Below are 57,671 nucleotides of genomic sequence, written 5' to 3'. Positions count from 1 at the left end.
CGCCACGGCCCCCTTGGACGTGCCCCGCGCCCCCACCGGCAACGCCGGCGTCGACGCCGTCCTGGAGCGGCTGGCCGACGCCGACCACCTCACCACGGACGGGCACGTCGAGGTGTACGAGGATGTACACGGGGGGCTGCGCGACGCGCTGACCGCGCTCGACACCCGCCCGGGACCGCCGGCGCCCGAACCGCGGCGCACGGCCCCGGCCGCCACCCCGCAATGAGACCCTTCGGGTCGCACCCTTCGGATTCGTCGTACGGGAACAGGAGCTGAACCGAACGTGGCAGGAGTCGCACGCCGCCGTCTTGACGCGGAGCTGGTCCGCCGGAAGCTCGCGCGCTCGCGTGAGCACGCCAGTCAGCTGATCGCCGCCGGGCGGGTCACCGTCGGCAAGACCGTCGCGACCAAACCGGCCACGCAGGTGGAGACCGCCGCCGCGATCGTCGTCACCGCCGACGGCAGCGATCCCGACTACGTCTCCCGCGGCGGGCACAAGCTCGCCGGGGCGCTGGAGGCCTTCGTACCGCAGGGCCTTGCCGTGCGGGGGCGGCGGGCGCTCGACGCCGGCGCGTCCACGGGCGGCTTCACCGACGTCCTGCTGCGCGCGGGGGCCGCGCACGTCGTCGCCGTCGACGTCGGGTACGGGCAACTCGCCTGGACTCTGCAGAGCGATGAACGCGTCACCGTCAAGGACCGTACGAACGTACGCGAGTTGACGCTCGACGTGATCGACGGAGTGCCGGTGGAGCTAGTCGTGGGAGATCTGTCCTTCATCCCGCTCGGGCTGGTGCTGCCCGCCCTGGTGCGGTGCGTGACGCCGGACGCCGATCTGGTGATGATGGTCAAACCGCAGTTCGAGGTGGGTAAGGAGCGACTGGGCAGCGGGGGTGTCGTGCGGAGTTCGCAGCTGCGGGCGGAAGCCGTGCGGGGCGTGGCCGAGAAGGCGTGGGAACTGGGGCTCGGGGTGAAGGGTGTCACCGCCAGTCCGTTGCCCGGGCCGTCCGGGAACGTCGAGTACTTTCTGTGGCTGTGTGCCGGGGCGCCCGCCCTGGACCCGGCCGACGTTGACCGTGCAGTGGCGGAGGGGCCGCGTTGACACCGAACCGAGCTCGTACTGTTTTCCTGCTCGCCCACACGGGAAGGCCTGCGGCCATCCGCAGTGCGGAGCTCGTGGTCAAGGGACTCCTGCGGTCCGGCATCGGGGTGCGCGTCCTGGAGTACGAGGCGCTGGACCTGCCTCTGCCCGACGAGGTGGAGACGGTCAAGGAGGCGACCCCGCAGTGCCTCGACGGGTGTGAACTGCTCATCGTCCTCGGCGGTGACGGGACGCTGCTGCGCGGCGCCGAGTTCGCGCGGGCGTCCGGGGTGCCGATGCTCGGCGTCAACCTCGGCCGGGTCGGCTTCCTCGCCGAGGCCGAGCGGGACGACCTGGACAAGGTCGTCGACCGGGTGGTGGCGCGCTCGTACGAGGTCGAGGAGCGCATGACCGTCGACGTCGTCGTCCACCGCAACGGCGACATCGTGCACACCGACTGGGCGCTCAACGAGGCCGCCGTGCAGAAGGCCGGCGCGGAGAAACTGCTCGAGGTGGTGCTGGAGGTCGACGGGCGTCCGGTGACGGGGTTCGGGTGCGACGGGATCGTGCTGTCGACACCCACCGGCTCCACCGCGTACGCGTTCTCCGCCGGCGGGCCCGTGGTGTGGCCGGAGGTGGAGGCGCTGCTGATGGTGCCGATCAGCGCGCACGCGCTGTTCGCGAAGCCGCTGGTGACCTCGCCGGACTCCGTGCTCGCGGTCGAGGTGCTGCCGCACATTCCGCCCGGCGTGCTGTGGTGCGACGGGCGGCGGACGGTGGAGCTGCCGCCGGGGGCGCGTGTGGAGGTCCGGCGGGGTGCCGTGCCCGTGCGGCTCGCCCGGCTGCACCACGCGTCCTTCACGGACCGGTTGGTGGCGAAGTTCGCGCTGCCGGTCTCCGGGTGGCGGGGGGCACCGCACTGAAGCGCTCCCCCGGGACATGCCGCGGTATGACGTCCGTCGGCCGCGCGGTTCCCCGTGCCTCTCGGCGCGCTGCCGAACCTCAGGGGACTGCGCCGGACCAGCTCGTGCGTGCCGTCCCGGCACGACGAGGCGGACGCTGCCCACGTGACCGGTCGGCACCGGCCGTCCGCCGCGACGACGCGCGCGGCGCCCGTCCGTCGCACGCACCCGTCCCTGCGGCGGGCCGCGCCCGCCCGGCATCCCGCCCCCGGCCCTCCGGTGGCGGACGCGCCCGGCCGTCCGGGGGTCGCGGGTCAGGCGGAGCCCGCTCGTGCGGCCCCGGCACGCCCCCGCAGGAGTGACACAGCCGGGGCGGTCGCACTCCCCGGCCCGGACCTCGTATGGTCTTCACCGTGCTGGAAGAGATGCGGATACGGTCACTCGGAGTCATCGACGACGCCGTCGTCGAGCTGTCCCCCGGGTTCACCGCCGTCACCGGTGAGACGGGTGCGGGCAAGACCATGGTGGTCACCAGCCTCGGGCTGCTGCTGGGCGGGCGGGCGGATCCGGCCCTCGTGCGGATCGGCGCAGGCAAGGCGGTCGTGGAGGGGCGCATCGCCGTGGCGCCCGGTGCCACCGCCGTCGTGCGGGCCGAGGAGGCAGGGGCGGAGCTGGACGACGGGGCGCTGCTGGTCAGCCGTACCGTTTCGGCCGAGGGGCGCTCGCGGGCGCATCTCGGCGGCCGGTCGGTGCCGGTGGGGCTCCTCGCCGAACTCGCCGACGACCTGGTGGCCGTGCATGGACAGACGGACCAGCAGGGGCTGCTGAAGCTGTCCCGACAGCGTCAGGCGCTGGACCGGTACGCCGGGGACGCCGTGGGCGTGCCGCTCGCCGAGTACACCGAGACCCACCGTCGGCTGCGCGCGCTCTCCGCGGAGCTGGAGGAGATCACCACGCGTGCGCGGGAGCGGGCTCAGGAAGCCGACATGCTCCGGTACGGGCTGGACGAGGTCGCCGCGGTCGAGCCGCGTCCCGGGGAGGACGTGGAGCTCGCCGAGGAGGCCGAGCGGCTGGGCCACGCCGAGGCGCTGTCGTCGGCCGCGACCGCCGCGCACGCCGCTCTCGCGGGCAACCCGGAGGACCCCGAGGGCATCGACGCGGCCACCCTCGTCGCTGGCGCCCAGCGGGCCCTGGAGGCCGTACGGTCGCACGATCCGGCGCTGGCCGCGCTCGCCGACCGGATCGGGGAGATCGGGATCCTGCTCGGCGACGTGGCCGGCGAACTGGCCGGATACGCCGACGACCTGGACGCCGATCCGCTGCGACTGTCGGCCGTCGAGGAGCGGCGGGCCGCGCTGACCGGGCTGACGCGGAAGTACGGCGAGGACGTCGCCGCCGTGCTGGCCTGGACCGAGCAGAGCGCCGCCCGCCTGAACGAGCTGGACGGCGACGACGAGCGGATCGGGGAGCTGACCGCCGAGCGGGACGCGCTGCGGAGCGAACTGGGCGGACTGGCACAGGTGCTGACGGACGCCCGGACGGAGGCCGCCGAGCGGTTCGCCGCCGCCGTCACCGCCGAGCTGGCCTCGCTGGCGATGCCGCACGCGCGCGTGTCCTTCGCCATCCGGCAGACCGAGGACCCGGAGGGCGTCGAGGTCGGCGGGCGCACGGTCGCCTACGGGCCGTCGGGAGTCGACGAGGTGGAGCTGCTGCTCGCCCCGCATCCCGGGGCGCCGCCGCGGCCGATCGCCAAGGGCGCGTCGGGCGGTGAGCTGTCGCGTGTGATGCTCGCCGTCGAGGTCGTCTTCGCGGGCACGGACCCCGTGCCGACGTACCTCTTCGACGAGGTCGACGCCGGGGTCGGCGGCAGGGCCGCCGTCGAGATCGGGCGGCGGCTGGCGAAGCTGGCGAGGAGTGCGCAGGTCGTCGTCGTCACCCATCTGCCGCAGGTGGCCGCCTTCGCGGACCGGCAGCTGCTCGTGGAGAAGACCAACGACGGCTCCGTGACCCGCTCCGGCGTGAAGGTGCTGGAGGGCGAGGACCGCGTGCGCGAGCTGTCCCGGATGCTCGCCGGCCAGGAGGACTCCGAGACCGCTCGCGCGCACGCGGAGGAACTGCTGGCGACGGCCCGCGCCGACCGCTGACGCCCTGGCCCGCGGCGAACGGGACACCGACCGCCCGCCCGGCACCCTGCGGGGGCGAGCAGCCGACCGGCGCCACGGCCGGCTCCCTCCGCGGTGCGGGTGGGTGACCGGCGTGCGCCGCGCCGCGCGCCCGCGCCCGGCGCGCGGGGGCAGCCGTCGGCATCGGCGCGACGGATCGCTGCTGCAACGCGGGCGTGCCGGGTCCCGCACGGGGCGCGGGCCGGATGGCGTGCGGCCGGCGGGGGAAGCGATGCGGGGGGACGCGCGGACGACGGGTCCGTAGGGTGGCGGGATGACCGGACGCGCCCCGCGGAGTCTCTCGTTCGCCCTCGCCTGCGGCCTCGCCCGGGCCGCCACCGCCGCGCTGTACCCGGGCCCAGCGGTCGCCTTCGCCGCGGCTGTGGCGGGCGCGCGGGTGCGGCCCGCGGCCGGGCTCGCCGTGGCCGCCGCCGGGGCCTGCGGGGCCTACGACGACGTGGCCGGGGCCGGTGATCCGCGCCGCGGCTTCCGGGACCACCTCGGTGCGCTGCGGCACGGTGACGTCACCAGCGGAGCCGTGAAGCTGTTCGGGGTCTCGGCGGCCGGGCTCGCCGCGGGGACCCTGCTCAAGGAGCGGCCGGCCGACCGCGTGCTCGCCGGGGTGGTGATCGCCGGGGCCGCCCACTTCGTCAACCTCGTCGACGTACGGCCCGGCCGGGCCGCCGGTGCGGTGCTCGCCCTCGCGGCACCGGGGCTGCTGCGGGCCGGGCCTGCGGGCGAGTTGTCCGCCGTCGCCGCCGGGGCCGCGGCGGCCGCGCTCCCCGACGATCTGGGGGAGCGCGCGATGCTGGGGGACACCGGCGCGCACGCGCTGGGTGCGGCTCTCGGCGCGGCCGTCGTCGCGGGCAACGGGCGGGCCGGGCTGCTGGTGCACGCCGCCGCGCTCGTGGCCGCCGCGGTGTGCGGGGACCGGGTGAGCGAGGCGGCTCGTTCACTCGTGTGAGTGATGTGGGAGTGAGCGCTGACCGGGCGCGCGCCCCCGTCGTCCCGGAACGCACGTGTGTCCTGGCATCCTTGGCGGGGCGCCGGGAGGCCTCTGCGCGGCACACACCCGGCGCGTGATCCTTCTGTACGTTTCTTCGTGACCACCCGACGCCGAACCAGGAGCCCCGGCCACGTGAGCCCGATCAGCCCCACACCGCACGGCCAGTCGCCGCTGCGCACCGTGCAGGTGCTGGGCGGAGGCAACGCCGGCAGCAGCGCCCACGTGCGCTCCCTGGCCGCCGGGCTCGTCGCGCGGGGTGTACGCGTCACGGTGTGCGCCCCCGCCGAGGCGGATCACGCCTACGGCTTCACCGCGACCGGCGCCGACCACGCGCACGTCCCGCGGAGCAGCGACCCCGCCTCCGTCGCCGCCCTGCGGGCGGCCTGCACCGACGCCGACCTGGTGCACGCGCACGGTCTGCACGCCTCCTTCCGGGCCGTCCTGGCGCTCAGCGGCCGCACCACCCCGCTCGTCGTCACCTGGCACAACCACGCCTACGCCGAAGGGGCACGCGCCCACCTGGTGCGCCTGCTCGAGCGGCGGGTGGTGAAGGCCGCCGCCGTGGTGCTGGGCACCAGTTCGGACCTGGTGGACCGGGCCCGCCGCACCGGTGCGCGCGACGCGCGGCTCGCGGCGGTCGGCCTGCCGGGCCGGCGTCCCGTCCCGGGAGCGGAGGAACCCGAGCGGCCCCGGCCCAAGCTGCGCGCCGAACTGGGGTCCACGGGACGCCCGTTGCTCGTCGCCGTGGGCTCGCTCGACCGGCATCGCGGCTACGACGTCCTGCTGGACGCGGCGCGTGCCTGGCGCCGGCTCGTCCCACCGCCCCTGCTCGTCGTCGCCGGGGAGGGGCCGCTGCGGGCCCCTCTCCAGGGCCGTGTCGAGCGCGAGGAACTGCCGGTGCGGCTCGTCGGGCGCCGCGACGACGTGGGCGAACTGCTCGCGGCCGCCGATCTCGCACTGCTGCCCGGTGGCCGGGAGGCGCGCTCGGTGCTCGCGCAGGAGGCCCTGCACGCGCGGGTCCCGCTGGTCGCCGTCGACACCCCGGGCATCCGCGAACTGGTGGGCGACGCCGCCGAACTCGTCCGCGAGGCGGACGCCGCGGCCCTCGCCGCGGCGGTCGTCCGGCTGCTCGGCGACCCCGCGCGGCGCGGGGAACTGCGGGACAACGCGGCACGGCAGGCGGCCACCTGGCCGACCGAGGACGAGACGGTCGCCCAGGTCCTCAGCGTCTACGACGAGTTGACCCAGCCCCGGCCGCTCGTCTAGCGCGTGTGGGAAAGCCACGTCGTGCTCGCTGCGTCTGGCGCGGTACCTCGCCGCGTTGCCGGGATCGCCCGCGTACGCCCCCTGCGCGGGCGACCCTCCACCGTGCTGTACATCGCACCGGACGTCCTGCACTCTCCGGCGAGGCTTCCCGGTCCCGGCACCGGGTGAGCTGTTCGGCAGGTCGGTGACGCCTCCGGTGGACGTCCGCGGCGTCGCCGCGATCCCGCCGGCGGACCCTTCCGGTCACGGAACCCGCGCCGGTCGGGAGACCCGCGCGGGACCGGGCTCCGCACGGCGCGGGCGGGGGGACCCGGCAGGTCCTCAGCCGACGTGCCGCCGCGCCCGCAGCGCCAGGCTCAACGCCAGCACCGTCTGCGGGTCGTCCAGGTCGGTGCCGAGCAGTTCGCCGATCCGGGCCAGCCGGTTGTACAGGGTCTGCCGGTTCAGATGCAGTTCGCGGGCCGTCTCCGCCTTGCGGCCGGCGTGGGCGAGGTAGGTCTCCAGAGTGGGCAGCAGAGGCGGTCTGGAGCGGCGGTCGTGGTCACGGAGCGGACCGATGGCGCGGTCCACGAACGCCGCCAGGTCCGGATGGTCGCGCAGCCGCCACAGCAGAAGGTCGATGTCGAGGCGGCGGGCGTCGTACCAGGGGCGGTCGGTGAGGCCCTGCGCCGCGGTCGCCGTCTCCGCCGCGTGCCTGAGACCCGCGGACACCGCCGCCCAGCCGCCCGCGACGCCGACCACCACGACCGGCGGCTGCCCGCCCGGCCGCCGCATCCCCGCCCGCTCGACCCCGGCCCGCAGCGCTGCCGCGACCCGGTCCGCGACGGCCGCGCGCTCCGGCTCCGAGCGCAGGCCGAGCAGCACCAGGACGCGGCCCTCCACCGGCCGCACACCGAGCAGCACCGGCACGCCCACCGAGGCCAGTTCCTCCGCGACCGCCCGCGCCAGCACCGCCCAGCCGCCGCCGGGGGAGAGAGCGTCGTCCAGTCGCATCACGACCGGCAGCAGCGGCCCGGCGCCCGGCCTGAAGCCCAGTACGCGGGCCTGCGCCGGGGCGTCCTCCTCGGTGATCCGGCCCTCGGCGAGGTCGGTCAGGAAGTCGCCGCGTCCGCGTGCGGCCAGCTCCTCCTCCTGCCGGGCCTGCATCAGCACCACCGCCAGGATCCCCGCCGCTCGCTCGGCGGCGATGCGGTGCACGGGTGAGAGGGGGGACCGTACCGGCAGCAGCACCAGACGGGCCCGCACCGCGCCCGCTCCGGCCCCGCCGCCCGGCACGTCCACCAGGACCGAACCCGACGGCGGCGGCGCGTCCTTGTGCTGGCCGCGCAGGCCCTCCCAGACCTGCAGCGGGTCCGCGCCCTCGGGTCCGGCGCCGGCGGCGTACAGCAGCCGGCCGTCCGCCGTCTCCAGGAACACCGGGTTGCCGCTGAAGTCCGCCAGGATGCCGAGGACCTGCGGTACCCCGCCGCCGCCGAGCAGGGCCTCGGTGCAGCGCCGGTGCACCTCCTCCGCCCGCTGCAGCAGCGCGTAGTGGCCGTTGACGATCTCGGTGTGGATCTCCTCGGTCACCGTCACGAACGGCACCTCGCGGTGCAACTGGACGAGCGGCAGCCCGGCCGAGCGTGCCGTGTCGACCAGGGGCGCCGGCAGCCGGGTGAACCGTGGGCCGAGCTCGATCACCAGGGCCGCGATGCCCCGCTCCGCCAGTGTCCGCACGAACGCCCGCTGCTCCGCCGGACGGGTACCGAGCCCGTAGCCGGTGGTCAGCAGCAGCTCACCGCCCTTGAGCAGGGAGGCGATGTTGGGCACCTCGCCCGCGTGCACCCACCGCACGGTGCGGTTCAGCCGGTCGGCGCCCGCGAGCACCTCGGGCAGCCCGCTGCGCAGTCCCGGCAGCTCCAGTGCCCGCTGCACGGTGATCCCGGCGCCCTGGGTGTCGAATCGGTGGTCGGTGCGGGTGTCCATGCTGCGGACGCTACCTGCGTGCACGTTCCGGCAACATCTCCGGACGGTCACCGGGACGATCACCGGCCCGCGAACCAGGGGTACATGGAGGGCGGCGTCACCGAGGGGGAGCGGGCCGCGCGAGAGGTGATCGACGCGCCGGGCCGAGTGCGGCACGCGGGCGGGCCCTGCCGGAGCGCGGACGGGCCCGCCCGCGCCGTCCTCAGGCCGGGCCGATGTTGTGGTTGAACCGGAAGACGTTGTCGGGGTCGTACGCGCGCTTCACCTCGGCCAGTCGGCGGAGGTTCTCCGAGCCCAGTCCGGCCACGACCCGTTCGGCGCCCTCGTCGCCGATGAAGTTGAGGTAGGTCGCTCCCGAGCTCCAGGGCTGGACGGCGGTGCGGACGTCGCGGACCCACTGGACGCACCGCGCGTCGTCGGCCGGGTCCTCCCAGATGCCGAACGGGTGCACGACCCACGGCGCGTCCCGGTAGGGCACCGGGTAGTCGTGCGGTCCGGAGGCGATCGCGCCGCCCTGCGGCAACAGCGTGTGCTGGGTGCCTGTGGGCACCGGCACGGAGTCGGCGAGACCGCAGAAGACGTCCACGAAGTCGTCCGGGGCACCGTTCAGGTACTCGGCCGACCAGTAGTTCCGCATCCCGGGCGGGTCGTCGATCATGCACTGCACGTCGGCGTACGGCATCGCCCCGACGATCTCCCCCTCGTGCGGCAGCGCCAGCAGCGGCTGGGCCAGCTTGCGCAGGTCCTCCTCCGGGCCGGCGTACGTCAGCAGCACGCCGAGGGTCAGCCTGCCCACGAGGTGCTCCGGCACGAACTCCTCCGGCGGGCCGGTGAAGTACAGCACGCCGCCGCTCGCCTCCTGGGGCCCGGACTCGATGACCTCGCGGTACGTACGGGTGACCTCCGGGCCGTGCTCCGGGAGGTAGAGCAGCAGTGCGATGGAGAAGGCGGGCAGTTCGTGCAGCTTCAGCGTGAGCGCGGTGGCGATGCCGAAGTTGCCGCCGCCCCCGTGCAGGGCCCAGAACAGATCGGGGTTCTCGTCGGCGCTCGCGTGGGTCCGTCCCCCGTCGGCGGTGACCAGCTCGACGCTCAGCAGATTGTCGATGGCGAGTCCGCACCAGCGGTCCAGCCAGCCGCTTCCACCGCCGAGGACATAGCCGCCGACGCCGGTGGTCGAGGCCCGGCCGCCGGTCGTGGCGAGTCGGTACGGTTCGGTGGCCCGGTCCAGATGGCTCATCGTCGCGCCGCCCTGCACCCGGACCGCCTCCGCCGCCGGATCGACGGTCACCTCGTGCATCCGGCGCAGATCGACCACGAAGGCGCCGTCACCCAGTGCCATCCCCGCCACGCTGTGCCCGCCCCCGCGCACCGCGACCGGCAGGTCCAGCTCCCGCGCGCAGCGCACGGACCGTACGACGTCGGATTCGTTCGCGCACTGCGCGATCGCCGCCGGGCGCAGGTCGATCATGGCGTTGAAGACGATGCGCGCCTCGTCGTAGCCCGGGTCGGACGGGGTGAACACCTCGCCGGCCAGATCCTCGCGGAGTGCGGTGAGAGCCGCGCCCGCCTTCGATGGGGTAGCCATGGCCGCCCCCTTTCGCACGGGGCAAATGTCCGATTCCAGGCTAGTGCTGTGGCGGGGAATGTTCACCGCCACACGGCCCGGCTCGCCGCCGCCCGACGCCCGGCGGGGAGCACCTCATGCCGCGCGACCTGGGGTCCGCCGAACAGCGCCGCACGTCCGCGGGTACGGCCCGGCCACCGCTGTGCATGCCCGGTGCGCCCCGGCCGTGTGCGACGGCCGCGGCCGGGGCGGCGCGGTGGAGCAAGCCGTGGGCGCGGGGGAGCCCGTGTGCCGTCCGCGCCGGCGTCGCCCCCGGCACAGGGACGCACGAGGGGGGCGAGGGGGCGGGACCTCCGCCCGCCTCAGCCTCCGTAGGCCCCCGAAGCCGTCAGGCGCAGGGCCGTGTCGATCAGGGGGACGTGGCTGAAGGCCTGCGGGAAGTTGCCGACCTGGCGCTGCCGCCGCGGGTCCCACTCCTCCGCGAGCAGACCGAGGTCGTTGCGCAGGGAGAGCAGCTTCTCGAACAGCTTGCGGGCCTCGTCGACGCGGCCGATCATCGCCAGGTCGTCCGCCATCCAGAACGAGCACGCCAGGAACGCGCCCTCGTCGCCGGGCAGGCCGTCGACGCCCGCGCTCTCCCCTTCGGTCGGGTAGCGCAGGATGAAACCGTCCGGCGTGGACAGCTCCCGCTGGATGGCCTCGATGGTGCCGATGACCCGCTTGTCGTCCGGCGGCAGGAAACCCATCTGCGGGATGAGCAGCAAGGACGCGTCCAGCTCCTTCGAGCCGTAGGACTGCGTGAAGGTGTTGCGCTCCTTGTCGTAGCCCCTCTCGCACACGTCCCGGTGGATGTCGTCGCGCAGTTCGCGCCACCGCTCCAGCGGCCCGTCGGCGTCGCCCGACTCGATCAGCTTGATCGTCCGGTCCACGGCGACCCAGGCCATCACCTTGGAGTGCACGAAGTGCCGGCGCGGGCCGCGCACCTCCCAGATGCCCTCGTCCGGCTCCTGCCAGTGGTCCTCCAGGTAGCGGATCAGCTTCAGCTGGAGCAGCGAGGCGTAGTCGTTGCGGGCCAGGCCCGTCATGTGCGCCAGGTGGAGTGCCTCGGTGACCTCGCCGTACACGTCCAGCTGGAGCTGGTGCGCGGCGCCGTTGCCGACCCGGACCGGCGCCGACTTCTCGTAGCCCGGCAGCCAGTCCAGCTCCGCCTCGCCCAGTTCGCGCTCGCCGGCGATGCCGTACATGATCTGGAGGTTCTCCGGGTCGCCGGCGACCGCGCGCAGCAGCCATTCGCGCCAGGCCCGGGCCTCTTCGCGGTAGCCGGTGCGCAGCAGCGACGACAGGGTGATCGCCGCGTCCCGCAGCCAGGTGTAGCGGTAGTCCCAGTTGCGGACGCCGCCGATGTCCTCCGGCAGGGAGGTGGTGGGAGCGGCGACGATGCCGCCGGTGGGGGCGTAGGTCAGCGCCTTGAGAGTGATCAGCGAGCGGATCACGGCCTCCCGGTAGGGGCCGTGGTACGTGCACTGCTCCACCCAGTCGCGCCAGAACTCCTCCGTCGCCTCCAGCGACTGCTCCGGCTCCGGCAGGGGCGGCGGCTCCTTGTGCGACGGGCGCCAGGAGATGGTGAACGCGACCCGGTCGCCCGGTGCCACGGTGAAGTCCGAGTACGTCGTCAGGGACTTCCCGTAGGTCTCGCCGTCGGTGTCGAACCACACCGAGTCCGGGCCCGCCACCGCCACCGTGCGCCCGTCGTGCTTGTGCACCCACGGCACCACCCTGCCGTAGGAGAACCGCATGCGCAGGGTGGACCGCATCGGCACCCGGCCGGAGACGCCCTCCACGATCCGGATCAGCTGCGGGGCGCCGTCACGCGGGGGCATGAAGTCCGTCACCCGGACCGTGCCGCGCGGTGTGTCCCACTCCGACTCCAGCACCAGCGAGTCGCCCCGGTAGCCGCGCCGGGCGGCGGCGGGCGGCTCCACGTCGGAGGCGTGGGCCGGACCGAGGCGCCAGAAGCCGTGTTCCTCGGTGCCCAGCAGACCGGCGAAGATGGCATGCGAGTCGAAGCGGGGAAGGCACAGCCAGTCCACCGTGCCGTCCCGGCAGACCAGCGCCGCGGTCTGCATGTCTCCGATGAGTGCGTAGTCTTCGATGCGCCCGGCCACGTGCAACTCCAGTCGAACGGCCACGTCACCCCGCGAACGGGGCGGTCGCTAGTGCGGTCAAGGGGTTGTTGTAAAGCGTCGTTGAGCGGTGAAGCAAAGCAGCCGCTCAGCCTCGATGGCAAAGCCACAACTCATGCTCAACGAACTGACGAGCTCTCGTTGTTCCGGTGATCTGCGGGCGGGGGGTGGTGCCGTCGACCCGGCCGGGCTCGGCAGCGAGTGTCCGAGCAGGATACGACGCACGTAGATGATCTGCGCCCCGCTCCGGGCAACCCGCGTCGGCCGAACGGGTGAGCACCGGGTGAGAGGCGGGGAAGCCCGGCGCGGCCGCGCCGGGCTTCCCCGCGGCGCCCGGGGCGGCCGCATGTCCCGTGTCCGTGTCGGCGCGTGCGCGCAGTGTGGCCGGAAGCCGTCGGTCCCTGTCGCTGATACCCTGGTAGCCCGTGGACCGGTGGGTGACAAGCCCCCGAACCGCACCCTCCAGACCGCGACCACGGGAGCCCCCTCTTGGCCATGCCGCCCAAAACAACGACGACCAAGCACATCTTCGTCACCGGGGGTGTCGCCTCCTCTCTCGGCAAGGGCCTGACGGCCTCCAGCCTCGGCATGCTGCTCAAGGCACGGGGCCTGCGCGTCGTGATGCAGAAGCTCGACCCGTACATCAACGTCGACCCGGGCACGATGAACCCCTTCCAGCACGGTGAGGTGTTCGTCACCAACGACGGTGCCGAGACCGATCTGGACATCGGCCACTACGAGCGGTTCCTCGACCGCGACCTCGACGGCTCGGCCAACGTCACCACCGGCCAGGTCTACTCCACGGTGATCGCGAAGGAGCGCCGCGGCGAGTACCTGGGCGACACCGTCCAGGTCATCCCGCACATCACCAACGAGATCAAGCACCGCATCCGCCGCATGGCCACCGACGAGGTGGACGTCGTCATCACCGAGGTCGGCGGCACGGTCGGCGACATCGAGTCGCTGCCGTTCCTGGAGACCGTCCGGCAGGTCCGCCACGAGGTCGGCCGTGACAACGTGTTCGTCGTCCACATCTCCCTCCTGCCCTACATCGGACCGTCGGGAGAACTGAAGACGAAGCCGACGCAGCACTCGGTTGCGGCGCTGCGCAACATCGGTATCCAGCCGGACGCGATCGTGCTGCGCTGCGACCGCGAGGTGCCGACCGCCATCAAGCGGAAGATCTCGCTGATGTGCGACGTCGACGAGGCCGCCGTCGTCGCCTGCCCCGACGCCCGCTCGATCTACGACATCCCGAAGGTCGTGCACACCGAGGGCCTGGACGCCTACGTCGTCCGCAAGCTGGACCTGCCCTTCCGCGACGTCGACTGGACGACCTGGGACGACCTGCTGGACCGCGTCCACAACCCGGACCACGAGATCACCCTCGCGCTGGTCGGCAAGTACATCGACCTGCCCGACGCCTACCTCTCGGTCACCGAGGCGCTGCGCGCGGGCGGCTTCGCCAACAAGACCCGCGTGAAGATCAAGTGGGTCACCTCCGACGACTGCAAGACCCCGGCGGGCGCCAAGGCGCAGCTGGCCGGCGTGGACGGCATCTGCATCCCCGGCGGCTTCGGCGACCGCGGCGTGCTCGGCAAGGTCGGCGCGATCCGCTACGCCCGTGAGAACCGGATCCCCCTGCTCGGCCTGTGCCTGGGCCTGCAGTGCATCGTCATCGAGGCCGCGCGGCACCTGGCCGACATCCCGGACGCCAACTCCACCGAGTTCGATCCGGCCACCGCCCACCCGGTCATCTCCACCATGGCCGAGCAGCTCGACATCGTCGCCGGAGAGGGGGACCTGGGCGGAACGATGCGCCTGGGCATGTACCCGGCCAAGCTGGCCGAGGGCTCCATCGTGCGCGAGGTGTACGACGGCAAGGAGTACATCGAGGAGCGGCACCGTCACCGCTACGAGGTGAACAACGCCTACCGCGCCGAGCTGGAGAAGAAGGCGGGCATCCTGTTCTCCGGCACCTCGCCGGACGGGAAGCTCGTCGAGTACGTCGAGTACCCGCGCGACGTCCACCCGTACCTGGTCGCCACACAGGCGCACCCGGAGCTGCGCTCGCGGCCGACCCGTCCGCACCCGCTGTTCGCGGGGCTGGTGAAGGCGGCCGTCGAGCGCCGGCTGGCCGAGGGCGAGCACGACCCGTCGAAGTAGCACACCAGTTGTACGGTGGCCGGGGCGCACCCATTCACTTGGTGTGCGCCCCGGCCACATCTGCGCACGTGGAAGGACAGGGGAAGACAGGCATGACGATCAGGGACACCGCCGAGGAGTGGGAGATCCGGGCCACAAAGACCCCCTTCACGGGCAACAAGACCTCCGTCCGCACCGACGACGTGGTCATGCCCGACGGCACGGTCGTCCACCGGGACTACCAGGTCCACCCGGGCTCGGTCGCCGTCCTGGCCCTGGACGACGCGGACCGCGTCATCGTCATCCGCCAGTACCGCCACCCGGTGCGCCGGAAGCTGTGGGAGATCCCCGCCGGGCTGCTCGACGTCCCCGGCGAGAACCCGCTGCACGCCGCGCAGCGCGAGCTGTACGAGGAGGCGCACGTCAAGGCCGAGGACTGGCGGGTGCTGACCGACGTCTACACCACGCCCGGCGGCTGCGACGAAGCCGTGCGGATCTTCCTGGCCCGGGGCCTGTCCGAGGCGGAGGGCGAGCGCTTCGAGGTGGAGCACGAGGAGGCGGACATGGAGATCACCCGTGTCCCGGTCACGGAGCTGGTGCGCGGCGTGCTCGCGGGCGAACTGCACAACAACTGCCTCGTCGTCGGTGTCCTGTCGCTGGCGGCGGCGCGGGACGGCGCCGGTCTCGACGCGCTGCGGCCGGCCCTGGCGCCGTGGCCGGCGCGGCCCTTCGACGCGTGAGGCCCTGCCCGAGGGCGGGCGCCCCGCGAGGCGCGGACGCCCGGCCCGGGCTGGTGTGACCATCGCCTGATCCGATCGGGCGACGCCCCCGCCGCGCTCCACCCGGGACGTTGCAGAGCGTGAACTAGGCTCTGCCTGTACCACGGCAGACAACGTTCGCCCGTCGAGGACCGGCGTCCGGTGCGTGCTTTGGGCGTCCCCCTTCGAAGAGCCTGGAGGAGTGCCGGCCGGAAGCCCTCCTACCGGACGTCCTCGGGGTTTCGGGCGGTGCGGCGACCGGGGCACCCCCCACGCCCTCGGGGCGGTGGGGGAGCGTACCGGGCGTTGCGACGGGGCGAATGCTGCTTGCCGGGGCACCAGTGCTGTGACCGGGACGGCCTGCCGGGCGTCGCCGGCCGGTGGATCCCCGTCCCGATCGCAGCAACGGACGCCCGGCCGGAGCCCCGGCGGGCTACGCGCGCGCGGTGGGACGGGAGTGTGGCCCGTGACGGATCAGGCGGTGGACGCAGGCGGCGTGCAGGTGTCGGGGCACCCGGACGCGGAGGACCGGTTCCTGGGCCGCACACGGGAGTTGAAGGAGCTGCGCGCCGACATCGAGCGCGCCGGCCTCGACACCATCTCCGGGAGGAAGGCACCCCGCGCGCGCGTGCTGCTCGTCGCCGGGCGCCCCGGATCCGGGCGCACGGCCCTCGCCGAGGAACTGGTCCGGCAGGTGGCCGACCGCTACCCCGACGGTGTGCTGCGGGCCCGCCTGAGCGACCCCGACGGCACCCCGGTCCCCGTCGAGCGCATCGCCCGGGACCTGCTCGCCGCCCTGGACCGGCCGATCCCGCCCGGCGCCGCCGAGGACGACCTGACCGCCGCCCTGCGGGACGCCCTCGCCGACCGCAGCATGCTGCTCCTGCTCGACGACGCGGACGGCGCCGAGCAGGTCGACGCCCTGCTCCCGGACAACCCCGACTGCCTCCTCGTCGCCGTCTCCGCGGGCCCTCTGACCGGCATCAGCGACGTCCGCCCCTGCACCCTGGGCGGTCTGGACACCAAGTCGGCCCTGGAACTGCTGTCCCGGCACACCGGCTCGGTCCGGGTCACCGTCGACCCGCGGGCGGCCGAGGGCCTGGCCGAGGCGTGCCAGGCGCAGCCGGCCGCGCTGATGCTGGCCGGTGGCTGGCTCGCCGCGCGCCCCCAGTCCGCCGTCGCCGACCTCGCCAAGCAGCTGCGTGCCGAGGGCGACGAGGGCACCCCGCTGGCCAGGGTCTTCCGGCTCGCCTACACCGCGCTGCCCGCCCCGGCCGCGCGGATACTGCGACTGCTCGCGCTGGCCCCGGCCGGATACGTGGACCCGCACACCGCCTCCGCCCTGGCCGGCTGCTCGGTCAGCGGTGCCCGCACCACCCTGGACGACTTCGTCGCCCTCGGCCTGCTGCGCACCGTGGACTCGCCGCTGCCCCAGTACGAGGTCCCGGGCTGCCTGCACCCCCTGCTCAAGGCGCTCACCGAGGCCCAGGACCGGCCGGCCGAGGTGCAGCTGGCCCGCGCCCGCATGCTGGAGCGGACCGTACGCCTGCTGCAGTCCTGCCGGGCGATCACCGAGACGGACAATCCCGAGGCCCGGGAGAGACTCCAGGGACTGCCCCGCTCGCTGCGTTTTCCCAGCCCCCGCGCGGCCGAGGAGTGGCTGCTCGTCCGGCGGCCCGCCCTGCTGGCGGCCGCCCGGCTCGCCGTCGCCGACGGGGAGCTCGACACCCTGGCCCGACGGCTGATGTCCCAGCTGGTCAGAGCGATGGTCGCGCACTTCGGCACCCAGGCGGCCGCGCCCGACCTGTACGGCATCCACCGCCTCGTCCTCGACGTGGCCGAGCGGCGCGGCCTGCACCGCGAGAAGGCCGCCGCCCTGCTCAACCTCGGCGACCTGGACGCCCGCACCGGCCGCACCGCCGAGGCGCTGGCGCGCTACCGGGCGGCGCTGGACGCCGGACGCGAGGCGGACGACCCGTATGCGACCGGCCGCGCGATGGAATCCGTAGGCGGTGCCCATCTGGAGCTCGGGGACTTCGACCGGGCCGCCGACTGGTTCGGCCGCGCGCTGGCCCGGCGGCTGGCCCGCGACGAGCGGGCGGACGCCGCCCGGCTGTACGGCCGCATTGCGGCGGCCCACACCTACGCCGGCCGCTACGGCGAGGCCCTGCGGCAGTGGCGGGCGGCCGTCGCCGGGTACCGCAGGTGCGGTGATGTGGGGGCCCAGGCGCGGGCGTTGAGCGAGCTGGCGCGGGTGCAGGAGTACGCGGGGCGGCCCGCGGAGTCGCTGCGTACCTGCCAGGAGGCGGTGGAGTGGGCGCGGCGCGCCGACGACGTCCGGCTCCAGGCGGCACTGCATCTGAGGCTGGCCGACACCCTGGACCACCTCGGCGACCCGACGGCGGCCGCGATCCACCGCGGCATGGCCGGGCGCATGCTGGGAGAAGGAGCCCCGGACCCCAGGTCGGCGCCGGAACAGGACCCTAACGCCTGCGAAATCCGCAGTACATCTCCTGAAGATTGATGCAATGAAAGGCTAGACAGGCGGAACACCTTCATTAAACTGGCTCTACCGCACGTTCTCCTGCGGTGTCTCCCGGTGTGCCCGGTCCGTCCGCGCATGCCCGGGTATCTCCAGTAATGCACCACATCCCCTGAGCCAAGGACCGTGATCGACGTGAAGGTCGGTATCCCCCGCGAGGTCAAGAACAACGAGTTCCGGGTGGCCATCACCCCCGCCGGTGTGCACGAGCTGGTGCGCCACGGCCACCAGGTCGTCATCGAGCGCGGCGCCGGTCTCGGCTCCTCGATCACGGACGACGAGTACGTGGCCGCCGGTGCGGGCATCCTGGACACCGCCGACGAGGTCTGGGCCACCGCCGACCTGCTGCTGAAGGTCAAGGAGCCCATCGCCGAGGAGTACCACCGCCTCCGCAAGGACCAGACCCTCTTCACGTACCTGCACCTGGCCGCCTCCAAGGAGTGCACCGACGCCCTCCTGGAGTCCGGCACCACGGCCATCGCCTACGAGACCGTCGAGCTGCCCAGCCGCGCCCTGCCGCTGCTCGCTCCGATGTCCGAGGTGGCCGGTCGTCTCGCCCCGCAGGTCGGCGCCTACCACCTGATGCGCGCGGCCGGCGGCCGGGGCGTGCTGCCCGGTGGCGTCCCCGGCGTCCAGGCCGGCCGCGCCGTCGTCATCGGCGGCGGCGTGTCGGGCTGGAACGCCGCGCAGATCGCCATCGGCATGGGCTTCCACGTGACCCTGCTCGACAAGGACATCGACAAGCTCAAGGAAGCGGACAAGATCTTCGGCACGAAGATCCAGACCGTCGTCTCCAACGCCTTCGAGCTGGAGAAGGCCTGCCTGGAGGCCGACCTCGTCATCGGCGCCGTCCTCATCCCGGGTGCCAAGGCCCCGAAGCTGGTGACCAACGAGCTGGTCTCCCGGATGAAGCCCGGAAGTGTCCTTGTCGACATCGCGATCGACCAGGGCGGCTGCTTCGAGGACTCCCGTCCCACCACGCACGCCGAGCCGACCTTCGAGGTCCACCAGTCGGTCTTCTACTGCGTCGCCAACATGCCCGGCGCGGTGCCCAACACCTCCACCTACGCGCTCACCAACGCGACGCTGCCGTACATCGTCTCGCTCGCGAACAACGGCTGGGTCGAGGCGCTCCGCCGCGACGCCGCGCTGGCCAAGGGCCTCAACACCCATGACGGCAAGGTCGTTTACCGCGAGGTCGCCGAGGCCCACGGCCTGGAGTCCGTGGAGCTGGAGACCCTCCTCGGCTGACCCCGGCGGATCCGGTCGGCACACCGGCGGGATCAAGTCATCCGACGGCAAAAGGCGATACGTCAACAAGGCTCGTCAACACCGCACATCCGGCCGGACCTTGCCCGACAAGGTCCGGCCGGATGTGTGTATGGTCACTTTGCGGCTCTCGGTCAACTCGCCTCGAACATATCCCTTCAACCGATTCGCACACCGGCGAAACCTGCCGTGCGACGGCCGTACGCCCTTGACAGCGGGATGTTTCATTGCCGACACATCGGGCCGGGTCCGGCGGATTGTGTTGCTGCGGACGCCCGACACGCCATAGAGTCGCCAACCGTCGGCATGGTGCCACGCTGACCTTGTCTAGAAGTTTCCTGGTCACCAAGGAGGTAAGACGACTTGTGAATGAGTCGACATTTTCTCCCGGGGGTGGTCAACCAGGAACGCCTACGCGGGGCCAGGGCCCCACGGGGCTCGAGGCTGTCGGCTCCGTCGCTGTCCGAACCTTCGCAGCCCGCCAGAGCCAAGGCAGCCCCCACACGGCTCTGTCAGCACCCCAGAGCATGGATGGCCATCACGTGAACGCCATGGCCGGCGACGGAAGTGGCGCGCCCCACAACCACTTCGCCGACTACGACGAACTGCCCGACGGGCACTTCTACGATCCCGACGCCGAGTACGAGCCCGACCCCGAGTACGCGGCCACCCTCGCGCCCGACGCGGCGCGTCAGCGCCGCGAGCGCATCGGCCCGACCGGTCGCCCGCTGCCCTACTTCCCGATCCCGGGTCCGTTGACCGACCACGGTCCCGCGAAGATCATCGCGATGTGCAACCAGAAGGGCGGCGTCGGCAAGACGACGTCGACCATCAACCTGGGTGCCGCGCTCGCGGAGTACGGCCGGCGTGTGCTGCTCGTGGACTTCGACCCGCAGGGCGCGCTGTCGGTGGGTCTCGGTGTCAACCCGATGGAGCTCGACCTCACCGTCTACAACCTGCTCATGGAGCGGGGCATGTCCGCGGACGAGGTCCTGCTCAAGACCGCGGTCCCCAACATGGACCTGCTGCCGAGCAACATCGACCTCTCGGCCGCCGAGGTCCAGCTGGTGAGCGAGGTCGCCCGCGAGTCGACGCTCCAGCGCGCCCTCAAGCCGCTGCTGCCCGACTACGACTTCATCGTCATCGACTGCCAGCCCTCGCTCGGCCTGCTCACCGTCAACGCGCTGACGGCCGCGCACAAGGTGATCGTTCCGCTGGAGTGCGAGTTCTTCGCGCTGCGCGGCGTCGCGCTGCTGACGGAGACCATCGAGAAGGTCCAGGAGCGGCTCAACCCCGACCTGGAGCTCGACGGGATCCTGGCGACGATGTACGACTCCCGCACGGTGCACAGCCGCGAGGTGCTGGCGCGTGTCGTCGAGGCGTTCGACGATCACGTCTACCACACGGTCATCGGCCGCACGGTCCGCTTCCCGGAGACCACCGTCGCCGGCGAGCCGATCACCACGTACGCCTCCAACTCCGTCGGCGCCGCCGCCTATCGCCAGCTCGCCAGGGAGGTGCTCGCCCGGTGTCACGCCGAGTGAGTCTGCCGGGGGCCGACGAACTCTTCCGTACGACAGGGGGAATGGCACTCCAGCCGTCCACTCCCCGGCGCCAGGCGGGCGGCGAGGCCCGGGTGCCCGCTCCGGCGGGGGAGACCGACGCCGCCGCGGGAACCGCGTCCGACGACGCGCCGCAGTCGGTGCCCGCGCAGGCCGGTGACGGCGACGGCGTCGAGCACGTCGCGGCCGACGCCGGGGCGCCGACGGCGGGCGAGTCGCGCAGCCGGGGCACGGCGGCCGAGCGCTCGGCGCGACGCCAGTCAGCACAGCAGTCGCAGCAGTCCCAGCAGGAAGGTTCTGGCACCGCCGCGCAGCCGCGGCAGCGCGGACGGGCCGGTGCGCGGCGCCCCAGCGGGCGCGAGCGGCACGACGAGAAGATCACGGTCTATGTCTCCGCCGAGGAGCTCATGGACCTGGAGCACGCCCGCCTGGTGCTGCGCGGCGAGCACGGGCTGGCCGTGGACCGCGGGCGCATCGTCCGCGAGGCAGTCGCCGTCGTCCTCGCCGACCTGGAGAGCCGCGGCGACGCCAGCATTCTCGTACGCCGTCTCCGCGGGCGGTAGCGATACCCTTCGGGGGTCATGACCTCGAACGACGCCTCAGCTCCCGGTGGCCAGCGCGGCCGTCGCCGCACCCTGGGCCGGGGGCCGGGCGCCGACCCCGCGTCGTCCGAGCCGCCCGGGCAGGACAGGCTTTCCACGGGCGACGTCCCGGGCGGGGCGGAGCCCGCCGCGGCCGGCCCCGAGCCGGGAGAGGCAGGTGCGCAGGAGGCTCCCCGAGGTGCGGGGCCCGGACCCGCCGCGGCGCCGCCGACGGCGTTCACGGACGCCGTGCCGCCCACGGATTCGCCTCCCGCCGTCCCCCCGCCGGCGGACTCACCGCCCTCCGGGCCGTGCGAGGCCTCCCCGCCGGTGGCCTCCCCGCCGGTGGCCTCCCCGCCCGGTGAGGCGCCTCCCGGCGGCGCCCCGCTCGAAGACCCGCCTCCCGCCACGCCGCCCGCGGACCTCCCGTCCTCCGCCCCCTCGTCCGCGGACCTCCCGTCCGCGGACGGTCCGGAGGCCTCCGGCGACGGTGTCTTCACCGTGCGGCTGGCCAACTTCGAGGGCCCCTTCGACCTGCTGCTCCAGTTGATCTCCAAGCACCGGCTCGATGTCACGGAGGTCGCCCTGTCGAAGGTGACCGACGAGTTCATGGCGCACATCCGGGCCATGGGTCCGGACTGGGACCTGGACGAGACGACCGAGTTCCTGGTCGTCGCCGCCACCCTGCTGGACCTCAAGGCCGCCCGGCTGCTGCCCGCCGCCGAGGTGGAGGACGAGGCCGACCTCGCCCTGCTGGAGGCACGGGACCTGCTGTTCGCGCGGTTGCTGCAGTACCGGGCGTACAAGCGGATCGCCGACATCTTCGGCGCCCGGCTGGAGGACGAGGCCCTGCGCCACCCCCGTACCGTGGGTCTCGAACCCGAGCTGGCCGAGCTGCTGCCCGAGGTCGTCATCAGCATCGGCGCCGAGGGGTTCGCCGCGCTCGCGGTCAAGGCGATGCAACCGAAGCCGAAACCCCAGGTGTACGTCGACCACATCCACGCGCCGCTGGTCAGCGTGCAGGAGCAGGCCGGGATCGTCGTCGCCCGCCTCAGGGAACTGGGGGAGGCGACCTTCCGCGCTCTGGTGGAGGACACCGGCGACACCCTCACCGTCGTGGCGCGCTTCCTCGCCCTGCTGGAGCTGTACCGGGAGAAGGCGGTCGCCCTGGAACAGGAGGACGCGCTCGGCGAGCTGACCGTGCGCTGGACCGGCGGGGACACGGACGCGGCGCCGATGGTGACCGACGAGTTCGACCGGCCGCCCGAGCCCGACGAAGGGTCCGGCGGGGGCCGCAAGGCCGCCAGGACAGGCGGGGCCGGTGCGACAGACGAGGCGGCTGCGGCCGGCGAGCCCGGCGGGGCGGAGACGGCGAGCGGTCCGAGGAGGAGAGGAAGCCGTGAGTGAGGGGACCGCGGGTGCTCCCGCCGGGGCGCACACCGCCGCCGATCTGGAGCTGAAGCCCGCCCTGGAGGCCGTGCTGATGGTCGTCGACGAGCCCGCGACCGTGGAGCGCCTCGCCAGGATCCTGGAGCGGCCCGCGCGGCAGGTCGCCGACGTGCTGCGGGAACTGGCCGACGAGTACACCCTGCAGGGCCGCGGGTTCGAGCTGCGCCACGTCGCCGGCGGCTGGCGCTTCTACACCCGTCCCGCCTACGCCGCGGCGGTCGAACGGCTCGTCCGGGACGGGCAGACCGCCCGCCTCACGCAGGCCGCCCTGGAGACCCTCGCCGTCGTCGCCTACCGCCAGCCGGTGAGCCGCAGCCGTGTCTCGGCGGTGCGGGGGGTCAACTGCGACGGCGTGATGCGGACCCTCCTGCAGCGGGGACTGGTCGAGGAGGCGGGCGCGGAACCCGAAACAGGTGCGATCCTGTACAGGACGACGAACTACTTCCTGGAGCGGATGGGCCTGCGCGGCCTGGACGAGCTCCCGGAGCTCGCGCCCTTCCTACCGGAGGCGGAGGCGATCGAGGCCGAGACCCAGGAGGGGGTGCCGTCGTTCGACCCGGACGCTCCCGATGACGCCCCGGGCGCCGCCCGGGGCAGCATCCCGGGCACCGACGACGATGACGACCAGACGGAACTTTGATGCGAAGCAGCGGCAACAGCGGCGGGCGCGGTAACTACCGCGGAGCCGGCAACAACAGGGACCAGAAGCAGGGGCAGGGCCGCCCCCGCAAGCCCCGCCCCGAGGAGCGCCGCTACGACGTGGGCCCGGGCGCCTCGCCGGACGGCCCCAAGTCCGGGCGCGGCGGCTCCGCGCGCGGTGGCGCCAAGGGCGGGCCGAAGCAGTCGCAGCAGCGGGGCCGCAGCGCCCCGGCGCGGTCCCGCGAGTACGAGGCCCGCGCCGAGGAGCGCAACCGGGAGCGGTACGCGGGCAAGAAGGACGTCAAGCTCCCCAAGACCTTCCCCGGTGCCGAGCAGGAGGGCGAGCGGCTGCAGAAGGTCCTCGCGCGCGCGGGCTACGGTTCCCGGCGCGCCTGCGAGGAGCTGATCGACCAGGCCCGGGTCGAGGTCAACGGGCAGATCGTGATCGAGCAGGGTCTGCGCGTCGACCCCGAGAAGGACGAGATCAAGGTCGACGGCCTGACCGTCGCCACGCAGTCCTACCAGTTCTTCTCGCTGAACAAGCCCGCCGGTGTCGTCTCCACCATGGAGGATCCCGAGGGCCGCCAGTGCCTCGGCGACTACGTCACCAACCGTGAGACGCGGCTCTTCCACGTCGGCCGGCTCGACACCGAGACCGAGGGCGTCATCCTGCTCACCAACCACGGCGAGCTCGCCCACCGGCTGACCCACCCCAAGTACGGCGTGAAGAAGACCTATCTCGCGCACATCGTCGGCCCCATCCCGCGGGACCTGGGCAAGCGCCTGAAGGACGGGATCCAGCTGGAGGACGGCTACGCGCGCGCGGACCACTTCCGGGTCGTGGAGCAGACCGGCAAGAACTACCTGGTCGAGGTGACCCTGCACGAGGGCCGCAAGCACATCGTGCGCCGCATGCTTGCCGAGGCCGGTTTCCCGGTCGACAAACTGGTGCGCACCGCCTTCGGCCCGATCACCCTCGGCGACCAGAAGTCGGGCTGGCTGCGCCGGCTGTCGAACACCGAGGTCGGGATGCTGATGAAGGAAGTCGACCTCTAGAAGCCGCTTGTGTCCGACCCCCACCCCTCTTTATAGTCGTAGTGACTATTAAGAGGGGTGGGGTCATGCCGGCGCAGGACCGGACGGGCGGCTACGACCGGCACGCGTACGAGCCGTTCGCCGTCACCGTCGACCTCGCGGTCCTCACCGTCCGCGACGGCGTCCTGCACGTCCTGCTCGTCGAACGCGGGCAGGAACCCCACATCGGCCGCTGGGCCCTGCCCGGCGGCTTCCTGCTGCCGCACGAGTCCGCGGAGACGGCCGCCCGGCGCGAACTCGCCGAGGAGACGGGACTGGCGGACGTCGCCGGGCCGCACCTGGAGCAGCTGCGCACCTACAGCGACCCCGGCCGTGACCCCCGGATGCGGGTCGTCTCGGTCGCGTTCACCGCGCTGCTGCCCGACGCCCCCGAGCCACGCGGAGGCGGCGACGCGGCGCAGGCGCGCTGGCTGCCGTACGGCGCGCCGGGACCGCTCGCCTTCGACCACGACCGGATCCTGGCCGACGCCCACGACCGGGTCGGCGCCCAGCTGGAGTACCGCTCCGTCGCGACCGCCTTCTGCCCGCCGGAGTTCACCCTCGGTGAGCTCCAGCAGGTCTACGAGACGGTCTGGGACACCGCCCTGGACCGGCCCAACTTCCGCCGCAAGGTGCTGGCCACCCACGGATTCGTCGAGCCCGTGCCGGGTGCAGCCCGACTGACCGGCGGCCGCGGCAAGCCCGCCGCCCTCTACCGCGCGGGCACCGCCACCACCCTGCACCCGCCTCTGCTCCGCCCGTCCCGGGAAGGACGCCCCGCATGACCGTGAGGAAGACACCCGCCACCGGAGCGCTGCTGGGCCTCGCCCTGGGAGACGCGCTCGGCTTCCCGACCGAGTTCCACGACGTGCCGTCGATCCTCGCCAAGAGCGGCCCGTGGCGGGAGATGGAGCTCCCCACGCCCGCGTACGTCACCGACGACACCCAGATGACCCTGGCGCTCGGGCGCGGCCTGCGCGCCGCCATGGACCGGGGCACCCTGGCGCCCCGACGGCTGGAGCGGCCCGTCCGCGAGCAGTTCGTGGACTGGTACCGGTCCCCGGACAACAACCGTGCCCCCGGCCGCACCTGCCTCGTCGCCTGCGACCTGCTCCGGAAGGAGGACCGGGCGTGGCAGGACGCGAGCCGGATCCACTCCAAGGGCTGCGGCGCCAACATGCGGGTCGCGCCCGTCGGGCTCGCCCCCGGCCTGAGCGACGAACAGCGCTCGGGTGCCGCCCAGCTCCAGGCCGCCCTCACCCACGGGCATCCCACCGCTCTCGCCGCGTCCGACCTCACCGCGCACGCCGTACGGCTGCTCGCGCAGGGCGCCGAGCCGACCGGACTGGTCGGTCTGCTGCGGTCGTACGCCTACGACAACCGCACCCGCTACCACCACACCTGGCTCGGCGACCTGTGGACCCGCAGCCAGGACCCCACGCCGGAGCACTTCATCGCGCGCGGCTGGGACGACTGCCTGGCGATCCTGCGGCGACTGCAGGACGCCGTGCGGACCCCCTCCCCGGAGACCGACCCCTGCCTGGCCACCGGCGAGGGCTGGATCGCCGAAGAGGCCCTGGCGACCGCTCTGCTGTGCTTCCTGCTCTTCCCGGACGAGCCGCTGACCGCACTGCGCCGCGCCGCCTGCACCGCGGGCGACTCCGACTCCCTCGCCTGCCTGGCGGGTGCCTTCGCCGGCGCCCACCTGGGCGCGGACGCCTGGCCGGCGCGTTGGGCGGACCGGATCGAGTACCGCGGGGAGCTCCTGGCGCTCGGAGCGCTCTGGGACGCCTGACCTCCACCGCCCGGCCCGCTCGCCCGGACGGTCCGGGCGGTGGGACGGCCTCAGGCCAGGCTGATGCGGTCGCCCTCGACGGTGATCTCCTTCTCCGGCAGCGGCCGCGTAGCCGGCGGACGCGCCACCGAGCCGTCCGTGATGCGGAACCTGCTGCCGTGGCACGGGCAGCCGATGGTGCCCTCCGAGACCGTGTCCACCGTGCAGCCCTGATGGGTGCAGATCGCCGAGAAGGCCTTGAACTCGCCCTGCTCCGGCTGGGTGACGACGACCTTCTCGGCCGCGAAGATCCTTCCGCCGCCGACCGGGATCTCGTCCGTCCGCGCCAGCTCCTGCCCGGCCGCCGCGGACGAGCCGGAGTCGCTGCCGCCGCCGCTTCCGTACTCCCCGCAGCCGGCGGCCAGTGCCGCCGCACCGGTCGTGAGCAGCACGGTGCGCCGTGTCGGGACGTGGGTCATGTCGTTGCTCCGAACGTGCGGAAGAACCAGAGGGCGGAGGTCAGCCAGAGCACCGTCAGCGCGGCGAACACGAGCCCACCGAGGATCGGGAGCAGCCGGCCGGGAAGGCGCTCCGAGCGCAGCAGCAGCATCTTGGCACTGAAGGCACCGAAGAAGAAGCACCCCAGAAGCGAGTGCCACACCACCCGCGTCTCGTACGACTGGAAGCCCAGGGCGTACAGGCAGTGCACCGCCACCGGGACCGCGATCAGGAACGCCGCCCGCCCCGACCAGCGGTGCAGCACCGGAGCCCAGCGCGGGCCGGGCAGCCTGCCGTACATCATCAGGGCCGACGCGACCTGGACGAGCGCGAAGAACACCGCCGCCGTCGCCAGCCACGACTTCACCGCACCCGTGCTGCTGAACCCGGCGATATCGAACGCCGTGCCCGCCGGGTCGTGGACGCGGCCGTACACGCCGAGGGCGACCGCCACCGCGGCGGCGACCAGGGCCGGGAGCAGGTACCGGGCCGGGCCGGCGCGACCGGGGCCGGGGGAGGGGACGTCCTGGGTGGGCGCGTTCGGGTCCACGGTCATGATCGCCTCCCTGCGGCGAGCGGACGGGCCAAGGGGGTCAGGGGGTCACCGGGCGGGCCGTGAGCTGTCGCCCGTCGACCGTCACCGCGCCGGTCTCCGGGGCGATCCGGGGTGCCGCGGACGGCGTACCGTCGCGCGTGACCACTCCGACCTGGGTGCCGTCCTTCAGGACGATCCAGCCGCCGTCGATCCGCGCACCGCGCACCGTGGCGGTCGCCCGCCACAGGCGGGACCTCGGCGCGGCCCGGTCCGCGGTGAACGCATGGCGCACTCCGCCGGAATCGACCGTTCCGCTGATTTGGTCGCCGCCCTCCAGCGTGCCGTCGAGCTCGCTGCCGTCCTGGCCCGTGAGCCGCATGCTGCCGTCGTCGGCGATGTCGCCCTTCAGCCACGACTCCCGGGTACGGCCGTCGCAGAAGTAGGCGACGGCCTTGCGGTCACGGACCGTCACCGCGACGGCGGCGGTGTCGTCGGCGGTGCGGCCCGCGTAGTCCGCGTCGGGCACGGGCGTCCTGGACAGGGTGGGCGACGGCGGCGCGCTCGTCACCGGTGCCGACGCGGGTGTCGTGGCCGGCGACTGCCGCCGCGGCTCGGACGCGGTCCGCTCCCCGCCCGAGGCGGCGTCGAGCGAGAGCAGCGCAATGCCCAGCAGCAGCCCTGCGAGCAGGGTGAGCAGGGGACCGGGACGTTTCATGGGCGGTCTCCCCCCGAGGCGTCTCCTGCCATGAGAGCGGACCGTGCGCGCCGCGTCCAGAGGGCGTGCCCAGGCGTCCGCCGTCCGGCACCGGCTCGCGTGGCCGGCACCGCGAACGCCCGGGCCGCGGGGCGTCCGCGAGTGCGCCGGTCCCTCCTCGCCGCCGCCCGCGCAGCACTTTCGGCCGGCACCGGAGCCGGAGCCGCGGGGGAGAGGCCCCGAGGGCGGGCGGCCGGGAGACCCGGACGGCCCCGGCGGGGCGGCGTCGGCGGTCCGGACGGCCCGCACGGCGGGGCGGCGCACCCGCCCCCGTGGGAGGAGCCGCGTCCGCGGCCCGGTCCGCGGGCCCCGTCTCAGGGGACGGGCATCGGGCACCGGCACCTGCCCGGGCTGACTAGGCTGGACGGACGAGGAACCGATTCGCAGCACAGCAAGGAGCATCGCCGTGGCGGTACGAGCGGTCCGGGGCGCCGTCCAACTCGACCAGGACGAGGCCGGCCACATGGACGAGCGGGTCGGAACCCTGCTCACCGCCGTCCTGGAACGGAACGGCCTGACCGCCGACGACCTGATCAGCGTCTGGTTCACGGCCACGCCCGACCTGCACAGCGACTTCCCCGCCGCCGCGGCCCGCAAGCTCGGCATCACCGACGTGCCCCTCATCTGCGCCCAGGAACTCGACGTCGAGGGGGCCATGCCCCGCGTCGTGCGCGTCCTCGCCCACGTCGAGTCCGACCGGGCCCGCGCCGACATCACCCACGTCTACCTCGGTGCCGCCGCCGCCCTGCGCAAGGACATCGCCCAGTGAGGACCGCACTCGTCATCGGCACCGGGCTCATCGGCACCTCGGCCGCCCTCGCCCTCACCCGGCGCGGCGTCGTCGTCCACCTCGCCGACCACGACCCGGAGCAGGCCCGCACGGCCGCCGCGCTCGGCGCCGGCACCGACGAACCGCCCCAGGGGCCCGTCGACCTCGCGGTCGTCGCCGCCCCGCCCGCCCACGTCGCCGCCGTGCTGGCCGACACCATGCGCCGCGGTGCGGCCCGCGGTTACCTCGACGTGGCCAGCGTCAAGGGCGGCCCGCGCCGCGAGCTGGAGGCCCTCGGCCTGGACCTCGCCCCGTACATCGGCACCCACCCCATGTCGGGCCGCGAGAAGTCCGGCCCGCTCGCCGCGACCGCCGACCTGTTCGAGGGCCGGCCCTGGGTCCTCACCCCGACCCGGGACACCGACACCGAGGTGCTGAACCTCGCCCTGGAGCTGGTCTCGCACTGCCGGGCCGTGCCGGTCGTCATGGACGCCGACGCCCACGACCGCGCCGTCGCCCTCGTCTCCCACATGCCCCACCTGGTGTCCAGCATGGTCGCCGCCCGCCTGGAGCACGCCGAGGAGGCCGCCGTACGGCTGTGCGGGCAGGGCATCCGGGACGTGACCCGGATCGCCGCCTCCGACCCGCGGATGTGGATCGACATCCTCTCCGCCAACCCCGGACCGGTCGCCGACCTGCTCACCGACGTCGCCTCCGACCTGGAGGAGACCGTGCGGGCGCTGCGGGCGCTGCAGTCCGCCGACGACTCCGGGCGCCGCGACGGCGCCACCGGCATCGAGGACGTGCTGCGCCGCGGCAACGCCGGCCAGGTCCGGGTGCCCGGCAAGCACGGCACCGCCCCGCGGACGTACGAGGTCGTGGCCGTCCTCATCGACGACCAGCCCGGCCAGCTGGCCCGCATCTTCGCCGACGCGGGACAGGCCGGCGTCAACATCGAGGACGTGCGGATCGAGCACGCCACCGGGCAGCAGGCCGGCCTGGTGCAGCTGATGGTGGAACCGAAGGCGGCCCCGGTGCTGACCGCCGCCCTGCGCGAGCGGGGCTGGGCCCTCCGCCAGTGAGGACGGCTCCGGCGAGCCAGTAACCTTGTGCGGGGCGGTTCGCGCCCCGCACACCACCACCGCAGCGCACCAGGAAGGTGTCCCCCCGTGGAAAACGGCGCCGCCCAGCCCGTGATTGTCGCCATCGACGGCCCCTCCGGCACGGGCAAGTCGAGCACGTCCAAGGCCGTGGCCGCCCAGCTCGGGCTCAGCTACCTGGACACCGGCGCCCAGTACCGGGCCATCACCTGGTGGATGGTGACCAACGGGATCGACATCGACGACCCTTCGGCGATCGCCGCGGTGGCCGGCAAGCCCGAGATCGTCTCCGGCACCGATCCGTCCGCCCCGGCGATCACCGTCGACGGCGTGGACGTCTCCGGCCCGATCCGCACCCACGACGTCACCTCCAAGGTCAGCGCGGTCAGTGCCGTCGCCGAGGTGCGGGCCCGGATCACCGAGCTCCAGCGGTCCATCGCGGTCGGCGCCGCGCGCGGCATAGTCGTCGAGGGCCGTGACATCGGCACCACGGTGCTGCCCGACGCCGATCTGAAGATCTTCCTCACCGCCACCCCGGAGGCGCGTGCCGCGCGGCGCAGCGGCGAGCTGCGGGGCGTCGACGTCCACTCCACCCGCGAGGCGCTGCTCAAGCGGGACGCGGCGGACTCCAGCCGCAAGACCTCCCCGCTGGCCAAGGCCGGCGACGCCGTCGAGGTCGACACCACCGACCTCACGCTGTCGCAGGTCGTCGAGTGTGTCGTCACTCTCGTCGAGGAGAAGCGGGCCGCGAAGTGACCGCACCGTCCGCACAGCGCGCCGAGATCGGGCGGCGCATCGGCGTCCCGCTGATGTACGGGCTGTGGAAGCCGCGTGTGCTCGGCGCCTGGCGGGTGCCCGCGAGCGGCCCTGCCATCCTCGCCGTCAACCACTCCCACAACGTAGACGGCCCGATGGTGATGGGCGTGGCGCCCCGGCCCGTGCACTTCCTGATCAAGAAGGAGGCGTTCGTCGGCCCGCTCGGCCCCTTCCTGACCGGCATCGGCCAGCTGAAGGTGGACCGGGACGTCGCCGACCGCACCGCGATCACGCAGGCTCTCGACGTCCTCGCGGCAGGCGGTGTCCTCGGGATCTTCCCGGAGGGCACCCGCGGCGAGGGCGACTTTGCCGCGCTGCGCTCCGGGCTCGCCTACTTCGCGGTGCGTTCCGGGGCGCCCGTCGTCCCGGTGGCGGTCCTGGGAAGTTCCGAGCGGCGCGGGTGGTTGGCCAAGGGACTGCCCCCGCTGCGCTCGCGCGTCGACGTCGTCTTCGGCGACCCGTTCGACGCGGGCGACGGCAGCGGGCGCCGCACGCGCAAGGCCCTCGACGAGGCGACCGAGCGCATCCAGAAGCAGCTCACCGGCCACCTGGAAAACGCCAGGCGCCTCACCGGGCGCTGAGCGACACTGTGAGTAGTGGATCACCCTCACCGGACGGTCCACCGACCACCACGATGAACAACGAGGTACGGACCCCATGAACGACCACATCCAGCCCGACGGCTCGGCCGAGCACGAGTACGAGCACGGGGCTCTCGGCGACGCCGAGTACGCGGAGTTCATGGAGCTCGCCGCGGAAGAGGGCTTCGACCTGGCGGACGTCGAGGGCGCGATCGAGGCGGCAGGTCACGGCCCGCTCCCGGTCCTCGCCGTCGTCGGCCGGCCGAACGTCGGCAAGTCGACCCTCGTCAACCGGATCATCGGCCGCCGTGAGGCCGTCGTCGAGGACCGGCCGGGCGTCACCCGCGACCGCGTCACCTACGAGGCCGAGTGGGCGGGCCGCCGCTTCAAGGTCGTCGACACCGGCGGCTGGGAGCAGGACGTCTTCGGTATCGACGCCTCCGTGGCCGCGCAGGCCGAGTTCGCGATCGACGCCGCCGACGCCGTCGTCTTCGTGGTCGACGCCAAGGTCGGTGCCACCGACACCGACGAGGCGGTCGTACGGCTGCTGCGCAAGGCCGGCAAGCCGGTCGTGCTGTGCGCCAACAAGGTCGACGGCCCCAGCGGCGAGGCCGACGCGGCCTACCTGTGGTCCCTCGGCCTCGGCGAGCCGCATCCGGTGTCCGCGCTGCACGGACGCGGCACCGGCGACATGCTGGACGCCGTCCTGGAGGTGCTGCCGGAGGCGCCGCGCGAGTCGTTCGGCGGGGGCGGCATCGGCGGCCCGCGCCGCATCGCGCTGATCGGCCGCCCCAACGTCGGCAAGTCCTCCCTGCTGAACAAGGTGGCGGGCGAGGAGCGCGTCGTCGTCGACGAACTCGCCGGCACCACCCGCGACCCGGTCGACGAGCTGATCGAACTGGGCGGAACGACCTGGAAGTTCGTCGACACGGCCGGCATCCGCAAGCGCGTCCACCTCCAGCAGGGCGCCGACTACTACGCCTCCCTGCGTACCGCCGCCGCCGTCGAGAAGGCCGAGGTCGCGGTCGTCCTGATCGACTCCGCCGAGTCCATCTCCGTGCAGGACCAGCGCATCATCACCATGGCCGTGGAGGCGGGCCGCGCTCTGGTCGTCGCCTACAACAAGTGGGACACCCTCGACGAGGAGCGCCGCTACTACCTGGAGCGCGAGATCGAGACCGAGATGGGCCAGGTCTCCTGGGCGCCCCGGGTCAACGTCTCGGCGCGCACCGGCCGCCACATGGAGAAGCTGGTGCCGGCGATCGAGACCGCCCTGGCCGGCTGGGAGACCCGCGTCCCGACGGGCCGCCTGAACGCCTTCCTCGGCGAGCTGGTCGCCGCCCACCCGCACCCGATCCGCGGCGGCAAGCAGCCGCGGATCCTGTTCGGCACCCAGGCCGGCACCAAGCCGCCGCGGTTCGTGCTGTTCGCCTCCGGCTTCATCGAGGCCGGCTACCGGCGGTTCGTCGAACGCCGACTGCGCGAGGAGTTCGGCTTCGAGGGCACGCCCATCCACATCTCGGTGCGGGTGCGCGAGAAGCGCGGTTCGCGGAAGAAGTAGTCACCGAGGCGTGCGGAAGGGCGGCTCCGGAAGGGGCCGCCCTTCGCGCTGTCCGGCCGACTGCCGCGGGGCCGGTCAGACGCCGCCGCTCCGGCCGGGCGGCAGCGCCGCCGGGAAGTGCTGCGTCACGTTCGAACCCTGCGGACCGATGTGCCCGACGCGCTGCCACTGCGGCTGCTGCCGTGCGCTGAACGCGCCGGCGCTGTAGGCGCTGAACGAACCCGATCTGTACGGGGTGCTCCCGAAGGCGCTGAACCCGAGGTCCTCCTCGCCGCTGCGATCACCCGGCAGCGTGCGGAAGGACTTGACGTACTCGGCGTAGAGCGCGTCGTAGATCGGCGTGGCCGATGGGCCGCCCAGGGGGTCCTGGCGGCGGGGAACGTCATAGGTGTGCACGTACAGCCAAACGACGCCGACGCGCGGGAGGATGCGGCCCCGCGGTGCGGTTCGGCGTGCGCGGTGCTCAGGTACCCGCCAGCGGCAGGGCCGCCGCCACGAGCTTCCCGTTGGCCGCGGCCTTGTCCAGCGCGTCCCGCAGCAGGTCCTCGCGGGGCTGACGGCCGATGGAGCCCACCGGGGCCGCGTACATCAGCACCTGCTGGTGCTTGTTGGCGGCGGCCCGCCAGCCGTCGGTGACCTGGAGCGGCTGATGGGCCTGCCACCAGGCCACCGGCTGGCTCCCGTCGGGGCCCGGCTGGAGCACGGCGTGCAGCTGTCCCATGGCCAGCAGCACCGACCATCCGTGCTGCACCGGCGGCACGCCGGTCAGTTCGGTCAGCGGCATGAAGCCCTGTTCGATCAGGAGCGGCAGGAAGTCGTCGCCTGCGCCGGTGGTGCCGGGCCGGACGATGGGCGCGGTCGGCTCCACGACCAGGGCGGGGTGCAACTCCCCGGCGATCAGGACGAGTCCGCTGGTGACACCGAGCACGGCCTGCTCGGGGACGGACTTCTCCGGCTCGGTGACGGCGGGGACGGCGGCGTCGGCGGAGATGTCCCCGCCGATGGAGCGGACGGCGCCCTGCAGCTGCTCCTCGGTGACCTGGACGACCTGCGAGGGCAGGCAGCCGGCGTGGGCGAAGGCGAGCACGGCGGTCTCGTCGCCGATGAACAGCACGGTGCTGGTGGGCTCGCGTTCGGAGTCACCGGGCGTGCGGCAGGAGGTGCAGTCGTAACTGCCGGGCGCGTTCTCTCCGGCGAGCAGCCGGTCGGCTTCTTCGTCGCCGATCTCGGCGCGTACCTCGTCGCTGACGTCGAGCATGCGCGGCACGGGTGGCTCCCTCGGGATGCGGTGCGGTGGCGAGACCGGGTGGGTCCCCGGCTCATGAAGGAGACAACGGGCGATCTGTGGTGGGAGTCACGCACGGGTCCGATCGGAATCGCACCATCCGGCGCGTACGGTCACCTCCGCTCCGGAATCGGTCACTCAACGTCAAGAGTTGTCTCAGTCAAGGAAGTTGACGCGGTGAAGTGGGTCACAGATCGACGCGGAACGTGCGCCTGATATCGCGAAATGAGCGGATGTAGTGGGTGGCCGGAATTCGCGGATACTCGCGGTAACGTCCAACTGGCCTGGAATGACGAGGAGTTGGTTGATGGCAGTCCCTCACGCTCCGTAGATTCCTCGGCCGTGTGCAACGAGCACCGCTCGGGTACGTCCACCGACCGCTCCGCAGCCAGACTCGGAGCAGCACGACCTCCGGTGGACGGGGCGAGCGCGACCGACGCGTCCATGCGCGCCGGGCGTGTTCCGCCTTGGGGGATCCCGGGTCCTTCGAGAGGGAACTTCATGTCCGAATGTGCCGATGACTCGCGCAACAACGTTCGCAGCACCCGGAGCACGGCCCGGGGCAGGGGCCAGGCCCGCACGACGGCGGCTCTCGCCGGGGCGGTGCTCCTCGCCCCCCTGGGCCTGCTGGCCGCAGCCGGCAGCGCCACGGCGGCGGACGGCGGCGTGTGGGACCGCATCGCCCAGTGCGAGAGCGGCGGCAACTGGCACATCAACACCGGCAACGGCTACTACGGCGGGCTCCAGTTCTCCGCCGGCACCTGGCGCGCGTACGGCGGCACGGCTTACGCGCCGACCGCCGACCGTGCCTCCCGGCAGCAGCAGATCGCCGTCGCCACCAAGGTCCAGCACGCCCAGGGGTGGGGTGCGTGGCCCGTCTGCTCGGCGCGTGCCGGAGCCTCCGGCAGCGCACCCGCGGCGGGTGCGGCAGGCGCGTCGACCGGATCCGGCACGTCCCACGCGTCGGGCAGCTCGCACACGTCCGGGTCGGGCACGTCCACGAGGCCGACCCGGAGCAGTCAGTCCGCGAGGGCGGGTGCGACCACCCGGAAGCCGATGAAGGCGTCCGGGCCGGAGAAGGCTCCGGCCCGCACGAGCGGCCGTGCCGAGCGCGGCGGTTCCCGCGGCGACTACACCGTCCGCAAGGGCGACACGCTGAGCGGCATCGCCGCCCGGCACGGGACCACCTGGCAGCGGATCTACGCCGCCAACAAGGCCGTCATCGGTGGTGATCCCGACCTGATCGTGCCCGGGCAGCGCCTCGCGCTCTGAGCCACCCCCCTCGCCCGGTGCACCGGGCCCCGCCCGGTCGGCAGACCGGGCGGGGCCGCACCTTCGCAGGAGGCCCGCGTGGACCCCGCGGCCCCGTGCCGCCGGCCGGTGTGTCAGCCCGGCCGGTCCGGCGGGTGCGGCCCCCGGGCCCGGCGCCCGCCGGGCCCGGGCGGGGTGCGGTCGGCCCCCGCCGTGCGGCGTTCCAGCTCACTCGCCTCGCCGCTGAACACCACGGAGCCGCGCCGCAGTTCGTACACGAACAGCGGCCGGCCGAGCAGCGCCGGGGGCAGCCGCTGCTCGGCGACGACCACGCAGGCGTCCAGAGACGCCAGCACCTCGTAGGTGCGGGCCGCGACCGCGGGCGACATGCCCTGGGCGGGCTCGTCGACGAGGACCACGCGTGCGCGTGCCAGCAGGGCGCGGGAGACGGCGAGCATGCGCTGCTCCCCGCCGGAGAGGGTGCCGGCACGCCGGGGGAGGAGCGGTCGGAGCTGCGGGTAGGCGTCGAGGGCGGCGTCGACGGCCGGGGCGGACAGGCCGAGGTTGTCGCGCACGGTCAGGGAGCCGAACACCGCCTGCCGCTCGGGCACCAGGCACATCCCGCGCCGTGCCCGCTCGTGGGCGGGCATCCGGGTCACGTCGGTGCCGTCCCACACGACCGCACCGCCCGACAGCGGCACCGTGCCGGCCAGTGCCCGCAGGACGGTGCTGCGGCCGGAGCCGTTACGGCCCAGCAGCACGGTGAGGCCGGGGCCCGGGGCGACGAGCGTGACGCCGTGCAGTGCCTCCAGGGGGCCGTAGCGCACGCGCGCGTGGCGCAGCGAGACGGCTGTCACGGCCGCCTCCCCGGGCGGCCCGGTGGGGCGGCCGGGCCGGCGACGGCGTCGAGGACCCGGTCGGGTGGGCCGGAGGCGACGATCCGGCCCGCGGTCATCACATGGACGACATCGGCCAGATCGGCGACGAGGTCCAGGTCGTGCTCGACGACGAGCAGCGCCATGCCGTCGGCGGCCAGCGCCCCGAGCACACCGGCCAGGGCCGTCACCTCGGCGCTGTCCAGGCCGGCGGCCGGCTCGTCCAGCAGCAGTACGAGCGGGCTGCCCGCCAGGGCGCGGGCCAGCTCGACGCGGCGCAGGGTGCCGGTGGGCAGGCCCGCGGCGGGCAGGGCCCGCACCGGTCCGTCCAGGCCGAGCAGCCGCAGGGTCCGCTCCACAGCGGCCGGGTCGGCGACACGGCCCTGCTCGGCGCCGATCCGGACGTTCTCGGAGACCGTCAGGGACGGGAAGACGGCCAGCTCCTGGAAGGTCCGGGCGATCCCCAGCCGGGTCCGGGCGTGCGCCGCGGTGCGGGTCACGTCCCGGCCGCCCAGCCGCACCCGTCCCTGCGCGGGGCGCACCGTGCCGGCCAGGCAGTGGAACAGGGTGCTCTTGCCCGCGCCGTTGGGCCCCACCACCGCGGTCACCCGGCCGGCCGGCACGTCGAGATCGACACCGTCGAGCGCCGTGAAACCGGCGTAGCGGACGTGCAGGCCGCGGGCGGTGAGGAGGACGGCGCGGCTGCGGCGCTCGCGACCGGGGGAGGGCGGCAGGCGCCCGGGACGGGTCCCGCGAGTGCCTCGGGGGGCCGAGGCTCCGGACGAGGGTGCCGCGGCCGTGCGGGGCGTGGGGCCGGTGGCCGCGGGTGCCGCGGGTGCCGCGGGTGCTGCCGGGGCCGCCGCGGACCGGGGCCGGTGCGGCGGCCGGGCGAGGCCCGGCGCCGGGGCTTCGCCGGCCCGTCCGCCCGTTCCTCCCGCCCCCGGCGGAGCCTCGGCCGCCCGTTGTGGGGCTGCGCCCCCGCCTTTCGCTGCGGTGCGTGCTCCTCGTGGCGCCGTGCCCGCGCCTCCCGCTGTGGTGCGTGCCCCTCGTGAGGTCGTTCCCGCACCTTCAGCCGGGGCACCCGACCCTCCGGGCGCCGTCGCCCGGGCCGCCCCGCCCCACGCGGCCGGGGCCGGGGCCGTCGCCCCCGCCGGCGCGGGCCGGGGACCCGGGCGCGGCCGGGCGGGGCGCAGCCTCCTGCGGAGCTCGGCACCCCGCGCCGTCAAGTCCGCCGGCCGCCGCAGCCGCGCGCGCCACGCCGCCGCCCGCAGCGCCTCGAACGGTCCGCCGGGGAATCGGCCGACGAGGACCGCCAGAACGCCGATCACGGCCGCCGCCATGCCGCCGCGGGCACCGGCGTCCAGACCGACCAGGAGAGCTGCGGCGGCCAGGGCGCCGAGGGTGCTGTCGGCGCCCAGAACGACGACCGCGGCGAACCAGAGCAGGCCGCGCACGGGGTCGAAGGCGCCGGGGTCGAAGGCGCGCAGCCCCATGCCGAGCAGACCACCGCCGAGGGCGGCCAGCGCGGCGCCCGAGACGAAGGCCAGCAGCTTGAGCGAGGGGACCTGCACACCCGCCGCGGACGCGCCCGGTTCATGGTCCCGCATGGCCGCGAGGGCCCGGCCGGTGCGCCCGGTGCGCAGCCGCCGCGCCGCCAGCAGGGCGGCCGCCAGGAGGGCAAGCTCCAGGACGTAGTAGGCGCGGTCGCCCTCGAAGCCGGAGGGGCGGCCCAGCGCCAGCTGGGAGGTGGCGTACGGCTGGGCGAAGACGAACCGGCTCACACCGACGCCCACCGCGAAGGTGGCCAGGGCCAGCGCCAGGCCGTGCCGGCTGATCGCCGGCCAGCCCGTCAGCAGGCCCAGCGGCGCCACCAGGGCCACCGCCACCGCCAGGGCCGCCAGCTCCGGCAGCCGGGGCAGACCCGGGAAGCGGCCCGCGGCCAGCAGCGCGGTGAACAGGGCGCCCAGGCCCGCGTACGCCGCCTGGCCGAGGGAGATCTGGCCGCCGCGGCCGGTCACGACCACCAGCGACAGCAGCACCACGCCCAGCGCGGGCACCTGCACCGCGGTGTGCAGGTCCTCGCCCGCGAGGCCCAGCGGCAGCAGGAACAGTACGAGGGCCACGAGCCACGCTCCGTGCGGGGCCGGCATGCGCTCCCCGACGACGGCGCGCGGCGCCGTCCGGCCCGCGCCGACACCCGGCAGGACGAGCGCGGCGACCAGCAGTGCCACCACGAACAGGTTCGCGCCGACGGCCTGCACCAGCGGCGCGGCCCAGCCCGACGGGTGCAGCCGCGTCAGCTGGCTCTGCGCCACTCCGATGCCCAGCGCCACCACCACCGCCACGGGCAGGCTCCGCATCCGGGCCGCGACCGCGACCGCGACCACCTCCATGACCAGCAGCGGCAGCCCGTAGGGGTCCAGACGCACGTACGGGGCCAGCAGCACCCCCGTCAGACCGGCCGTGAACGCCCCGAACGCCCACCCGGCCGCCGCCACCCGGTCGGCGTCGATGCCGCCGAGCACGGCCAGCTGCCGGTCGTCGACGACCGCGCGCAGCTCACGCCCGAACCGCGTCCAGCGGATCACCGCGCCGGTGCCCGCCGCCAGCGCCACCGCCACCGCCAGCTGACCCCACGGCTCGACCGGCACGAGGTCGGGCGCGTCGCTGCGCGCCCCCTGCCCCCACACCAGCGCCGCCCCGCCCACCAGCAGCACGAACACCCCGATGGACGCCACGAGCGTCTGCTCCGGGGCACCACCCCGCACCGCCGGGGCACGGAAGACGAACCGCTCCAGGACCACCCCGATGCCCGGCGCGACGACCACCAGCGTCACCAGCGCCCCCAGCCACAGCGGCCAGCCCCACCCGACCACGCACTGCCGCAGCACGTAGGCGCACACCATCGCGATCGCCCCGTGCGCGAAATTGAGTACTCCGGTCGCCCGGTACGTCACGATCAGGCCGATCCCGGTGAGCGCGGCGGCGCTGCCGACCGCGAGCCCGGCCACGGCGAGGTCGTAGGTGAGGGAGGACATCAGTCGGCTTCTTCAGCCGGATGGCAGATCGGGCACGCGCCGAGGCCGCCGTCGGCCAGCAGCTTCGCGTCCACCGGGACCGCCTCCGCCTTCCCGGCCACCAGGGGGCAGTCCGCGCGATGCCACAGCGTGCCGCCCGGCACCATCAGCTTCTCCCCGCTCACCGCGAGCGGCGCGCCCGTCGCGGGGGCGGCATCCTCGGGCCCGGCGGGCCCGGCCTCCACCAGCAGCCCGTACAGCTCCTCCACACGGGCGGCGGCGACGTGGCTGCGGCCATGCGTGAGCAGCACGGCCCCGGCGACGATCAGCGCGGCTCCGGGGATCGTGCAGGAGGCGAGATAGGGCAGCTGGCGTTCGGCGAACCGTTCGCCGGAGACGCCGTACCAGCCGATGAAGCACAGCACGCCGCCCGCCGCGAGCGCGGCCCAGCCGGCCCACAGCACGGGGTGCACGGTCCGCAGTCGGTCGGCTGTCCTCATCTCGGCTCCCGCACGTCGTCCGTCTGTCCATGCCGGCCAATGGCTTGCACTATGCCCTGAGGAAGCCGACCCTGAAAGCACCGGGCGAACCCGGCCCGGACCGACACCCGGTGGTGAGCCAGATGGTTCTCGGGATCGACCTCAGCCGGAGGACGGCGACGACGGGACGCGGCCCGGTGGCGGCGGGACGGGGCACGGCGTTCGCAGCCGCCCTCGTTCTCATTCTCGCCCCGGCGCTTGCGTCGTGCAGCGACGGCGGTGGTGGGGGCTCGTCGTCCTCGTCCCCGGAGCAGACGGCCAGCGCCTCCCCGTCCCTACCCGCCGACGTGGCGGCGGCCGAGCAGCAGATCAAGGAGAACTGGCAGAAGTTCTTCGACCCGAACACCTCCCTGACGGACAAGCAGGCGGTCCTGGAGAACGGCGACCGGATGGCGCCGGTGCTCCAGGCCTTCAGCGGCGACCAGCGCGGCGGACAGGTGCAGGCGACGGTGGAGAAGGTCGAGTTCACCTCGGCCGGGCAGGCCACGGTCACCTACGACCTGACCCTGAACGGCGCCACCGTGCTGCCCGGCGCCTCCGGCACCGCCGTCGAGCAGGACGGCACCTGGAAAGTGTCCGTCAGCACCCTGTGCGCACTGGTGCAGCTGAGCGGCAATGAGTCCGCCTCGCAGTCGCCGCTGCCGGGCTGCTGAGGCCGTCGCCGGGGTCCTGCTGCTCGTCCTGGTCGCGGCCTGCGGCAGCAGGCTGCCGGAGAGCGACTTCGGCACCGGCACCCGCGGCCCGGCGACCGCCGCCAGCGGCGGCCCGCCGATCCCCGTCGGCATCATCACCAGTGCCACCAGCCCGGTCGGCGGGAGCGCCTTCACCGGACCGCGCGACGGCGCCCGCGCCTACTTCGACCGGCTCAACGCCCGGGGCGGGATCGCCGGCCGCCGCGTGGAGGTGCACCTGTGCGACGACGGCGGCAGCGGCGTCGGCAACAACACCTGTGTGCACCGGCTGATCGACGAGGACAAGGTCGTCGCCCTGGTCGCCACCACCGTCCTGGACTACGCCGGCGCCCCCCGTGTCTCCCGCGCGGGCGTGCCCGACGTCGGCGGCCAGCCCATCGGCGCCGCCTACGACACCTGGCCCCACCTGTACGGCATCTACGGCAGCTCCGCGCCCCGCGACGGCACCCCCGGCTGGGGCGGCACGCTGTACGGAGGCACGGAGGTGTACCGCTACTTCGCTCGCGAGCACGGCGCCCGCACCGCCGCCGTGGTGTCGTACAACCAGTCCGCCTCGGCCGCCTACGCCCGGCTCGTCGAGCGCGGTCTGAAGGCCGAGGGCTACCGCGTGATTCCCGAGCAGGTCGACTTCGCGCTGCCCAACTTCCGCGCTGTCGCGGCCGACCTGAAGGCCCGGGGCGCGGATCTGGTCTTCGACGCCATCGACACCCACGGCAACGCTCAGCTGTGCAAGGCCATGGACGAGGTCGGCGCCCGTGTCACCGCCAAGGTGACGAACGTGCAGAACTGGACGTCCACCGTCCCCGACGACTACAAGGACGCCCCGCACTGCCGCAACACCCTGTGGGTGACCGGCTCCAGCCGCAACTACGAGGACACCGGCCAACCGGCCGTCCGCGCGTTCCGGGACGCCACCCGGGGGCTGAGCACGCACTCCCAGTGGCAGCTGGAGGGCTGGGCCGCCGCGATGTGGTTCACCGGCGCGGCCGAGTCCTGCGCCCGCGGCGCCGGCGTCACGCGCGCGTGCGTGGACGGAGTCGTGGGTCGCACCCACGACTACACCGCCGACGGCCTGCTGCTGCCGGTGTCCTTCACGAGCCTGCCGCAACCGCCCACGACCAGCCGGACATGCCTGTCGGTGGCCCGCTGGGAGGACGGCGGTGGCTGGGTGACGCAGGGCGACATGAACCGCAACTGCTTCGACGTGCCGCAGCTGCCGTACCGGCCCTGAATCCGGGTGCGGGCGGGCCCCGCCCGCACCCGGAGCGTGCCGGCCCTGAGGGCGGGCCGCGCGGGGGCGGTCAGGACGTCTCTTCGGTTGTCCGGCGGGCGGCCGGCCCGGACTGCGGGACGGGTGCCGCGAGCTCCGGATGATGCAGGTCGAACGCCGGGGACTCGCTGCGGATCCGCGGCAGCGTGAGGAAGTTGTGCCGGGGCGGCGGGCACGAGGTCGCCCACTCCAGGGAGCGGCCGAAGCCCCACGGGTCGTCCGTCTCGACCCGCTCGCCGTACCGGGAGGTCTTCCACACGTTGTACAGGAACGGCAGGGTGGACAGGCCGAGCAGGAACGCACCGATCGTCGACACGGTGTTCAGGGCGGTGAAGCCGTCGGCGGCCAGATAGTCCGGGTAGCGGCGCGGCATGCCCTCCGCGCCCAGCCAGTGCTGCACCAGGAACGTGGTGTGGAAGCCGATGAACAGTGTCCAGAACTGGATTTTGCCCAGCCGCTCGTCGAGCATCCGCCCGGTGAACTTCGGCCACCAGAAGTACAGCCCGCCGAAGAAGGCGAACACGACCGTGCCGAACACGACGTAGTGGAAGTGCGCCACCACGAAGTACGAGTCGGTGACGTGGAAGTCGAGCGGCGGCGACGCCAGGATCACCCCGGTGAGCCCGCCGAACAGGAAGGTCACCAGGAACCCGGCGGCCCACAGCATCGGCGTCTCGAAGGACAGCGAGCCCTTCAGCATCGTGCCGGTCCAGTTGAAGAACTTCACCCCGGTCGGCACCGCGATCAGGAAGCTGACGAACGAGAAGAACGGCAGCAGCACGGCGCCCGTGGCGAACATGTGGTGCGCCCACACCACCACCGACAGCCCGGTGATCGCGATCGTCGCGCCGATCAGTGTCAGGTAGCCGAAGACCGGCTTGCGGCTGAAGACCGGGATGATCTCCGTGATGATGCCGAAGAACGGCAGGGCGATGATGTACACCTCCGGGTGCCCGAAGAACCAGAACAGGTGCTGCCACAGCAGCGCCCCGCCGTTCTCCGCGTCGAAGACCCGGGAGCCGAACCGCCGGTCCGCCTCCAGCACCAGCAGTGCCGCCGCCAGCACCGGGAAGGCCATCAGGACCAGGACCGACGTCAGCAGCGTGTTCCAGGTGAACACGGGCATCCGGAACATCGTCATGCCGGGCGCGCGCATGCCGACGATCGTGGTGATGAAGTTGACCGCGCCGAGGATGGTGCCGAAGCCTGCCAGCGCCAGCCCCATGATCCACAGGTCGGCTCCCACCCCGGGGGAGTGCTGCGCGCTGTTGAGCGGGGCGTAGGCGAACCAGCCGAAGGCGGCCGGCCCGCCCGGGACCAGCAGCGAGCCGAGCACGATCAGCCCGCCGAACAGGAACAGCCAGTACGAGAGCATGTTCAGCCGTGGGAAGGCGACGTCGGGGGAGCCGATCTGGAGCGGCATGAGCTCGTTGGCGAAGCCCGCGAAGCTCGGCGTCGCGAACAGCAGCAGCATGATCGTGCCGTGCAGCGTGAACAGCTGGTTGAACTGCTCGTTGTTCACGATCTGGAGCCCCGGCCGTGCCAGCTCCGCCCGCATCAGCAGCGCCATCGCGCCACCGATCAGGAAGAACGCGAACGACGTGATCAGGTAGAGGTGTCCGATCCTCTTGTGGTCGGTGGTGGTCAGCCACTCGACGATCATCCGGCCGCGGCGCCGGGCCGCAGGCCCCGGATGCGCCGCCGCCGTCACGGTCTGGGTGCTCATCGCTCGCTCGCCCCTTCGCTCGTCGCGTCCCGGGTCCGCTGCAGGGCCCGCACCGCACGCGGCACGGACGTCCGCCATGATGCGCGCACCTCCGCGCCCCCCGGCAAGGCCCGTACCGGCCGGTTGTGCCCGGGCCGTGCATTCCCTGTGCACGGCCCGCTCCGGCGGGCCGTGCGAAAGGGGAAAGGGAAACCCGTTCGGAGGGTGTTCCCACTGTGCTTTCCGGTCCGTCGGCACATGGTTCCGGAAGGCCTGCGGAAATTGCGTTCGAATACCTGCGGAAGGCCCGGAAATTCACCCGGGCCCGTGACGCAGTGCACCCGAAACGCCTGTCGGGATGCTGTGACAGAAGTGTGACCGGAGTGATCCATCGCACGCGATCGGGTTCCGGGCGGGCCGGGCAGCGCTTAGCGTGGGAGACATGGCTTCCCTTCCCACTCCGCCGGCGGAACCCCAGGACAGCCCCGACGGGTACGTCGGGCTCAGGGCCGCGCAGGCCGAGCAGCTCGCCCGGGAGCGGGGCTGGTCGACGGTGCGCTCCCTGCCGCCGGGGGCGATCATCACCCTGGAGTACCGCGTGGGACGGCTGAACTTCGAGGTCGCGGACGACCGGGTCGTGCGCGCCTGGAAGGGCTGACCCGGCGCTCCGGCCCGCCCCCGGGGCCGTGGGACGCGGAGGGCCCCGGAGGCGCGGACCATCGGGTCGCGAGCCGGGGCCCCTGGCGCTTCGGGGCGGTGGGGATGGGGCGTACCGCGCCTCGCGAGCGTGCCGCCGTCCTCAGCCGCCGTTCGTCAGAGGACGGGCCGCCGGGGTCGCCGTGCCGCGCGGCAGGCGCTCCGTGTGCGGCGGGCGGCGGGTGCCGGACGGTGTGATCGGGGTGCGTTCCGAGCGGGTGGTGTGCGGGCCCGGGGCCAGATGGGCGGGCGCCCGCGGGTGCCGGGCGGACGCGGCCGTCTCCCGGGCCGCCGTCGCCCCGTCCTGGACGGCTGTCGGGCGCCGCTTGAGCAGCACCGGGGCGGTGACCGGGGCTGCGGGTGCCGGAGCCGCGGCCGGAGCGGCGCGGCCGGCCCGCCGGCGGTCGCGCAGGTCCAGGATCCAGGCCTCGGCGCGGGCGATCAGCGGTTCGAACCACGGCAGGGCGAGCAGGATCAGCAGGCCCGCGGCCCAGCCGAGCAGGACGTCGCTGAGCCAGTGCGTACCGAGGTAGACGGTGGACATGCCGACGCCGAGCGCGGTCACCGCGGACAGGGCCGACAGCCAGCGCCGGGCTCTGGGGGTGGAGGCCAGGTAGGCCAGGATTCCCCAGGTCACGACCGCGTTGGCGGTGTGGCCGCTGGGGAATATATCGCCGCCGAGGCCCATCTCGTTCGACCCGATGACGGTCGCGTAGTGCGGCCCGAGCCGGCCCATGCCCAGTTTGGCCGCGCCGACCGTGACGTTGAGCAGCAGCAGCGAGGCGCCCAGGGTGAGCAGCGGGCGCAGCGTGTGCTGCCGCCAGGACCGCCAGCCCAGCCACGCCGCCACCATCACGGCGGTGGGGCCGCGCTGGCCGAGGACGACGTAGTAGTCCACGAACCAGTGGATCTGCGACCACTGCTGGTAGGGCCGGAAGAACATGACCTGCCAGTCCAGCCGGACCAGCCACGAGGTCGTCACGACGAGCCAGACGATGGCCAGGTAGAAGGCCAGGGTCGCGCCGAACAGGGCGGCCCTGTGCCGTGTCATGCGCGGTACATCGATATGGGTCGGCCGCTCGGGCTCCCGGTCGAGCCGGGCGAAGAGCCAGTCCCAGCGGCCCGCCTTTGGTTCAGTACGCACGTCAATCGACGTTACAGCGAGTGAGCTGCGCATCGGATCCGACCGGCTGCTTCGTGATGTCCACGTGATGTGTGATTGATCGCAGTTTCGCTTTTATTCACCGCATGGCCTGCTGGTTCTCGCCCTCGGCCGAATAATCTCACCGCGACTCGCCCGTGTGGGGTTGTTGCGCCTTTCGGAATATCTTCGTCGCGGCTCGCGGGGGAATTGACCGGCCGTCCCCACCGGCCCTCTCCGGCCGCCGCGGCACCCGCCGCGCACCGGCCGGCCGCCGCCCGTTCGTGTGTCTGGTGTCACACGCCCCCCAATGTGGCGCAACAGACAGCTCAGTCCCCTCCCGCGCGGACTCGCGTACCCTGACGACTCGCCCGCATGCGCGCCCGCCCCGGAGCGGAGCCGCACGCCGCGTGGCCGGCGAGAGCGAGGGATCACTGGGAGGTACGTACATGTCCGGGACGACCACGGCCGCCGCTGCGCTGCGCGGTCGGGCGGCCGGGGCCGGTGCCAACCGCTGGGTCGTCCTCGTGGTGCTGTGCGTCAGCCTGCTGCTGGTCGCCGTGGACGCCACCGTGCTGCACGTGGCGGTGCCCGCCGTCAGCGAGGACCTCAGGCCCGGCGCCATGGAGCTGCTCTGGATCGTCGACACCTATCCGCTCGTCTGCGCCTCGCTGCTGATCCTGTTCGGCACGCTCGGTGACAAGGTGGGCCGCAGACGGATCCTTCTGCTCGGGTACGGCATCTTCGGCATCGCCTCCGCGCTGGCGGCCTTCGCGCCCGACGCGCAGGTGCTCATCGCGGCCCGGGCGCTGCTGGGCGTCGGCGGAGCCATGATCATGCCCGCCACGCTGTCGATCCTGCGGCAGGTGTTCCCCGACCGGCGCGAGCGGGCGCTGGCGATCGGCGTGTGGAGCGCCGTGGCCGCGGTCGGCGCCGCGGTCGGGCCACTGCTCGGCGGGTTCCTCCTGGAGCACTTCTGGTGGGGTGCGGTCTTCCTCGTCAACATCCCGCTGATGGTGGTGAGCCTGCCGGTGGGCCGCCTGCTGCTGCCGGAGTCGACCGGCGACGGCGACGGGCCCTGGGACGTGGTCGGCGCGCTGATGGCCGCGGCCGGCCTGTTCGGCCTGGTCTTCGGAGTGAAGCGGCTCGGCGGCGGGGAGCCTGCGCTCGGCGTGCCGACGCTGCTGCCGCTGCTGGGAGGCGCGATGCTGCTGGTGCTGTTCGTGCGCCGCCAGCGCAGGCGTCGGCATCCGCTGGTCGACCTGCGGATGTTCGCGCGGCCGGTGTTCAGTACGTCCGTGGGGTGCATCGTGCTGGCGATGCTCGCGCTCGTCGGCCTGGAGCTGATCGCGGCGCAGTACCTCCAGCTCGTGCTGGGGCTGTCGCCGCTGCAGACGGGGCTGCGGCTGCTGCCGCTGACCTTCGCTGCGATGGCGGCGGGTCTGGCCGGGGCGCAGATGCTGCGGCGGTTCGGGCCGCGGCGGATGGTGTGTGCCGGGTTCTGCCTGACGGCCGCCGCGGTGGCGACGCTCACCGCGATGGGCGCGGCCGACAATCCCACTCTGCTGCTCCTGGGGTTCGTGCTGCTCGGGTTCGGGCTGGAGACGACGCTGTTCGGGGCGTACGAGTCGATGCTGAGCGAGGCGCCGCCGGAGCAGGCGGGCGGGGCCGCGGCGATCGGGGAGACGTCGTACCAGCTCGGGGCCGGGATCGGGATCGCGCTGCTGGGCAGCGTGATGAACGCCGCCTACGCGCCGGGGCCGGCGTCCGTGCCGGGGATCGACGCGGCGGACGCGGCGGCGGCAGGCCATTCGCTGGGCGAGGCCTACGAGGTCTCCGGGCGGCTGGGCGGTTCCGCGGGCGCAGCCCTGCGGCGGGCGGCGCGGGATTCGTTCGTGCACGGGCTGCACGTCACCCTCCTGGTGAGCGCCGGCCTGCTGCTGGTGGGTGCGGTCATCGCGCTGCGGCTACCGAGGGTGATGCAGTGCGCGGAGGTCTCGGTGCCCGCGCCCAGGGGCGTGGAGGAGAGGCCCAGCGTCTCCGTGTGAGGCCGTCGGACCCGGCGTGCCGTGCGGGAGACGGGAGCGCCGCGGGGTGGGCCGGGCCTGCCCCTGCGCCGTACTGGACGTGCGGGACACCGCCCCGTAACGTCGGCCCCGACGTCGTAACTAGCGGCGCTAGTTTTAGAGTGCGTGTCGGAGGGTGTCCCATGTCCGCGTCCTCGAAGTTGCCCCCGTTCGACCCCGCCGACCCCCTCGGCATCGACGATCTGCTGGAACCGGAGGACCTGGCCGTCCGGGACACCGTCCGCAGCTGGGCGGCGGACCGGGTGCTGCCCCACGTGGCCGAGTGGTACGAGAAGGGCGAGCTGCCGGTGATCCGTGAGCTGGCCCGGGAGCTCGGCGGGATCGGTGCGCTCGGGATGTCCCTCCAGGGCTACGGGTGCGCGGGCGCCTCCGCCGTGCAGTACGGGCTCGCCTGCCTGGAGCTGGAGGCCGCCGACTCCGGCATCCGCTCCCTGGTCTCGGTGCAGGGATCGCTGGCGATGTACGCCGTCCACCGCTTCGGCAGCGAGGAGCAGAAGCAGGCCTGGCTGCCGCGCATGGCCGCCGGCGAGGTCATCGGCTGCTTCGGGCTGACCGAGCCCGACCACGGCTCCGACCCCGCCGCCATGCGCACCCATGCCAAGCGGGACGGCGGCGACTGGGTCCTCAACGGGCGCAAGATGTGGATCACCAACGGGTCGGTCGCCGGGGTGGCCGTGGTCTGGGCGCAGACCGACGAGGGCATCCGCGGCTTCGTCGTGCCGACCGACAGCCCCGGCTTCTCCGCTCCCGAGATCAGGCACAAGTGGTCCCTGCGGGCGTCGGTCACCAGCGAACTCGTGCTCGACGACGTGCGGCTGCCCGCCGACGTCGTGCTGCCCGAGGTGACCGGGCTGCGCGGGCCGCTCAGCTGCCTGTCGCACGCGCGCTACGGGATCGTGTGGGGCGCGATGGGGGCAGCGAGGGCCAGTTTCGAGGCGGCGCTCGCCTACTCGGGCTCACGCGAGCAGTTCGGCCGGCCCATCGGCGGCTTCCAGCTCACCCAGGCCAAGCTGGCCGACATGGCGGTCGAACTGCACAAGGGAATCCTGCTCGCCCATCACCTCGGGCGGCGCATGGACGCCGGCCGCCTGCGTCCCGAGCAGGTCAGCTTCGGCAAGCTCAACAACGTGCGGGAGGCCATCGAGATCTGCCGCACGGCCCGTACGATCCTCGGCGCCAACGGAATTTCGCTCGAATACCCCGTGATGCGGCACGCGACCAACCTGGAGTCGGTCCTCACCTACGAAGGCACCGTCGAGATGCACCAGCTGGTGCTGGGCAAGGCGCTCACCGGACTCGACGCGTTCCGGTAGGCACTGCCGGACCCCTGCGGGGAGGCAGGGCCGGGTGAGCGGCCCTGCCTCAGCTCTGGTTGAAGAAGCCGTCCGTGCGGTGCGCGGCCGGCTCGCCGTTGATGATCTCCGTGTCCGCCGGGGTCAGCAGGAACACGCGGTTGGACACGCGGTCGATGGAGCCCCGCAGGCCGAAGATGAGCCCCGCGGCGAAGTCGACGACCCGCTTGGCGTCGGCGGACTCCATGGCCGTGAGGTTCATGATGACCGGCACCCCGTCGCGGAACAGTTCCCCGATGGCGCGGGCGTCCCGGAAGCTGTCCGGAGTGACCGTGCCGATCCGGCGCCCCTTCTCCTCGGCCGTGTCCGTGGCGACCTTCACCCGCGGGTCGGTGACCCAGGCGTCCCTGGAGTCGGTCCCCTCGGAGTAGTCGTCGTCGTAGTAACGCTCGTCATCGTTGTCGTCGACGAGGCCAAGCCAGGCACTCGCCTTGCGCACCGATCCCATGGACGCCTCCTCTCGCAGCGGTCCTTCTTGCTTTCCGCATCCCTATGGTCATCCATGATGCGGATGGCGCGCCAAGTGGATAGACGCCGCGCGGGGGGTTTGTGACGGTACTGGTGCACAGCCGATCCGTCGAGAGCCCGTGTCTCCCAAGGGCCGCGCCCCGAACGGCTGCTGACTGTGAGTGAAATATGATTCTTCGCGGCGTCCGGGTGACGGGCGGTGCGTCCGGGTGAACGCGGCGCCGCCGAGACGGTGCGATCATCGGCCGATACGATGCGGCGGCTCAATGTCCCAAGGGCGACAGGGGTTGTCGTGTTCGGAATCGTCAGGCCGTGCCGGCACCGGCTCGGTGAGAAGTTCACCGCCGCGTGGACGGCGCACCTGTGCGGGCTGTGCCTCGCACTGCGCAAGGACCACGGACAGTTCGCGCGGATCGTGACGAACTATGACGGGCTTCTCCTCTCGGTTCTGACGGAGGCTCAAGCCCACGACACGGCCGGCGCACGCCGCACGGCGGGGCCCTGCCCGCTGCGGGGCATGCGCACCGCGTCCGTCGCGCAGGGCGAGGGGGCGCGGCTCGCGGCAGCCGTGTCACTGGTCCTCGCCTCGGCCAAGGTGCGTGACCATGTCGCCGACGGCGACGGGCTGCTGGCCCGCCCCTCGATGGCCCGCGCCGCCCGCCGGGTCGCCGCCGGCTGGGGGCGGGCCGGGGAGCGCGGCGGCCTCGCCGTCGGGTTCGACACCGCGGTCCTCGTCGACGCGGTGGACCGGCAACTCGGCCTGGAGGCGCTCGCGGGGACCGGCACGCCGATCCTCACCGTCACCGAGCCCACCGAGACCGCCACCGCCGCGGCGTTCGCGCACACCGCCGTCCTCGCGGGCCGGCCGGGCAACGCCGGACCGCTCGCCGAGGCCGGGCGCCTGTTCGGCCGCCTCGCCCATCTGCTGGACGCCGTGGAGGACCGGGAGGCCGACGCCGCGTCAGGTGCCTGGAACCCGCTGACCGCCACCGGTACCTCCCCGGCCGAGGCGCGGCGCCTGGCCGGCGACGCCCTGCACGGCATCCGGCTCGCGCTGAAGGACGTCGAGTTCACCGACGCCGGCCTCGCCCATCTGCTCCTCGTCCACGAACTGCGCCGGTCGGTGGACCGGGCGTTCGGCACCGCGCCTGCCTGCGCCTCGCACCAGCCGGGACCGTACGGGGCACCGGGCTGGCAGCCCGGGCCCCACGGCGCGCCGGGACCGTACGGGCCGTCGGGGGAGCAGCACGGGGTGCCGCAGCCGCCGTACGCCGGGAACCCGTACGCCGGGGGCGCCGGTCCCGTGGGGGGTGGCCTTCCCGGCGGCGGGGGGTTCGGCGGTGGTGGCGGAGGAGGGTTCGGCGACGGTCCCGTGCCTCATCAGCCCAAGGGGCGGCGCGGGTTCTGGGCGGGCTGCGGGATGTTCTGGCTGCTGTGCTGCACGTGCAAGCTGTGCTGCGCCGAGCAGTACGAGGGCCCCTGGTCGCGCAAGAAGCACGAGGGGTGCTGCCGCGACTGCGACTGCGGTAGTTGCGACTGCGGCGGGTGCGACTGCTGCTGTCCCTGCGACGGCTGACGAGCCGCCCGGTCGGGGCCCGGCCGGGCCCCGGCGCGGGGTGCCCTCTTGTGCGCCGTGCGGCCGGGCGGCATCCTCGCTGGTGCATGTCAGGAACATGCCACCCCCCGCTTTCCGTCTCACGGGCCCACCACCCCCGTTGGGCCTCCGCTTCCCATGAGGAGGATCAGTGAGAACGAAGCGCACCCGACTGCTCGCCCTGGCCGCGGGCCTCGTCACCGCGACCCTGGCCGGCGCCCCGAGCGCGGGCGCGGCCGGCGCCCCCGCACGCAGCGCCGCCCGGCTCGCCCAGGTCTCCGACGCCGTGGCCGGTGCCATGGTCGACGGCACCGCCTGGTACGTCGACCGAAGCTCCGGACAGGTCGTCGTGACCGCGGACAGCACCGTGTCCCGGGCCCAGGTGGCCCGCCTGGAGAAGGCGGCGGGCGCCGACGCGGGCGCGGTCCGCGTCGAGCGCACCGCGGGCGTCCTCACGCCGCTGCTCTCGGCCGGCGACGCCGTCTACGGCGGGCAGTACCGCTGCTCCCTCGGCTTCAACGTGACCAAGGGCGGGACGTACTACTTCCTCACCGCCGGACACTGCGGCAAGGTGGCCAGGACCTGGTACGCGGACCAAGCGCACCGCACCCTCGTCGGCCCGACCGCCGGCTACAGCTTCCCCGGCAACGACTACGCCCTCGTGCGCTACGACAACACCGGACTCAGCCACCCCGGCGGGTACAGCGCGGCCGACGCCTACGTCGGCGAGAAGGTCAAGCGCACCGGCTCCACCACGGGAACCCACGGCGGTACCGTCACCGCCCTGGACGTCACCGTCCGCTATCAGGGCGGCGGCACGGTCCACGGCCTGATCCAGACCACCGTCTGCGCCGAGCCCGGTGACTCCGGCGGTCCCCTCTACGACCGCACGAAGGCGCTCGGCATCACCTCCGGCGGAAGCGGCGACTGCACGTCCGGCGGCACCACCTTCTTCCAGCCGGTGACGGAGGCGCTCGGCGCGTACGGCGTGAGCATCTACTGATCGGGTCGATCAACTCGCTGTGGGGCAGCAACAGTTGAACGCTGCACGGCCGAAAGACGGCTTGTGCCGACCGGCCGTTCGGCCGAATACTCCCCCTCAGCGCTCGCCAGGGGCACCTCGGCTCCGGAAACCGGACCAGGGTGCCCCTGGCTGCGCCTCACGGGCCCCGACCCCACGCGGGCCCCCGAATTCCCCTGGAGGGAACGAGAAGTGAGGATCAAGCGCACCACTCCCCACAGCGGCGTATCGAGACGGTCCCGGCTGATCGCCGTCTCCACCGGTCTCGTGGCCGCCGCCGCGATCGTGGTCCCCAGCGCGAACGCGGCAGACACCCCCACCTTCAGCGCCACCCAGTTGACCAGCGCGAGCGACTCGGTACTCGCGGCCGACATCCCGGGCACCGCCTGGGCCGTCGACAGCAGGACCAACCGTGTCGTCGTCACGGTCGACAGCACGGTCTCCGCCTCCGAGATAGCGACCCTCAAGAAGCAGGCCGGCGGCACCTCCGGCGCGCTCACGATCAAGCGGACCCCGGGCACGTTCAACAAGCTGCTCTCCGGCGGCGACGCCATCCACACCAGCAGCTGGCGCTGCTCGCTGGGCTTCAACGTCCGCGACTCCGGCAGGAACTCCTACTTCCTGACCGCCGGGCACTGCACCGACGGCGCGGGCTACTGGTACAACTCCTCCGGCAGCACGCTCGGCTACACCGCCGCTTCCTCCTTCCCCGGCAACGACTACGGCATCGTCCGCTACACCAACAGCTCGGTGTCCAAGCCGGGCACCGTGGGCAGCGTGGACATCACCAGGGCCGCCACTCCGTCGGTCGGCACCACCGTCTACCGCCGCGGCTCGACCACCGGCACCCACAGCGGGCGGGTCACCGCCCTCAACGCGACGGTCAACTACGGCGGCGGCGACATCGTCCGCGGCCTGATCCAGACCACGGTCTGCGCGGAGCCGGGCGACTCCGGCGGCCCGCTGTACTCCAACAGCGGCATCGCCTACGGCCTGACCTCCGGCGGCAGCGGCAACTGCTCCTCCGGCGGCACGACCTTCTTCCAGCCGGTCACCGAGGCACTGAGCGCCTACGGCGTCCACGTCTACTGACAGGCGCCCCGACATCGGTGTCCCGCACGGACCGACCTGCAGCCGGCAGCAGAGGAGCCCCCGCCCGCCCCGGGCGGGGGCTCCGTCCCCGTCCGGAAGGCGAAGGCGCCGCCGTGGGCCGGTGGCGTGCGCCGCATCCGGGGCCGGGCGGGACCTGCGCGTACCGGAACGGGGACCTTGGTCCCTGCGGATGGGGCCGTTCTCGGCCCGGCCGCCGCCTGCCGGGGGTGTCGAATGGAGCCGTCGGCGAAGGCTCAGGGTGAAGGAGGCCTGCCATGCAGGTCGAAGAACGGGTGGACGCACTGGTGGAGGGCGCGCTCAAGGCGCTGGACCGGTTCGGGGACCTCGACCAGGAGCGGATCGACCGCATCGTCCAGAAGGCATCCCTCGCGGCCCTCGCCGCCCACGGCGAGCTGGCCCGGCTCGCGGTCGAAGAGACCGGCCGGGGCCTGTTCGAGGACAAGGCCGTCAAGAACATCTTCGCCTGCGAGCACGTCACCCACTCGATGCGGGGCCTGCGCACCGTCGGTGTCGTACGCCGCGACGAGCTGACCGGTGTCACCGAGATCGCCGAACCGGTCGGCGTGGTCTGCGCGATGACACCGGTGACGAACCCGACCTCCACCACCGTCTTCAAGGCGCTGATCGCCCTGAAGACCCGCAACCCGATCGTCTTCGCCTTCCACCCGAACGCCCAGGCGTGCTCGGCCGAGGCCGCCCGCATCGTCCGGGACGCGGCCGTCGCGGCCGGCGCCCCCGAGGGCTGCGTGCAGTGGATCGAGGAGCCGTCGATGGAGGCGACCCGGCGGCTGATGTACCACCCGGGCGTGTCCACCATCCTCGCCACCGGCGGCAACGCGATGGTGCGGGCCGCCTACTCGTGCGGCAAGCCCGCGCTGGGCGTCGGCGCCGGCAACGTGCCCGCGTACGTCGCCGCGGACGCCGACCTCGCCCGGGCGGTCCACGACATCGTGCTGTCCAAGGCCTTCGACCACGGCATGATCTGCGCCTCCGAGCAGGCGGTCGTCCTCGACCACAGCCTCTACGAGGCGGGCCTGGCCGAGATGCGGCGGCTCGGCGCTCATGTCGTCACCGCCGCCGAGAAGGCCAAGCTGGAGCAGTTCCTGTTCGGCGTCGACGCGCACGCCACCAACTGCGGTGAGGCGAAGCTGAACTCGGCGGTCGTCGGCCGGTCGGCCGCCTGGATCGCCGAACAGGCCGGGTTCACGGTGCCCGAGTCCACCTCGGTGCTCGTCGCCGAGTGCGCGGAGGTCGGCGAGCGTGAGCCGCTGACCCGGGAGAAGCTCTCCCCGGTGCTGGCCGCGCTGAAGGCAGGATCGACCGAGGAGGGGCTGGAACTGTCCGTCCGCATGGTCGAGTTCGACGGGCTCGGGCACTCGGCCGCGATCCACACCGAGGACGAGCAACTGGCCGAGGAGTTCGGCCGGCGGGTCAAGGCGGTCCGGATCATCGTCAACGCCCCCGCGAGCCTGGGCGGCATAGGCGACGTCTACAACGCCTTCCTGCCCTCGCTCACCCTCGGCTGCGGGTCGTACGGCCACAACTCGGTGTCGGACAACGTCTCCGCCGTCAACCTCCTCAACATCAAGCGGATCGGGCGGCGCAACAACACCATGCAGTGGTACAAGGTGCCCCCGAAGATCTACTTCGAGAAGGGTGCGCTGCGGTACCTCAAGGCGATGCCGGGCATGCACCGGGTCACGCTCGTCACCGACCGCACCATGGAGCAGCTGGGCTTCGTCCGCCGGGTCACCGAGATCCTCAACTCCCGCGAGGAGCCGGTCACCGTCCAGGTCATCGCCGACGTCGAGCCCAACCCGGAGCTGGCCACCGTACGGGCGGGCGCCGCCGCCATGCGGGAGTTCGAGCCCGACACCATCATCGCGCTCGGCGGCGGCTCCCCGATGGACGCGGCGAAGGTGATGTGGCTGATGTACGAGCGCCCGGAGGTGGAGTTCGCGGACACGAGAGAGAAGTTCTTCGACATCCGCAAGCGGGCCTACACCTTCCCGCAGCTGGGGGAGAAGGCCCGGCTGGTGGCCGTCCCGACCACCTCGGGCACCGGCTCGGAGGTCACCCCGTTCGCCGTGATCTCCGATCCGGCCGCCGCCCAGAAGTACCCCCTCGCGGACTACGCGCTCACCCCGCACGTCGCGATCGTCGACCCGGTCCTCGCGATGGACCTCCCGCCGACGGTCACCGCCGACTCCGGCTTCGACGCCCTGACCCACGCCACCGAGGCCTACGTCTCCGTCTACGCCTCCGACTTCACCGACGGGCAGTGCCTCCAGGCGATCCGGCTGATCTTCGAGAACCTGGAGACCTGTGTGAAGGAGGGCGCGAAGGCCCCGCGGGCGAGGGAGAGGATGCACAACGCCTCCACCGTCGCGGGGATGGCCTTCGCCAACTCCTTCCTCGGCATGGTCCACGCCATGGCCCACACCCTCGGCAACACCTTCCACGTCGCCCACGGCCGCACCAACGCCCTGCTGCTGCCGCACGTCGTCCGGCACAACGGCACGGTCACCCACAAGGCGACCCCCTGGCCGAAGGCCGAGACCTACCGTGCGCCCGAGCGCTACCAGGACATCGCGCGCATGCTGGGCCTGCCGGCGGCCACCCCCGAGGAGGGCGTGGAGTCGTACGCCCGGGCGGTGGAGGAACTGCGGGAGCGCTGCGGCATCCCGGCCTCCTTCCAGGAGGCGGGGGTCGACGAGCGGGCCTTCCTGGCGGCCCTCCCGCAGCAGGCGATGAACGCCTACGCCGACCAGTGCGCGCCCGCCAACCCGCGGATGCCGATGATCGACGAGATGCAGGAGCTGATGCGCAAGGCGTACTACGGCGCCTGACCCGGCAGGACGGTCCGCCCGGACCGGGGGCTTGTCCGCCCGGCCCGGGCGGACCGGCGGTTCCGCCGGACGCCGGGGCCCGGCGGGACTTCGCGCCCCGCCCTACGGCACCGGGGCCGGCAGCGGCTCCTCCCGGCGCCTCCTGTGCAGCTCCGCCGCCAGCAGGGTGATCACGATTCCGCCCGCGGCCCAGGCGGACAGCACGAGCAGGGCGGAGGTCGTGTCGTTGCCGTCGAAGTACGCGATCGAGCGGGCGACCCAGGTGCCGGCCCCCGGCGGCAGGGCCGGGCCGATCGCCTTCCAGAACGGCGGCAGCATCGGCAGCGGGAAGGCGCCGCCCGCGCTCGGGTTGCCCGCGATCACCACGAGCAGGATCGCCAGGCCGATACCGACGACGCCGAAGAGGCCCTGGAGGGCGAGGGTGGCGGCGCCGACGGCGAATGTGATCAGGGCGCCGAGCCCCCACAGCGCGGCGACGCTGCCGGGCAGGGCGCCCAGGATCGGCCCGACGACGACCGCGCCGCCCAGTCCGCCGACGATCGACACCAGTGCCATCGCCCCCAGCCGGATCAGTGCGCGGCGCGGGTCGGAGGGCCGGGCGCCGGCGCTGATCGCGAGGATCGAGGCGCACAGGTAGCCGCCGACGCACCAGCCCACGACCAGGTAGAAGGACGACAGCCCGTCGAAGTCCTGGGGGGAGGCCGGGGCCACGTCGACGACCCGTACCGAGCGCTGCTGGGTCTTCTCCAGGGTGGTGATCAGCGTCTCCAGGGTGGTGGCGAGGACGGTGCCGCCACCGGAGGCGACCAGCAGGGTGTCGGTGGTGCGGGCCGGGCCGACCATCAGGGCCCCGTCGATGTCCCGGTGCATGATCTGCTCCCGCGCCGTCTCCTCGTCGGCCACCACGCGCGGGTCCAGCGGGGAGCCGGGCAGCCGGTCCAGTCGGGTCACCGCCTGCCGGGCCACGGCCTGTGGGGCGGCGGCGACACCGAAGGGCACGTCCTTGGGCCGCGGGTCGTGCAGGGCTCCGACGTACGAGGCGATGAAGAGCAGCTGGAGGGCGATCACGCCGATGACCAGCAGCGTGGCCCGCGGGGTGACGGCGTCCTTCACCTCACCGAGGAAGGTGGTCTGTGTCATGTCCTCACAGTCCGAGGCGGCGGGTGTTTCCGCAGGTGGGAAGGGTCTGAACGGTTGCCGTACAGATGTTCGAGAATTGGTCTATGGTGGGGGTGAGTGATGTGGGAACGGATGTTCGATAGCGGGAGGTGCGGATGCCGGGCTTCACGCATCTGCACACCGCCTCCGGGTTCTCCCTGCGCCACGGCGCCTCGCACCCGGAGCGGCTGGCCGAGCGCGCCTTCGAGCGCGGCATGGACGCCCTCGCCCTCACCGACCGCGACACCCTCGCCGGCGCGGTCCGCTTCGCCAAGGCGTGCGCCGCGGCAGGCGTGCGCCCGCTGTTCGGGGCGGACCTCGCGGTGGCGCCGCCGCCCGGGCCCGCCCGCGGAGACGAGTCCGTACGCCGGGAGAGGCGCCGCACCCCCGTGCGCGGCGGCGCCTTCGTCGACGAGTCGGCGGCCCGCGCCGTCTTCCTGGCCCGCGACGGCGCCCGCGGCTGGGCCGACCTGTGCCGGATCGTCACAGCGGCGCACGCCGGCGCCGACATCCCGCTGCTGACCTGGTCCGACAACCACGCCGACGGCCTCACCGTGCTCCTCGGCCCCGACTCCGACGTCGGCCGCGCCCTCGCCGCCGGCCGCCCCGACCGGGCCGCGAGGCTCCTCGTCCCCTGGCGCGAGGTGTACGGCGACGCCCTGCGCCTGGAGGCCGTCTGGCACGGCCGCACGGGCACCGGCCCCGGTTCCCTGCGGCTGGCCGCCCGTACCGTCGGCTTCGCCGCCGAGCAGGGCGTCCGCCCGGTGCTCGGCAACGCCGTCCGCTACGCCGACCCCGGCATGGGCCCGGTCGCCGACGTCCTGGACGCCGCCCGCCGCCTGGTCCCGGTCGACCCGAAGCGGGGGCTGGACTCCGGCGAGGCCTGGCTCAAGGGCGCGGACGCCATGCTCCGTGCGGCCGAGCGGATCGTCGAGTCCGCCGGCTTCCGGCGCGAGGCCGCACACCGCCTGATGGAGCAGACCCGGGCGACGGCCGCCGAGTGCCTCGTCGACCCCGAGGACGAC

The 57,671-nt window shown here is 73.5% G+C and carries 48 protein-coding genes (2 of these 48 running past the window's edge); 33 read left to right on the top strand and 15 right to left on the bottom strand.

Annotated features, from left to right (window positions below; all coding sequences use genetic code 11):
• The 6 genes from JS756_RS24820 to JS756_RS24795 all read left to right on the top strand — a co-directional run.
• Positions 1-226, top strand: the 3' portion of a protein-coding gene (locus tag JS756_RS24820; RefSeq protein ID WP_205385412.1) for a hypothetical protein. Its footprint begins 68 nt before the window's first position; only the last 226 of its 294 coding nucleotides appear in the window; its start codon lies beyond the left edge, outside the window; it ends in the stop codon at positions 224-226.
• 57 nt (positions 227-283) lie between these two features.
• Positions 284-1,099, top strand: coding sequence for a TlyA family RNA methyltransferase (locus JS756_RS24815; RefSeq protein ID WP_205385411.1), 816 nt, complete (start codon positions 284-286; stop codon positions 1,097-1,099).
• The gene (locus tag JS756_RS24810) at positions 1,096-2,001 is read left to right on the top strand and encodes an NAD kinase (RefSeq protein ID WP_205385410.1); all 906 of its coding nucleotides are present in this window, start codon (positions 1,096-1,098) and stop codon (positions 1,999-2,001) included. The genes JS756_RS24815 and JS756_RS24810 overlap by 4 nt, the downstream gene beginning before the upstream one ends.
• A gap of 380 nt (positions 2,002-2,381) precedes the next feature.
• Positions 2,382-4,124 carry a DNA repair protein RecN gene (gene recN, locus JS756_RS24805; protein WP_205385409.1) on the top strand — a complete coding sequence of 581 codons (1,743 nt, stop codon included), beginning with the start codon at positions 2,382-2,384 and terminating at the stop codon, positions 4,122-4,124.
• Positions 4,125-4,416: 292 nt separating this feature from the next.
• The gene (locus JS756_RS24800; RefSeq protein ID WP_205385408.1) at positions 4,417-5,106 is read left to right on the top strand and encodes a hypothetical protein; all 690 of its coding nucleotides are present in this window, start codon (positions 4,417-4,419) and stop codon (positions 5,104-5,106) included.
• 174 nt (positions 5,107-5,280) lie between these two features.
• Positions 5,281-6,414, top strand: coding sequence for a glycosyltransferase family 4 protein (locus JS756_RS24795; protein WP_205385407.1), 1,134 nt, complete (start codon positions 5,281-5,283; stop codon positions 6,412-6,414).
• Positions 6,415-6,735: 321 nt separating this feature from the next.
• On the opposite strand, the gene JS756_RS24790 is transcribed toward JS756_RS24795, so the two are convergent.
• From JS756_RS24790 to JS756_RS24780, 3 genes are all read right to left on the bottom strand, one after another.
• Positions 6,736-8,379, bottom strand: coding sequence for a PucR family transcriptional regulator (locus JS756_RS24790; RefSeq protein WP_205385406.1), 1,644 nt, complete (start codon positions 8,377-8,379; stop codon positions 6,736-6,738).
• A 202-nt stretch (positions 8,380-8,581) separates the two neighbouring features.
• The gene (locus JS756_RS24785; protein WP_205385405.1) at positions 8,582-9,964 is read right to left on the bottom strand and encodes an FAD-binding oxidoreductase; all 1,383 of its coding nucleotides are present in this window, start codon (positions 9,962-9,964) and stop codon (positions 8,582-8,584) included.
• Between the two features lie 341 nt (positions 9,965-10,305).
• A complete protein-coding gene (locus JS756_RS24780; protein WP_205385419.1) occupies positions 10,306-12,108 on the bottom strand; it encodes a glycoside hydrolase family 15 protein in 1,803 nt (600 codons plus the stop codon).
• A gap of 513 nt (positions 12,109-12,621) precedes the next feature.
• On the opposite strand from JS756_RS24780, the gene pyrG reads away from it, so the two are divergent.
• The 11 genes from pyrG to JS756_RS24725 all read left to right on the top strand — a co-directional run bounded on the left by pyrG (position 12,622) and on the right by JS756_RS24725 (position 25,940).
• A complete protein-coding gene (gene pyrG, locus JS756_RS24775; protein WP_205385404.1) occupies positions 12,622-14,292 on the top strand; it encodes a CTP synthase in 1,671 nt (556 codons plus the stop codon).
• Between the two features lie 92 nt (positions 14,293-14,384).
• The gene (locus JS756_RS24770; protein WP_205385403.1) at positions 14,385-15,011 is read left to right on the top strand and encodes an NUDIX domain-containing protein; all 627 of its coding nucleotides are present in this window, start codon (positions 14,385-14,387) and stop codon (positions 15,009-15,011) included.
• A gap of 484 nt (positions 15,012-15,495) precedes the next feature.
• A complete protein-coding gene (locus tag JS756_RS24765; RefSeq protein ID WP_205385402.1) occupies positions 15,496-17,553 on the top strand; it encodes a tetratricopeptide repeat protein in 2,058 nt (685 codons plus the stop codon).
• 144 nt (positions 17,554-17,697) lie between these two features.
• Positions 17,698-18,822 (top strand): alanine dehydrogenase, encoded by a 1,125-nt coding sequence (gene ald / locus JS756_RS24760; RefSeq protein ID WP_205385401.1) that lies wholly within the window; start codon positions 17,698-17,700, stop codon positions 18,820-18,822.
• Positions 18,823-19,391: 569 nt separating this feature from the next.
• On the top strand, positions 19,392-20,384 hold the full coding sequence (locus JS756_RS24755; RefSeq protein ID WP_240204315.1) for a ParA family protein: 993 nt from the start codon (positions 19,392-19,394) through the stop codon (positions 20,382-20,384).
• On the top strand, positions 20,369-20,965 hold the full coding sequence (locus tag JS756_RS24750) for a hypothetical protein (RefSeq protein WP_205385399.1): 597 nt from the start codon (positions 20,369-20,371) through the stop codon (positions 20,963-20,965). The genes JS756_RS24755 and JS756_RS24750 overlap by 16 nt, the downstream gene beginning before the upstream one ends.
• An 18-nt stretch (positions 20,966-20,983) precedes the next feature.
• Positions 20,984-22,390, top strand: coding sequence for a segregation and condensation protein A (locus JS756_RS24745; protein ID WP_240204299.1), 1,407 nt, complete (start codon positions 20,984-20,986; stop codon positions 22,388-22,390).
• A complete protein-coding gene (scpB, locus tag JS756_RS24740) occupies positions 22,383-23,072 on the top strand; it encodes an SMC-Scp complex subunit ScpB (protein WP_205385398.1) in 690 nt (229 codons plus the stop codon). The genes JS756_RS24745 and scpB overlap by 8 nt, the downstream gene beginning before the upstream one ends.
• A complete protein-coding gene (locus tag JS756_RS24735; protein WP_205385397.1) occupies positions 23,072-24,127 on the top strand; it encodes a pseudouridine synthase in 1,056 nt (351 codons plus the stop codon). The genes scpB and JS756_RS24735 overlap by 1 nt, the downstream gene beginning before the upstream one ends.
• A 65-nt stretch (positions 24,128-24,192) precedes the next feature.
• On the top strand, positions 24,193-24,930 hold the full coding sequence (locus JS756_RS24730) for an NUDIX hydrolase (protein ID WP_205385396.1): 738 nt from the start codon (positions 24,193-24,195) through the stop codon (positions 24,928-24,930).
• Positions 24,927-25,940, top strand: coding sequence for an ADP-ribosylglycohydrolase family protein (locus JS756_RS24725; RefSeq protein WP_205385395.1), 1,014 nt, complete (start codon positions 24,927-24,929; stop codon positions 25,938-25,940). Before JS756_RS24730 ends, JS756_RS24725 begins: the two co-directional genes overlap by 4 nt.
• A gap of 50 nt (positions 25,941-25,990) precedes the next feature.
• Here the strand turns inward: JS756_RS24725 and JS756_RS24720 are convergent, their stop codons facing one another.
• Genes JS756_RS24720 through JS756_RS24710 form a run of 3 tightly spaced genes read right to left on the bottom strand, consistent with a single transcriptional unit; the run spans position 25,991 to position 27,667 of the window.
• On the bottom strand, positions 25,991-26,398 hold the full coding sequence (locus tag JS756_RS24720) for a Rieske (2Fe-2S) protein (RefSeq protein ID WP_205385394.1): 408 nt from the start codon (positions 26,396-26,398) through the stop codon (positions 25,991-25,993).
• Complete coding sequence (locus JS756_RS24715) at positions 26,395-26,973, bottom strand: DUF6529 family protein (protein ID WP_205385393.1); 579 nt, start codon at positions 26,971-26,973, stop codon at positions 26,395-26,397. The genes JS756_RS24720 and JS756_RS24715 overlap by 4 nt, the downstream gene beginning before the upstream one ends.
• Before the next feature lie 37 nt (positions 26,974-27,010).
• The gene (locus JS756_RS24710; RefSeq protein WP_205385392.1) at positions 27,011-27,667 is read right to left on the bottom strand and encodes a hypothetical protein; all 657 of its coding nucleotides are present in this window, start codon (positions 27,665-27,667) and stop codon (positions 27,011-27,013) included.
• Positions 27,668-28,112: 445 nt separating this feature from the next.
• On the opposite strand from JS756_RS24710, the gene aroH reads away from it, so the two are divergent.
• The 5 genes from aroH (at position 28,113) to der (ending at position 32,533) form a co-directional block, all read left to right on the top strand.
• Positions 28,113-28,475: a chorismate mutase gene (aroH, locus tag JS756_RS24705; protein ID WP_205385391.1), complete on the top strand. Its 363-nt coding sequence runs from the start codon at positions 28,113-28,115 to the stop codon at positions 28,473-28,475.
• Positions 28,472-29,557, top strand: coding sequence for a prephenate dehydrogenase (locus tag JS756_RS24700; RefSeq protein ID WP_205385390.1), 1,086 nt, complete (start codon positions 28,472-28,474; stop codon positions 29,555-29,557). Before aroH ends, JS756_RS24700 begins: the two co-directional genes overlap by 4 nt.
• A gap of 87 nt (positions 29,558-29,644) precedes the next feature.
• Positions 29,645-30,331, top strand: a complete 687-nt coding sequence (gene cmk / locus JS756_RS24695; RefSeq protein ID WP_205385389.1) for a (d)CMP kinase — start codon at positions 29,645-29,647, stop codon at positions 30,329-30,331.
• Positions 30,289-30,972 (top strand): lysophospholipid acyltransferase family protein, encoded by a 684-nt coding sequence (locus JS756_RS24690; protein WP_438817344.1) that lies wholly within the window; start codon positions 30,289-30,291, stop codon positions 30,970-30,972. Before cmk ends, JS756_RS24690 begins: the two co-directional genes overlap by 43 nt.
• Positions 30,973-31,048: 76 nt before the next feature.
• Positions 31,049-32,533, top strand: coding sequence for a ribosome biogenesis GTPase Der (der, locus tag JS756_RS24685; protein ID WP_205385388.1), 1,485 nt, complete (start codon positions 31,049-31,051; stop codon positions 32,531-32,533).
• 75 nt (positions 32,534-32,608) lie between these two features.
• Here the strand turns inward: der and JS756_RS24680 are convergent, their stop codons facing one another.
• On the bottom strand, positions 32,609-32,929 hold the full coding sequence (locus JS756_RS24680; protein WP_205385387.1) for a hypothetical protein: 321 nt from the start codon (positions 32,927-32,929) through the stop codon (positions 32,609-32,611).
• A 67-nt stretch (positions 32,930-32,996) separates the two neighbouring features.
• Positions 32,997-33,800, bottom strand: a complete 804-nt coding sequence (locus tag JS756_RS24675) for a DUF8842 C-terminal domain-containing protein (RefSeq protein WP_205385386.1) — start codon at positions 33,798-33,800, stop codon at positions 32,997-32,999.
• Positions 33,801-34,319: 519 nt separating this feature from the next.
• On the opposite strand from JS756_RS24675, the gene JS756_RS24670 reads away from it, so the two are divergent.
• Entirely contained in the window at positions 34,320-35,090 is a 771-nt protein-coding gene (locus tag JS756_RS24670; RefSeq protein ID WP_205385385.1) for a LysM peptidoglycan-binding domain-containing protein, read from the top strand.
• Positions 35,091-35,203: 113 nt separating this feature from the next.
• Here the strand turns inward: JS756_RS24670 and JS756_RS24665 are convergent, their stop codons facing one another.
• From JS756_RS24665 to JS756_RS24655, 3 genes are read right to left on the bottom strand one after another with little or no spacing between them, the layout of a single operon-like run.
• Entirely contained in the window at positions 35,204-35,926 is a 723-nt protein-coding gene (locus JS756_RS24665; RefSeq protein WP_205385384.1) for an ABC transporter ATP-binding protein, read from the bottom strand.
• Positions 35,923-38,982 carry an ABC transporter permease subunit gene (locus JS756_RS24660; RefSeq protein WP_205385383.1) on the bottom strand — a complete coding sequence of 1,020 codons (3,060 nt, stop codon included), beginning with the start codon at positions 38,980-38,982 and terminating at the stop codon, positions 35,923-35,925. Before JS756_RS24660 ends, JS756_RS24665 begins: the two co-directional genes overlap by 4 nt.
• Positions 38,982-39,461 carry a hypothetical protein gene (locus JS756_RS24655; RefSeq protein ID WP_205385382.1) on the bottom strand — a complete coding sequence of 160 codons (480 nt, stop codon included), beginning with the start codon at positions 39,459-39,461 and terminating at the stop codon, positions 38,982-38,984. The genes JS756_RS24660 and JS756_RS24655 overlap by 1 nt, the downstream gene beginning before the upstream one ends.
• 122 nt (positions 39,462-39,583) lie before the next feature.
• Here JS756_RS24655 and JS756_RS24650 point away from each other — a divergent pair, with 122 nt between their 5' ends.
• Positions 39,584-40,153, top strand: coding sequence for an MTB12 C-terminal domain-containing protein (locus tag JS756_RS24650; RefSeq protein WP_205385381.1), 570 nt, complete (start codon positions 39,584-39,586; stop codon positions 40,151-40,153).
• Positions 40,116-41,423, top strand: coding sequence for an ABC transporter substrate-binding protein (locus JS756_RS24645; protein WP_205385380.1), 1,308 nt, complete (start codon positions 40,116-40,118; stop codon positions 41,421-41,423). The genes JS756_RS24650 and JS756_RS24645 overlap by 38 nt, the downstream gene beginning before the upstream one ends.
• A 70-nt stretch (positions 41,424-41,493) precedes the next feature.
• Here the strand turns inward: JS756_RS24645 and ctaD are convergent, their stop codons facing one another.
• A complete protein-coding gene (ctaD, locus tag JS756_RS24640; protein ID WP_205385379.1) occupies positions 41,494-43,188 on the bottom strand; it encodes an aa3-type cytochrome oxidase subunit I in 1,695 nt (564 codons plus the stop codon).
• A 421-nt stretch (positions 43,189-43,609) separates the two neighbouring features.
• Here ctaD and JS756_RS24635 point away from each other — a divergent pair, with 421 nt between their 5' ends.
• Positions 43,610-43,825 carry an I78 family peptidase inhibitor gene (locus tag JS756_RS24635; protein WP_205385378.1) on the top strand — a complete coding sequence of 72 codons (216 nt, stop codon included), beginning with the start codon at positions 43,610-43,612 and terminating at the stop codon, positions 43,823-43,825.
• A 141-nt stretch (positions 43,826-43,966) separates the two neighbouring features.
• Here the strand turns inward: JS756_RS24635 and JS756_RS24630 are convergent, their stop codons facing one another.
• Positions 43,967-45,007: a phosphatase PAP2 family protein gene (locus JS756_RS24630; protein ID WP_205385377.1), complete on the bottom strand. Its 1,041-nt coding sequence runs from the start codon at positions 45,005-45,007 to the stop codon at positions 43,967-43,969.
• Between the two features lie 446 nt (positions 45,008-45,453).
• On the opposite strand from JS756_RS24630, the gene JS756_RS24625 reads away from it, so the two are divergent.
• Positions 45,454-47,052, top strand: a complete 1,599-nt coding sequence (locus tag JS756_RS24625) for an MFS transporter (RefSeq protein ID WP_205385376.1) — start codon at positions 45,454-45,456, stop codon at positions 47,050-47,052.
• A gap of 161 nt (positions 47,053-47,213) precedes the next feature.
• Positions 47,214-48,404 carry an acyl-CoA dehydrogenase family protein gene (locus JS756_RS24620; protein WP_205385375.1) on the top strand — a complete coding sequence of 397 codons (1,191 nt, stop codon included), beginning with the start codon at positions 47,214-47,216 and terminating at the stop codon, positions 48,402-48,404.
• A 49-nt stretch (positions 48,405-48,453) separates the two neighbouring features.
• Here JS756_RS24620 and JS756_RS24615 read toward each other — a convergent pair whose 3' ends face one another.
• Positions 48,454-48,891 (bottom strand): cell division protein SepF, encoded by a 438-nt coding sequence (locus JS756_RS24615; protein ID WP_205385374.1) that lies wholly within the window; start codon positions 48,889-48,891, stop codon positions 48,454-48,456.
• A gap of 312 nt (positions 48,892-49,203) precedes the next feature.
• On the opposite strand from JS756_RS24615, the gene JS756_RS24610 reads away from it, so the two are divergent.
• The 4 genes from JS756_RS24610 (at position 49,204) to adhE (ending at position 55,488) form a co-directional block, all read left to right on the top strand.
• On the top strand, positions 49,204-50,487 hold the full coding sequence (locus tag JS756_RS24610; protein ID WP_205385373.1) for a DUF5685 family protein: 1,284 nt from the start codon (positions 49,204-49,206) through the stop codon (positions 50,485-50,487).
• Positions 50,488-50,656: 169 nt separating this feature from the next.
• Positions 50,657-51,508 carry a S1 family peptidase gene (locus tag JS756_RS24605; protein WP_205385372.1) on the top strand — a complete coding sequence of 284 codons (852 nt, stop codon included), beginning with the start codon at positions 50,657-50,659 and terminating at the stop codon, positions 51,506-51,508.
• Positions 51,509-51,718: 210 nt separating this feature from the next.
• A complete protein-coding gene (locus tag JS756_RS24600) occupies positions 51,719-52,618 on the top strand; it encodes a S1 family peptidase (RefSeq protein WP_205385371.1) in 900 nt (299 codons plus the stop codon).
• 275 nt (positions 52,619-52,893) lie between these two features.
• Positions 52,894-55,488: a bifunctional acetaldehyde-CoA/alcohol dehydrogenase gene (gene adhE, locus JS756_RS24595; protein WP_205385370.1), complete on the top strand. Its 2,595-nt coding sequence runs from the start codon at positions 52,894-52,896 to the stop codon at positions 55,486-55,488.
• A 102-nt stretch (positions 55,489-55,590) separates the two neighbouring features.
• On the opposite strand, the gene JS756_RS24590 is transcribed toward adhE, so the two are convergent.
• A complete protein-coding gene (locus JS756_RS24590) occupies positions 55,591-56,628 on the bottom strand; it encodes an ABC-2 transporter permease (protein ID WP_205385369.1) in 1,038 nt (345 codons plus the stop codon).
• 134 nt (positions 56,629-56,762) lie between these two features.
• Here JS756_RS24590 and JS756_RS24585 point away from each other — a divergent pair, with 134 nt between their 5' ends.
• On the top strand, positions 56,763-57,671 hold the 5' end (the start) of the coding sequence (locus tag JS756_RS24585) for a DNA polymerase III subunit alpha (RefSeq protein ID WP_205385368.1). The gene runs 2,658 nt beyond the window's last position; only the first 909 of its 3,567 coding nucleotides appear in the window; the start codon lies at positions 56,763-56,765; the stop codon falls past the right edge of the window.

The sequence above is a fragment of the Streptomyces actuosus genome (genome assembly GCF_016921115.1).
Lineage (GTDB): Bacteria > Actinomycetota > Actinomycetes > Streptomycetales > Streptomycetaceae > Streptomyces > Streptomyces actuosus_A.
Note: the sequence above shows the minus strand (reverse complement) of the source record. Positions and strands in the feature narration are given on the sequence as shown.

What these genes read in the sequence shown, in the direction of transcription:
- JS756_RS24730 (WP_205385396.1), top strand. Translation starts at nt 24,193, where the DNA reads ATGCCGGCGCAGGACCGGACGGGCGGCTACGACCGGCACGCGTACGAG.
- JS756_RS24720 (WP_205385394.1), bottom strand. Translation starts at nt 26,398, where the DNA reads ATGACCCACGTCCCGACACGGCGCACCGTGCTGCTCACGACCGGTGCG.
- JS756_RS24715 (WP_205385393.1), bottom strand. Translation starts at nt 26,973, where the DNA reads ATGACCGTGGACCCGAACGCGCCCACCCAGGACGTCCCCTCCCCCGGC.
- recN (WP_205385409.1), top strand. Translation starts at nt 2,382, where the DNA reads ATGGTCTTCACCGTGCTGGAAGAGATGCGGATACGGTCACTCGGAGTC.
- ctaD (WP_205385379.1), bottom strand. Translation starts at nt 43,188, where the DNA reads ATGAGCACCCAGACCGTGACGGCGGCGGCGCATCCGGGGCCTGCGGCC.
- JS756_RS24660 (WP_205385383.1), bottom strand. Translation starts at nt 38,982, where the DNA reads ATGTCCTCCCTCACCTACGACCTCGCCGTGGCCGGGCTCGCGGTCGGC.
- der (WP_205385388.1), top strand. Translation starts at nt 31,049, where the DNA reads ATGAACGACCACATCCAGCCCGACGGCTCGGCCGAGCACGAGTACGAG.
- JS756_RS24670 (WP_205385385.1), top strand. Translation starts at nt 34,320, where the DNA reads ATGTCCGAATGTGCCGATGACTCGCGCAACAACGTTCGCAGCACCCGG.
- adhE (WP_205385370.1), top strand. Translation starts at nt 52,894, where the DNA reads ATGCAGGTCGAAGAACGGGTGGACGCACTGGTGGAGGGCGCGCTCAAG.
- JS756_RS24800 (WP_205385408.1), top strand. Translation starts at nt 4,417, where the DNA reads ATGACCGGACGCGCCCCGCGGAGTCTCTCGTTCGCCCTCGCCTGCGGC.
- JS756_RS24645 (WP_205385380.1), top strand. Translation starts at nt 40,116, where the DNA reads ATGAGTCCGCCTCGCAGTCGCCGCTGCCGGGCTGCTGAGGCCGTCGCC.
- JS756_RS24745 (WP_240204299.1), top strand. Translation starts at nt 20,984, where the DNA reads ATGACCTCGAACGACGCCTCAGCTCCCGGTGGCCAGCGCGGCCGTCGC.
- JS756_RS24635 (WP_205385378.1), top strand. Translation starts at nt 43,610, where the DNA reads ATGGCTTCCCTTCCCACTCCGCCGGCGGAACCCCAGGACAGCCCCGAC.
- JS756_RS24785 (WP_205385405.1), bottom strand. Translation starts at nt 9,964, where the DNA reads ATGGCTACCCCATCGAAGGCGGGCGCGGCTCTCACCGCACTCCGCGAG.
- JS756_RS24735 (WP_205385397.1), top strand. Translation starts at nt 23,072, where the DNA reads ATGCGAAGCAGCGGCAACAGCGGCGGGCGCGGTAACTACCGCGGAGCC.
- JS756_RS24620 (WP_205385375.1), top strand. Translation starts at nt 47,214, where the DNA reads ATGTCCGCGTCCTCGAAGTTGCCCCCGTTCGACCCCGCCGACCCCCTC.
- JS756_RS24710 (WP_205385392.1), bottom strand. Translation starts at nt 27,667, where the DNA reads ATGAAACGTCCCGGTCCCCTGCTCACCCTGCTCGCAGGGCTGCTGCTG.
- JS756_RS24590 (WP_205385369.1), bottom strand. Translation starts at nt 56,628, where the DNA reads ATGACACAGACCACCTTCCTCGGTGAGGTGAAGGACGCCGTCACCCCG.
- JS756_RS24625 (WP_205385376.1), top strand. Translation starts at nt 45,454, where the DNA reads ATGTCCGGGACGACCACGGCCGCCGCTGCGCTGCGCGGTCGGGCGGCC.
- JS756_RS24755 (WP_240204315.1), top strand. Translation starts at nt 19,392, where the DNA reads ATGGCCGGCGACGGAAGTGGCGCGCCCCACAACCACTTCGCCGACTAC.
- JS756_RS24790 (WP_205385406.1), bottom strand. Translation starts at nt 8,379, where the DNA reads ATGGACACCCGCACCGACCACCGATTCGACACCCAGGGCGCCGGGATC.
- JS756_RS24650 (WP_205385381.1), top strand. Translation starts at nt 39,584, where the DNA reads ATGGTTCTCGGGATCGACCTCAGCCGGAGGACGGCGACGACGGGACGC.
- JS756_RS24655 (WP_205385382.1), bottom strand. Translation starts at nt 39,461, where the DNA reads ATGAGGACAGCCGACCGACTGCGGACCGTGCACCCCGTGCTGTGGGCC.
- JS756_RS24770 (WP_205385403.1), top strand. Translation starts at nt 14,385, where the DNA reads ATGACGATCAGGGACACCGCCGAGGAGTGGGAGATCCGGGCCACAAAG.
- pyrG (WP_205385404.1), top strand. Translation starts at nt 12,622, where the DNA reads ATGCCGCCCAAAACAACGACGACCAAGCACATCTTCGTCACCGGGGGT.
- JS756_RS24615 (WP_205385374.1), bottom strand. Translation starts at nt 48,891, where the DNA reads ATGGGATCGGTGCGCAAGGCGAGTGCCTGGCTTGGCCTCGTCGACGAC.
- JS756_RS24725 (WP_205385395.1), top strand. Translation starts at nt 24,927, where the DNA reads ATGACCGTGAGGAAGACACCCGCCACCGGAGCGCTGCTGGGCCTCGCC.